This is a genomic window from Pseudomonas sp. A34-9, assembly GCF_029543085.1.
Lineage (GTDB): Bacteria > Pseudomonadota > Gammaproteobacteria > Pseudomonadales > Pseudomonadaceae > Aquipseudomonas.
On sequence record NZ_CP119967.1, the window covers coordinates 172,711 to 230,381 of the forward strand.

At 61.2% G+C, this 57,671-nt stretch carries 46 protein-coding genes (2 of these 46 only partly in view); 39 read left to right on the forward strand and 7 right to left on the reverse strand.

The genetic code is table 11. The features are described from left to right. Positions 1 to 2,081: the 5' end (the start) of an immunoglobulin-like domain-containing protein gene (locus P3G59_RS00750; protein WP_277760064.1), read on the reverse strand. The gene continues 15,058 nt to the left of window position 1, outside the view; 2,081 of the gene's 17,139 nt are visible here — the first part of the coding sequence; its start codon is at positions 2,079 to 2,081; its stop codon lies off the left edge, out of view. A gap of 358 nt (positions 2,082 to 2,439) precedes the next feature. Between P3G59_RS00750 and P3G59_RS00755 the strand changes: the two genes are divergently transcribed. The 11 genes from P3G59_RS00755 (at position 2,440) to P3G59_RS00805 (ending at position 16,881) form a co-directional block, all read left to right on the forward strand. Further along, complete coding sequence (locus P3G59_RS00755; protein ID WP_194935313.1) at positions 2,440 to 3,792, forward strand: TolC family outer membrane protein; 1,353 nt, start codon at positions 2,440 to 2,442, stop codon at positions 3,790 to 3,792. A gap of 34 nt (positions 3,793 to 3,826) precedes the next feature. Further along, a complete protein-coding gene (locus tag P3G59_RS00760) occupies positions 3,827 to 5,983 on the forward strand; it encodes a type I secretion system permease/ATPase (RefSeq protein WP_277760065.1) in 2,157 nt (718 codons plus the stop codon). After that, complete coding sequence (locus P3G59_RS00765) at positions 5,973 to 7,340, forward strand: HlyD family type I secretion periplasmic adaptor subunit (protein ID WP_277760066.1); 1,368 nt, start codon at positions 5,973 to 5,975, stop codon at positions 7,338 to 7,340. Before P3G59_RS00760 ends, P3G59_RS00765 begins: the two co-directional genes overlap by 11 nt. A gap of 373 nt (positions 7,341 to 7,713) precedes the next feature. Beyond that, positions 7,714 to 8,610 (forward strand): TauD/TfdA family dioxygenase, encoded by an 897-nt coding sequence (locus tag P3G59_RS00770; protein WP_277760067.1) that lies wholly within the window; start codon positions 7,714 to 7,716, stop codon positions 8,608 to 8,610. Between the two features lie 18 nt (positions 8,611 to 8,628). After that, positions 8,629 to 9,654, forward strand: coding sequence for an ABC transporter substrate-binding protein (locus tag P3G59_RS00775; RefSeq protein WP_098966545.1), 1,026 nt, complete (start codon positions 8,629 to 8,631; stop codon positions 9,652 to 9,654). Between the two features lie 5 nt (positions 9,655 to 9,659). Next, complete coding sequence (locus P3G59_RS00780; protein WP_277760068.1) at positions 9,660 to 10,520, forward strand: ABC transporter ATP-binding protein; 861 nt, start codon at positions 9,660 to 9,662, stop codon at positions 10,518 to 10,520. A 20-nt stretch (positions 10,521 to 10,540) separates the two neighbouring features. Then, positions 10,541 to 11,407 (forward strand): ABC transporter permease, encoded by an 867-nt coding sequence (locus P3G59_RS00785; protein WP_277760069.1) that lies wholly within the window; start codon positions 10,541 to 10,543, stop codon positions 11,405 to 11,407. A 173-nt stretch (positions 11,408 to 11,580) separates the two neighbouring features. Continuing rightward, the gene (locus P3G59_RS00790; RefSeq protein ID WP_277760070.1) at positions 11,581 to 12,498 is read left to right on the forward strand and encodes a LysR family transcriptional regulator; all 918 of its coding nucleotides are present in this window, start codon (positions 11,581 to 11,583) and stop codon (positions 12,496 to 12,498) included. Positions 12,499 to 12,691: 193 nt separating this feature from the next. Next, a complete protein-coding gene (locus P3G59_RS00795; RefSeq protein ID WP_277760071.1) occupies positions 12,692 to 14,230 on the forward strand; it encodes an MFS transporter in 1,539 nt (512 codons plus the stop codon). A 27-nt stretch (positions 14,231 to 14,257) separates the two neighbouring features. Next, on the forward strand, positions 14,258 to 15,328 hold the full coding sequence (locus P3G59_RS00800; RefSeq protein WP_277760072.1) for an HlyD family secretion protein: 1,071 nt from the start codon (positions 14,258 to 14,260) through the stop codon (positions 15,326 to 15,328). Next, the gene (locus P3G59_RS00805; protein WP_277760073.1) at positions 15,325 to 16,881 is read left to right on the forward strand and encodes an efflux transporter outer membrane subunit; all 1,557 of its coding nucleotides are present in this window, start codon (positions 15,325 to 15,327) and stop codon (positions 16,879 to 16,881) included. The genes P3G59_RS00800 and P3G59_RS00805 overlap by 4 nt, the downstream gene beginning before the upstream one ends. Here the strand turns inward: P3G59_RS00805 and P3G59_RS00810 are convergent. Further along, positions 16,862 to 17,551 (reverse strand): NYN domain-containing protein, encoded by a 690-nt coding sequence (locus P3G59_RS00810; RefSeq protein ID WP_277760074.1) that lies wholly within the window; start codon positions 17,549 to 17,551, stop codon positions 16,862 to 16,864. The genes P3G59_RS00805 and P3G59_RS00810 overlap by 20 nt on opposite strands. Positions 17,552 to 18,037: 486 nt before the next feature. On the opposite strand from P3G59_RS00810, the gene P3G59_RS00815 reads away from it, so the two are divergent. Genes P3G59_RS00815 through P3G59_RS00830 form a run of 4 tightly spaced genes read left to right on the forward strand, consistent with a single transcriptional unit; the run spans position 18,038 to position 22,736 of the window. Next, positions 18,038 to 18,817, forward strand: coding sequence for an efflux RND transporter periplasmic adaptor subunit (locus tag P3G59_RS00815; protein WP_277760075.1), 780 nt, complete (start codon positions 18,038 to 18,040; stop codon positions 18,815 to 18,817). Further along, a complete protein-coding gene (locus tag P3G59_RS00820) occupies positions 18,814 to 20,133 on the forward strand; it encodes an HlyD family efflux transporter periplasmic adaptor subunit (protein ID WP_277760076.1) in 1,320 nt (439 codons plus the stop codon). Before P3G59_RS00815 ends, P3G59_RS00820 begins: the two co-directional genes overlap by 4 nt. Further along, a complete protein-coding gene (locus P3G59_RS00825; protein WP_277760077.1) occupies positions 20,134 to 22,230 on the forward strand; it encodes a biotin/lipoyl-binding protein in 2,097 nt (698 codons plus the stop codon). An 11-nt stretch (positions 22,231 to 22,241) separates the two neighbouring features. Continuing rightward, complete coding sequence (locus P3G59_RS00830; RefSeq protein WP_277760078.1) at positions 22,242 to 22,736, forward strand: GNAT family N-acetyltransferase; 495 nt, start codon at positions 22,242 to 22,244, stop codon at positions 22,734 to 22,736. Positions 22,737 to 22,831: 95 nt separating this feature from the next. On the opposite strand, the gene P3G59_RS00835 is transcribed toward P3G59_RS00830, so the two are convergent. Then, positions 22,832 to 23,143 (reverse strand): hypothetical protein, encoded by a 312-nt coding sequence (locus P3G59_RS00835; RefSeq protein WP_277760079.1) that lies wholly within the window; start codon positions 23,141 to 23,143, stop codon positions 22,832 to 22,834. A gap of 54 nt (positions 23,144 to 23,197) precedes the next feature. Then, positions 23,198 to 23,785 (reverse strand): tail fiber protein, encoded by a 588-nt coding sequence (locus P3G59_RS00840; RefSeq protein ID WP_277760080.1) that lies wholly within the window; start codon positions 23,783 to 23,785, stop codon positions 23,198 to 23,200. 237 nt (positions 23,786 to 24,022) lie between these two features. Between P3G59_RS00840 and P3G59_RS00845 the strand changes: the two genes are divergently transcribed. The 7 genes from P3G59_RS00845 to P3G59_RS00875 all read left to right on the forward strand — a co-directional run bounded on the left by P3G59_RS00845 (position 24,023) and on the right by P3G59_RS00875 (position 36,948). Further along, positions 24,023 to 25,609: a glycosyltransferase family 39 protein gene (locus P3G59_RS00845; RefSeq protein WP_277760081.1), complete on the forward strand. Its 1,587-nt coding sequence runs from the start codon at positions 24,023 to 24,025 to the stop codon at positions 25,607 to 25,609. 150 nt (positions 25,610 to 25,759) lie between these two features. After that, complete coding sequence (locus P3G59_RS00850) at positions 25,760 to 26,605, forward strand: sulfotransferase (protein WP_277762102.1); 846 nt, start codon at positions 25,760 to 25,762, stop codon at positions 26,603 to 26,605. A gap of 56 nt (positions 26,606 to 26,661) precedes the next feature. After that, complete coding sequence (locus P3G59_RS00855; RefSeq protein WP_277760082.1) at positions 26,662 to 33,081, forward strand: Ig-like domain-containing protein; 6,420 nt, start codon at positions 26,662 to 26,664, stop codon at positions 33,079 to 33,081. 46 nt (positions 33,082 to 33,127) lie between these two features. Further along, the gene (locus tag P3G59_RS00860; RefSeq protein WP_277760083.1) at positions 33,128 to 34,645 is read left to right on the forward strand and encodes a TolC family protein; all 1,518 of its coding nucleotides are present in this window, start codon (positions 33,128 to 33,130) and stop codon (positions 34,643 to 34,645) included. Continuing rightward, a complete protein-coding gene (cysC, locus tag P3G59_RS00865) occupies positions 34,629 to 35,234 on the forward strand; it encodes an adenylyl-sulfate kinase (protein WP_277760084.1) in 606 nt (201 codons plus the stop codon). Before P3G59_RS00860 ends, cysC begins: the two co-directional genes overlap by 17 nt. After that, complete coding sequence (locus tag P3G59_RS00870; RefSeq protein WP_277760085.1) at positions 35,231 to 36,016, forward strand: aspartyl/asparaginyl beta-hydroxylase domain-containing protein; 786 nt, start codon at positions 35,231 to 35,233, stop codon at positions 36,014 to 36,016. The genes cysC and P3G59_RS00870 overlap by 4 nt, the downstream gene beginning before the upstream one ends. Further along, on the forward strand, positions 36,004 to 36,948 hold the full coding sequence (locus tag P3G59_RS00875; RefSeq protein ID WP_277760086.1) for a sulfotransferase family protein: 945 nt from the start codon (positions 36,004 to 36,006) through the stop codon (positions 36,946 to 36,948). Before P3G59_RS00870 ends, P3G59_RS00875 begins: the two co-directional genes overlap by 13 nt. An 80-nt stretch (positions 36,949 to 37,028) precedes the next feature. Here P3G59_RS00875 and P3G59_RS00880 read toward each other — a convergent pair whose 3' ends face one another. Next, a complete protein-coding gene (locus P3G59_RS00880; RefSeq protein ID WP_007917711.1) occupies positions 37,029 to 37,787 on the reverse strand; it encodes a slipin family protein in 759 nt (252 codons plus the stop codon). Between the two features lie 2 nt (positions 37,788 to 37,789). Then, the gene (locus tag P3G59_RS00885) at positions 37,790 to 38,320 is read right to left on the reverse strand and encodes an NfeD family protein (RefSeq protein WP_277760087.1); all 531 of its coding nucleotides are present in this window, start codon (positions 38,318 to 38,320) and stop codon (positions 37,790 to 37,792) included. 174 nt (positions 38,321 to 38,494) lie between these two features. Here P3G59_RS00885 and P3G59_RS00890 point away from each other — a divergent pair, with 174 nt between their 5' ends. The 15 genes from P3G59_RS00890 to pgaD all read left to right on the forward strand — a co-directional run bounded on the left by P3G59_RS00890 (position 38,495) and on the right by pgaD (position 54,277). Beyond that, complete coding sequence (locus P3G59_RS00890) at positions 38,495 to 38,956, forward strand: YbaK/EbsC family protein (RefSeq protein ID WP_095047033.1); 462 nt, start codon at positions 38,495 to 38,497, stop codon at positions 38,954 to 38,956. A 129-nt stretch (positions 38,957 to 39,085) separates the two neighbouring features. Beyond that, positions 39,086 to 39,331, forward strand: coding sequence for a DUF2789 domain-containing protein (locus P3G59_RS00895; protein WP_277760088.1), 246 nt, complete (start codon positions 39,086 to 39,088; stop codon positions 39,329 to 39,331). 94 nt (positions 39,332 to 39,425) lie between these two features. Beyond that, positions 39,426 to 39,671 carry a type II toxin-antitoxin system Phd/YefM family antitoxin gene (locus tag P3G59_RS00900; protein WP_095122322.1) on the forward strand — a complete coding sequence of 82 codons (246 nt, stop codon included), beginning with the start codon at positions 39,426 to 39,428 and terminating at the stop codon, positions 39,669 to 39,671. After that, complete coding sequence (locus P3G59_RS00905) at positions 39,661 to 39,942, forward strand: type II toxin-antitoxin system RelE/ParE family toxin (protein WP_064389059.1); 282 nt, start codon at positions 39,661 to 39,663, stop codon at positions 39,940 to 39,942. The genes P3G59_RS00900 and P3G59_RS00905 overlap by 11 nt, the downstream gene beginning before the upstream one ends. A gap of 143 nt (positions 39,943 to 40,085) precedes the next feature. Continuing rightward, a complete protein-coding gene (locus P3G59_RS00910) occupies positions 40,086 to 40,514 on the forward strand; it encodes a MarR family transcriptional regulator (protein WP_277760089.1) in 429 nt (142 codons plus the stop codon). Further along, entirely contained in the window at positions 40,511 to 42,574 is a 2,064-nt protein-coding gene (locus tag P3G59_RS00915) for an FUSC family protein (RefSeq protein WP_277760090.1), read from the forward strand. The genes P3G59_RS00910 and P3G59_RS00915 overlap by 4 nt, the downstream gene beginning before the upstream one ends. After that, positions 42,571 to 42,780 carry a DUF1656 domain-containing protein gene (locus tag P3G59_RS00920; RefSeq protein WP_007917703.1) on the forward strand — a complete coding sequence of 70 codons (210 nt, stop codon included), beginning with the start codon at positions 42,571 to 42,573 and terminating at the stop codon, positions 42,778 to 42,780. The genes P3G59_RS00915 and P3G59_RS00920 overlap by 4 nt, the downstream gene beginning before the upstream one ends. After that, the gene (locus P3G59_RS00925; RefSeq protein WP_277760091.1) at positions 42,777 to 43,679 is read left to right on the forward strand and encodes an HlyD family secretion protein; all 903 of its coding nucleotides are present in this window, start codon (positions 42,777 to 42,779) and stop codon (positions 43,677 to 43,679) included. The genes P3G59_RS00920 and P3G59_RS00925 overlap by 4 nt, the downstream gene beginning before the upstream one ends. Next, the gene (locus tag P3G59_RS00930; protein WP_277760092.1) at positions 43,676 to 45,118 is read left to right on the forward strand and encodes an efflux transporter outer membrane subunit; all 1,443 of its coding nucleotides are present in this window, start codon (positions 43,676 to 43,678) and stop codon (positions 45,116 to 45,118) included. Before P3G59_RS00925 ends, P3G59_RS00930 begins: the two co-directional genes overlap by 4 nt. Before the next feature lie 93 nt (positions 45,119 to 45,211). After that, the gene (locus tag P3G59_RS00935; protein ID WP_141126874.1) at positions 45,212 to 45,847 is read left to right on the forward strand and encodes an NADH:ubiquinone oxidoreductase subunit N; all 636 of its coding nucleotides are present in this window, start codon (positions 45,212 to 45,214) and stop codon (positions 45,845 to 45,847) included. Between the two features lie 294 nt (positions 45,848 to 46,141). Beyond that, positions 46,142 to 47,647, forward strand: coding sequence for a YdgA family protein (locus P3G59_RS00940; protein WP_277760093.1), 1,506 nt, complete (start codon positions 46,142 to 46,144; stop codon positions 47,645 to 47,647). A 258-nt stretch (positions 47,648 to 47,905) separates the two neighbouring features. Continuing rightward, positions 47,906 to 50,386: a poly-beta-1,6 N-acetyl-D-glucosamine export porin PgaA gene (gene pgaA / locus P3G59_RS00945; RefSeq protein WP_277760094.1), complete on the forward strand. Its 2,481-nt coding sequence runs from the start codon at positions 47,906 to 47,908 to the stop codon at positions 50,384 to 50,386. Positions 50,387 to 50,398: 12 nt separating this feature from the next. Continuing rightward, entirely contained in the window at positions 50,399 to 52,396 is a 1,998-nt protein-coding gene (gene pgaB, locus P3G59_RS00950; protein WP_277760095.1) for a poly-beta-1,6-N-acetyl-D-glucosamine N-deacetylase PgaB, read from the forward strand. A gap of 1 nt (position 52,397) precedes the next feature. Next, complete coding sequence (gene pgaC / locus P3G59_RS00955; RefSeq protein ID WP_277760096.1) at positions 52,398 to 53,753, forward strand: poly-beta-1,6-N-acetyl-D-glucosamine synthase; 1,356 nt, start codon at positions 52,398 to 52,400, stop codon at positions 53,751 to 53,753. Next, entirely contained in the window at positions 53,750 to 54,277 is a 528-nt protein-coding gene (gene pgaD, locus P3G59_RS00960) for a poly-beta-1,6-N-acetyl-D-glucosamine biosynthesis protein PgaD (RefSeq protein ID WP_277760097.1), read from the forward strand. The genes pgaC and pgaD overlap by 4 nt, the downstream gene beginning before the upstream one ends. 36 nt (positions 54,278 to 54,313) lie before the next feature. Here the strand turns inward: pgaD and P3G59_RS00965 are convergent, their stop codons facing one another. Next, positions 54,314 to 55,843, reverse strand: coding sequence for an apoptosis inducing factor family protein (locus tag P3G59_RS00965; protein WP_277760098.1), 1,530 nt, complete (start codon positions 55,841 to 55,843; stop codon positions 54,314 to 54,316). Positions 55,844 to 55,982: 139 nt separating this feature from the next. Between P3G59_RS00965 and P3G59_RS00970 the strand changes: the two genes are divergently transcribed. Both P3G59_RS00970 and P3G59_RS00975 read left to right on the forward strand, forming a co-directional pair. After that, positions 55,983 to 56,543: a YbhB/YbcL family Raf kinase inhibitor-like protein gene (locus P3G59_RS00970; protein WP_277760099.1), complete on the forward strand. Its 561-nt coding sequence runs from the start codon at positions 55,983 to 55,985 to the stop codon at positions 56,541 to 56,543. Positions 56,544 to 56,630: 87 nt separating this feature from the next. Beyond that, positions 56,631 to 57,671: the 5' portion of a VWA domain-containing protein gene (locus P3G59_RS00975; protein ID WP_277760100.1), read on the forward strand. 639 nt of this gene lie beyond the right edge of the window; only the first 1,041 of its 1,680 coding nucleotides appear in the window; the start codon lies at positions 56,631 to 56,633; its stop codon lies beyond the right edge, outside the window.

The window sequence follows — 57,671 nt, forward strand, 5'->3', positions numbered from 1 at the left end:
GTGTAAGTGACGGTGCCACCTTCCGCAACCGAGGTATCGGCGCTCAGTTTCACGGTCGAGGTGTCGATGGTGTCAGTGACTTCGGTGACGGCCGGAACGGTGCTCGGCACCAGATTCTCGAAGTTGCCGCCCGTGGCGTCCTTGATCGTCACTTCAACTTTGCCGGCGTCTTTGTAGACGTCATCGGCAGGCGCCGGAACGGTCACGGTGCCGGTGGTCTTGCCCGCTTCGATGGTGATCACCGAACCGTTGCTCAGGGTCACGGTCACCGGAGTTTGCGCGGCATTGGTCAGGGTTGCGGTGTAAACGATCGAGCCACCCTCGGCAACAGAGCCGGTAGCGCTGAGGCTCAGGCCGGTGTTGTCGATCGAATCGGTGATGGTGGTGGTCGCTGGCGTCGTGTTCGGCACCAGGTTCTCGAAGTTGCCGCCGGATGTACCGGTAATGGTGGTGCTGACGGTGCCGCCATTGTTGTAGACGTCGTTCGGTGCGGTTGGCACGTTGACGCTGCCGCTGGTCTTGCCGGCATCAATGGTGATGGTCGAACCGTTCGACAAGGTAATGGTGACCGGTGTTTGTGCGGCGTTGGTCAGCGTCGCGGTGTAGGTGATCTGGCCACCTTCGACGACCGTACCGGTGGCGGTGAGGCTCACGCTGGTGGTGTCGATCGAGTCGGTCACGGTGGTGGTCGCTGGCGTCGTGTTCGGCACCAGGTTTTCGAAGTTGCCACCGGTTGCACCGGTAATCGTGGTGCTAACGGTGCCGCCATTGTTGTAGACGTCGTTGGGCGCGGTCGGCACGTTGACGGTGCCGGTGGTCTGGCCGGCTTCAATGGTGATGGTCGAACCGTTCGACAGGGTGACGGTGACCGGTGTTTGCGCCGGGTTGGTCAGGGTCGCGGTGTAGGTGATCTGGCCGCCCTCGACCACTGTGCCGGTGGCGGTCAGGGTCAGGCCGGTGTTATCGATCGAATCGGTGATGGTGGTCACCGCTGGCGTCGGGTTCGGCACCAGGTTTTCGAAGTTGCCGCCGCTGGCACCGGTGATGGTGGTGGTGACGGTGCTGCCGTTGTTATAGACGTCATTGGCCGGGGTCGGCACGTTGACGGTGCCAGTGGTCTGGCCGGCGCCGATGGTGATGGTCGAGCCGTTCGACAGGGTCACGGTCACCGGGGTTTGCGCCGGGTTGGTCAGGGTCGCGGTGTAAGTGATCTGCCCGCCTTCGGTGACACTCGGCCCCGCCGTCAGGGTGACGGTGGTGGTGTCGATGGTGTCGGTGACCTGGGTCGTCGCCGGAGTGGTCGGCGGGGTCACGGTGATGCCATTGCCGCCGGTGGTGCCGGTGACGGTTACGTCGATTTGCGAAGGGTCGTTATAAACGGTGTCGTTTGGTGCCAGCGGCACGTTGACGGTGCCGGTGGTGGAGCCTGCCGGAATCACGATCACCGCGCCGTTGGACAGGGTGATGGTCAGGTCGGTCAGCGGCGCCTGGGTCAGGGTCGCGGTGTAGACCAGCACGCCGCCGGCTTCGGTGATGGTCGGCGTGGCGCTGAGGCTCAGGGTCGACTCACGCAGGGCGTTGGTGGTGGTGTCGGTGGTCTGGCCACCGGTGATGTTCTGCGCAGCCTGACCGGCAGCGTTGATGCCCGCGGTCGGGAAGCCAATGGTCGGATCAACGCGGCCAGCGGTGGCGTCGAGCATCACGAAACTGTGGCCGCCCCCGGCGGCACCGCCAGTGCCGGCGGCGCTCGGGCCTGCAGCAGTGGCATCCAGCGCGGTGGTCGGGTCGACACCGGCGGCGATGGCTTGCTGCAGTTCTGCTACTGACGGCGCAGCCTGCGCGGTGGCTTCAGCCAGGTCAGTGCTGGAGTCGGGCGCGTTGGCGCTCCACTGGGTTTCGCGGCCCAGATCAAGGGTGCGGCCATCGGCCAGTTCAAGCGACACGGCACCGGAGAGGCCGGTATCAATCTGGTCGCCGACAAACAGGCGATCGCCTTCAACGAGTACGCGACGCACGCCCTCTGGGGACACCACGAATACCTGACCGACAATGCTTTTGACGATGGCAACAACACTGCTCATTGAAGACTCTCCGGGGTGTCACGTTCAGTTGACTTCCATGGACCTGATGGCATGGGCGCCGATTCAGTCTGGACGTACTTTAAAAATTTGCGAAACAAGTTTGACGCATGCCTTCGTCAATATTTTGGCTAGATTCTTTCGCTATTAACTTTATGCCAAACTATTGACCTTATGGGTGCCATCCTAAACAATCGCCCCACTAATGTCACATTGATATTTCCGCGGCGACCTGTCCTTCAGCGTGTGATCCAGTTCCTGTTTTGAACTTTCCGACATACGGTCAATCTGGTTGCCATCATCCGACGCAGCGCCACGTTTTGCTGTGATTCAAGACAAGAAGTTCTGGGAAATTCCTACCATGCGTTCGCCCCTGCTTTTCGCCGTACCCTTCGCCCTCGCCGCCTCATTCGTACAAGCACAATCCTTACCAGAAGCCATGCAGCAGGCGCTGGATGTCCATCCGGAGATTCAGGCAGGGGTCAACAGTCGATTGGCCGCGGATTATCAATTAAGAGCGGCAAAAGGTGGATACCTGCCGAAGGTCGATCTGCTCGGCGGTTATGGCCGTGAAGGCACCGACAGCGTTACCACCCGCGCCAACTCCGGCGGCAACCACTACGAAACCCTGAACCGTAGCGAGTCAAGTTTACGTCTCTCGCAAATGGTCTTTGACGGTTTTGCGACGTCCAGCGAAGTCGGGCGTCAACAAGCCACCGTTAACTCACGCGCCTACTCCTTGCTGGGCACTTCCGAGCGCACCGCGCTGACCGTCGCCCAGGTGTACCTGGACGTGCTCACGCGCCGTGAATTCGTGCGTCTGGCCGAGGACAACCTCAAGAGCCACCAGCGCATCTATGACCAGATCCAGTTGCGCACCCAGCGTGGCGTCGGCAGCGGTGCCGACCTCGATCAGGCCGAAGCCCGGATGGCCCAGGCCCGCAACAACCTGATCACTGAACAGACCAACCTCGCCGACTCGGAAACCAACTTCCTCAGCGCCGTTGGCCAGATGCCTGACCAGCTCGAGCGTCCGGCGCCGTTCATGGCGATGATGCCGGCCAACCTCAATGAAGCGCGCCAGCAAATGCTGGAAAACAGCCCGATCCTGCGTTCGGCCGAGTCCGACATCGCCGCTGCCGAGAAGCAATACGAAACTGCCAAATCGACCTTCTACCCACGTTTCGACGCCGAACTGGGCCGCACTGCCGATAACGACCTCGACGGCCAGAACGGTCACAACAACGAGTGGCAGGCGATGCTGCGCATGCGCTTCAACCTCTATTCCGGTGGCAGCAACAAGGCTGATCTGGAGTCCAAGTCGTACCTGTCGAACCAGGCTTTGGATATTCGCAACAACGCCCTGCGTCAGTTGAACGAAGAGCTGGGCCTGGCCTGGAACGCCTTGAACAACGCTAACGCGCAGGTGCCGATCGCGCAGCAATACGTCGATCACAGCACCTCGGTGCGCACCGCCTACCAGCGTCAGTTCAGCCTCGGCGAGCGTACCCTGCTGGATTTGCTCGACAGCGAAAACGAGTTGTTCACTGCTTCGCGGCGTCTGGCTGAAATCAAAAACATTCAGTTATTTACTCAGTACCGAATCAAGGCGACCATGGGCGAGTTGCTCAGAAGCCAGGGAGTGGTCGCACCGTTGGCATCCGTTGTGCAGAACGACGTGAAGCCCAAGGTCCAGCTGCCTGGGATGAATTGAGTTATCCCTTTTCAACTGTCAAAGAGTGTCGAGCGTGGAATCAGAAGTCAGTCGAGTTCATCTCAGTCATGATCCACGCGCGTTGCACGACGATCCGTTACTGGACGGTCTGCTCGCCCTTTGCATGCTGCATCAGAAACCCGCCAGTGCGGCGATGCTGACCACCGGTCTGCCGCTGCCCAAACAACGCCTGAGTGTCGAGTTGCTGCCCCGCGCGGCGGCTCGTGCCGGCCTGCAAGGTCGGGTGCTGCAGCGCAAACTGGAAGAGATTCCGGCGATCGCCATGCCGGCCTTGTTGCTGCTCAAGGATGGCCGCAGCGCCGTCCTGCTCGGCTGGCAGGGTGACAATGAAGCACGTGTGCTGCTCAGCGAAACCGACGGCGGCGAGTCCATTGTCAGCCGTGAATTGCTGACCGACGACTACACCGGCAAAGTCTTCTTCGCCCAGCCGCAGCACAAATTCGACGTCAATCACGGCACGCTGATTCCGCGTGCGCGCTCGTGGTTCCGCGACACCCTCAAGCGTTCGCGCTGGCTGTACGCCGATGCGATTGCCGCGAGTTTCCTGATCAACATCATCGCCATGGCCGCGCCGCTGTTCGTGATGAACGTCTACGACCGCGTCGTGCCGAACCAGGCCGAAGCGACCCTGTGGGTTCTCGCCCTGGGCATCACTGGCGCCTACATCTTCGACCTGATCCTCAAAAGTCTGCGCGCCCTGTGCCTGGACCTGGCCGGGAAGAAAACCGACCTGATCATCTCCGCGACGCTGTTCGAACGCATCGTCGGCATGGCGATGAAGTACCGCCCGGCGCGGGTCGGCAGTTTCGCGCAGAACATCCATGAGTTTCAGAGCCTGCGCGACTTCCTCGCCTCGCTGACCCTGACCAGCCTGATCGACCTGCCGTTCACCATCCTGATCTTCATCGTTATCGCCATTCTTGGCGGGCATCTGGTGTGGATTCCGGTGTTGGCCTTCCCGATTGCCCTGCTGATCGGTTATGCCTTGCAGAAGCCGTTGGTGGCCACCATGGAACGCACCATGGCCCTCGGCGCCGAGCGCCAGTCGAGCCTGATCGAAACCCTCGCCGGCCTCGACGCGGTCAAGGTCAACAACGCCGAGAGCGAACGTCAGTACCAATGGGAACAGACCATCGGCACCCTCAGCCGTCTAGAGCTGCGGGTGAAAATGCTTTCCGGTCTGGCGATGAACATCACCCTGCTGATCCAGCAACTGGCCGGGGTGATCATGATCGTCTTTGGCGTCTACCAGATCATCGCCGGCAACTTGAGCATGGGCGGTCTGATTGCCTGCTACATGCTCAGCGGTCGTGCCCTCAGCCCGCTGGCCTCGCTGTCCGGTCTATTGACCCGTTATCAGCAAGCCCGCGTGACCATGACTTCAGTCGACCAGATGATGGAGCTGCCGCAAGAGCGCAACTTCGAAGAGCGTCCGCTGAGCCGCAAGGTTTTGCAGGGCGCCATCGAGTGCCGCCAGCTCAACTTCACTTACCCGGAACAACAGAACCCGGCGTTGAAGAACATCAACCTGGTGATCCGCCCCGGCGAGAAGATCGGCATCATCGGCCGCAGCGGCTCGGGCAAGAGTTCGCTGGCGAAACTGCTGGTCGGCCTGTATCAGCCGGACGACGGCGCGCTGCTGGTCGACGGTGTGGATATCCGCCAGATCGACGTCAGCGAACTGCGCTACAACATTGGCTACGTGCCGCAAGACATCCAACTGCTGGCCGGCACCCTGCGTGACAACCTGGTCTCCGGCGCACGCTATGTAGAAGACGAGCTTGTCCTGCAGGCGGCGGAATTGGCCGGCGTCCACGAATTCGCCCGTCTGCACCCGCAAGGTTACGAGCTGCAAGTCGGTGAGCGCGGGCAGAACCTCTCCGGCGGCCAACGGCAGAACGTCGCGCTGGCCCGGGCCTTGTTGCTCAACCCGCCGATTTTGCTGATGGACGAGCCGACCAGTGCGATGGACAACACCGGTGAGGAACGCCTCAAGCAACGCCTCGCCGCCGTGATTGAAAACAAGACCGTGGTGCTGGTGACGCACCGGGCATCACTGTTGTCGCTGGTCGATCGTCTGCTGGTGATCGATCGTGGACAGATTCTCGCCGATGGCCCGAAAGCCGCCGTGATGGAAGCGTTGAAGAAGGGGCAGATCAGTGTTGCTTAAGTCGGGTTTCAAGGATTCGATCCGTCGCTACTTCAAAGGCTCGGCATCACTGCAGGGCCAGCCGCTGCCGGAGGTCAACAAAGCGCTGATCGAAGACGCCCCGCGCGTCGTGCGCCTGACCATCTGGGCAATCATCGGCTTCTTCGTCTTCCTGCTGCTGTGGGCCAATTTCGCCGTGATCGACGAAGTGACCAAGGGCGACGGCAAGGCGATTCCATCGTCGAAGATCCAGAAAATCCAGAACCTTGAGGGCGGGATCATCTCTGAGCTGTTCGTCAAGGAAGGCCAGATCGTTGAAGCCGGCGCACCGCTGATTCGTCTCGACGACACGCGATTCGCCTCCAACGTCGGTGAAACCGAAGCCGATCGTTTGTCGATGCTGCTGCGCGTAGAACGCCTCAGCGCCGAGGTCGATGATCGTCCGCTGAATTTCCCCGAGGACGTGCTCAAGGCCGTGCCGGGCCAGGCGAAAAGCGAAGAGTCGCTGTACATCAGCCGCCGTCAGCAACTGCACGACGAGATTGGTGGTTTGCAGGAGCAGTTGATCCAGCGTCAGCAAGAGCTGCGCGAATTCGGCTCCAAGCAAGCGCAGTATCGTCAGCAACTCGGCTTGCAGCGTCAGGAAATCAACATGTCCGAGCCGCTGGTGGCGCAGGGCGCGGTGTCCCCGGTGGAGGTCTTGCGTCTCAAGCGTGCCGAGGTGGAAACCCGCGGTCAGCTGGATGCAACGACGCTGGCCATCCCGCGTGCCGAATCGGCGATCAAGGAAGTGCAGCGCAAGATCGACGAGACGCGCGGCAAATTCCGCAGCGAAGCGCTGACCCAACTCAATGAGGCGCGCACCGACCTGAACAAGGCCAGCGCGACCGGCAAGGCACTGGAAGACCGCGTCAGCCGTACGCTGGTGACCTCGCCGGTGCGCGGCATCGTCAACAAGTTGCTGGTCAACACCATCGGCGGCGTGATCCAGCCGGGCAGCGACATGGTCGAAATCGTCCCGCTGGACGACACCTTGCTGGTCGAAGCGAAGATCCGTCCGCAGGACATCGCGTTCCTGCATCCGGGGCAGGAAGCGATCGTCAAGTTCACCGCGTACGACTACACCATCTACGGCGGGCTCAAAGCCAAGCTTGAGCAAATCGGTGCCGACACCATTACCGACGAAGACAAGAAAACCACTTACTACATCATCAAGGTACGCACTGAGCGCAGCCACTTGGGCACCGATGAAAAGCCATTGCTGATCATCCCGGGGATGGTGGCGTCGGTGGACATCATTACCGGCAAGAAGTCGGTGCTGAGCTATCTGCTCAAGCCGATCATTCGGGCGCGGGCCGAGGCGTTGCACGAGCGATAGATCTTCAGCGTGGCTTACGGACTCTTCGCGAGCAGGCTCGCTCCCACATTGGATCTTTGTCGAACACACATTTTGTGTTCATCAACGATTACTGTGGGAGCGAGCCTGCTCGCGAAGGCGTCGGTCTACTCACCACATCCCCCGTGAATAAGTGACGAAAACCGTCACTCACCATCCAGTTCATTCCTCACCATTCGCCATATCGTTATTCTCTAACGGTATTTAATTTCCGATTCTTATAGCTATAAAGTCATCCCCCTGCGTACCTGCCGACCAATCGGCGCGCCGCACGACCTGAACCAACACGCAATCCAGCGTGAGTGTCTGATCGACGAGCGTGCCCGTGAGCGCGCCGTGCGTGGGAGATTGAAAGATGTCCGCAGCTACTGCTTCCCCAAGCGCCGCGACCGCCGCGCCGCAAACCTTCGAAATTCGTCCGTTCAGCGGTGCCGTCGGCGCCGAGATCATCGGTCTTGACCTCACCCGGCCGATCAATGATCAGGACTTCGCGCGCATTCATCGCGCGCATCTGGATCATCACGTCGTAGTGTTCCGTGACCAGCAAATCACCCCACAGCAACAGATCGACTTCAGCCGCCGCTTCGGCGTGTTGCAGATCCACGTGCTCAAGCAGTTCCTGCTGGCCCACCACCCGGAAATCCTCATCGTTTCCAACATCATCGAAAACGGCCAGAACATCGGCCTCGGCGATGCCGGCAAATTCTGGCACTCCGACCTCTCCTATAAGGAGCTGCCAAGCCTCGGCTCCATGCTCCACGCACAGGAGTTGCCAGAGGAGGGCGGCGACACGCTGTTTGCCGACATGCACAAAGCCTGGGACAACCTGCCAGAAGCGTTGCGCAAAGCGGTCGAAGGCCGCAGCGCTGCGCATTCCTACACGGCGCGCTACAGCGAAACGAAATTCGAAGGCAACTGGCGCCCGACCCTGACCCCGGAACAACTGGCCCAGGTTGCCGAAGTGGTGCATCCGATCGTGCGCACTCACCCGGAAAACGGCCGCAAGGCGCTGTTCGTCAGCGAAGGTTTCACCACGCGCATCGTCGGTTTGCCAGAGGACGAGAGCAAACAGCTGCTCGACGAGCTCTACGCCCATAGCGTGCTGCCACAAAACATCTACCGCCATCAGTGGCAGCCCCACGACATGGTGTTCTGGGACAACCGCTCACTGATCCATCTCGCCGCCGGCTGCCCGGCGCACCTGCGCCGCAAGCTGTATCGCACGACCATTCAGGGCGATGCGCCTTTCTGATTTGCCGGAGATTCGATCATGTCCAAACGTCTTCCATTTGCACCGCTGGCCGCCGCCATTGGCCTCGGTTTCAGCCTGATCGCCGGCAGCCTGGTGGCGCCGACCGTGGCCCACGCCGAAGGTGAAATCCGTATCGCCGAACAGTTCGGCATTGTCTATTTATTGCTCAACGTGGTGCGTGATCAGGGATTGATCGAGAAGTACGGCAAGCAGGAAGGCCTCGACATCAAGGTCGACTGGACGCAGCTTTCCGGCGGCGCGGCGGTCAACGATGCGCTGCTCTCCGGCTCCATCGACATAGCCGGCGCTGGTGTTGGCCCGTTGCTGACCATCTGGGATCGCACCCACGGCAAGCAGAACGTCAAAGCCGTGGCCTCGCTGGGCAACTTCCCTTATTACCTGGTGAGCAACAATCCCAAGGTAAAAACCATCGCCGATTTCACCGAGAAGGATCGCATCGCGGTGCCGGCGGTTGGGGTGTCGGTGCAGTCGCGCTTCCTGCAATACGCGGCGGCCAAGCAATGGGGCGACAAGGAATTCAATCGCCTCGACAAGTACACCATCGCCGTTCCGCACCCGGATGCCACGGCGGCGTTGATCGCCGGCGGCACCGAACTGACCGGGCATTTCTCCAATCCACCGTTCCAGGATCAGGCGTTGCAGAACCCGAATGTGCACGTAGTGCTGAACTCCTACGACATCCTCGGCCCGAACTCGCCAACCGTGCTGTTCGCCACCGAGAAATTCCGTAACGACAACCCGAAGACCTACAAGGCTTTCGTCGAGGCCCTGACCGAAGCCGCGCAATTCGCCCAGAACGATAAAGGTGCAGCCGCTGATACCTACATCCGCGTGACCAAAGCCAAAATCGACCGCGCCGAACTGCTGAAAATCATCGACAACCCGCAATTCGAATTCAGCGTCACGCCGAAAAATACCTATCCACTGGCCGAATTCCTCTATCGCGTCGGCGCGATCAAGAACAAACCTGAATCGTGGAAGGACTACTTCTTCCAGGACGCCAAGCCGCTGCAAGGGAGCTGACCGACATGAACGCCCCTTTGCAAGGCCACGCGGCCAGCAACCCGGTCGCCAGCACGCAAGCGTTGCTGGCGGTCGATCAAGTCAGCCTCGAATACCGCACGCCGCAACGGGTGGTGCGGGCGACTCATCAGGTCAGTTTCGAAGTCGATCAGCAGGATCGCTTTGTGCTCCTCGGCCCGTCCGGTTGCGGCAAATCGACGTTGCTCAAAGCCGTCGCCGGGTTCATTGCGCCGTGCGAAGGCGAGATTCGTCTGCAAGGCCAGCGTGTCGATGCGCCGGGGCCGGACCGGATCGTGGTGTTTCAGGAGTTCGATCAACTGCCACCGTGGAAAACAGTGAAGCAGAACGTAATGTTCCCGCTGCTGGCCTCGCGAACGCTAAAGAAAAAAGAGGCTGAAGAACGCGCGCTGCACTATCTGGAAAAAGTCGGTCTGGCGGCGTTCGCCGATGCTTATCCGCACACCTTGTCCGGTGGCATGAAGGCACGAGTGGCGATTGCCCGCGCGTTGGCGATGCAGCCGAAAATCCTCCTGATGGATGAGCCGTTTGCCGCGCTGGATGCGCTGACCCGGCGCAAGATGCAGGAAGAGTTGCTGCTGCTCTGGGAAGAAGTGCGCTTCACCTTGCTGTTCGTGACTCACTCGATTGAAGAGGCGCTGGTGGTGGGCAATCGCATCTTGCTGTTGTCGCCGCATCCGGGGCGGGTGAGGGCCGAGGTGCACAGCCATCAATACAACTTGCAAAGCCTTGGCGGTGTGGCGTTTCAGGAATCGGCGCGGCGCATTCATCGGCTGTTGTTCGATGAAGGGCAGTCGCCGGAAACCGAACTGGACCACGATTTCAACGACATTCGCATCGCTTATTGAGCGGCCTGGAGGATAGCCCGATGAGCCATTCATCATCTGTACGACAAGAGTTTGAAACCGTGCTGGAGCCGCTGACCAGCGTACCGGTCGAGCGCGAGTTGCCGCTCGGCCAGCGTCTGTGGCAACAGGGTTGGCTACGTAAAAGCCTGATCCTGATTTTGCTCGCGGTCATCTGGGAAATCGTTGCCCGGTTACAGAACAATGATTTGCTGCTGCCGAGCTTTGTGCAGACCAGTCATGCGCTGTACGACGGTCTGCTCAGCGGCGAGTTGCTGGGCAAGGTGTGGATATCGTTGGTGGTGCTGCTCAAGGGCTATCTGATCGGTATCGTGTTGGCGTTTGCCCTGACCACGCTGGCGGTGTCGACTCAGTTTGGACGGGATCTGCTGAGCACGCTGACCTCAATGTTCAACCCGCTGCCGGCGATTGCCTTGCTGCCGTTGGCCCTGCTGTGGTTTGGACTGGGGCAGAACAGTCTGATTTTTGTGCTGGTGCATTCGGTGCTGTGGGCGCTGGCGCTGAACACCTACGCCGGGTTTCTCGGCGTTTCGGAAACCCTGCGCATGGCCGGGCGCAACTACGGGCTCAAGGGCATGCGCTTTGTGTTGTTCATCCTGATTCCGGCGGCACTGCCATCGATTCTCGCCGGGCTGAAAATCGGCTGGGCGTTTGCCTGGCGCACGTTGATCGCGGCTGAACTGGTGTTCGGGGCGACCAGCGGCAAGGGTGGCCTGGGCTGGTACATCTTTCAGAATCGCAATGAGCTGTACACCGACAAGGTGTTTGCCGGGCTGGCCGTGGTGATCCTGATTGGTTTGCTGGTGGAGAATCTGGTTTTTGACACTTTGGAGCGGGTGACGGTGAAGCGCTGGGGCATGCAGCGCTGATTTGTCGCGCTCCGACCGGCCCCTTCGCGAGCAGGCTCGCTCCCACATTTGAAATGCATTCCCATGTGGGAGCGAGCCTGCTCGCGAAAGCGTCGGTCCGGCCACCGCCTCATTAGCTGAATGTTTGCTAGCATTGCGTGCAGATCAATCCAGATCAGCCATGAGTGCTCAGCATGCAACTCCCGGACATGAACCTTCTGGTCGCCCTCGACGCCTTGCTCGACGAGGGCAGTGTGGTCGGCGCCGCGCGGCGAATGAACCTCAGCCCGGCAGCCATGAGCCGCACCCTGACGCGCATCCGCGAAGCCATCGGCGATCCCATTCTGGTGCGCGCCGGTCGCGGTCTGGTGCCAACGCCCAAGGCCTTGGAACTGCGTGAACAGGTGCGCGATGTGGTCGAGCAGGCGGCGCTGTTGTTCCGCTCGGCGGACGACGTGGAGCTGAGCACCTTGCGCCGCCGTTTCAGCATTCGCGCCAACGACTTTTTTATCGGCGTGTACGGCGGCAAGTTGTTCGACACCCTCGACCAACAGGCCCCGCATTGCGAGCTGCGCTTCGTCCCGGAGGGCGACGGTGACGATGAAGCGCTGCGTGAAGGGCGGATCGATCTGAGTGTCAGCAACACCCGACCGGTCAGTCCGGAAGTCAAAGTGCAGAACCTCTTCTCCACGCATTTCGTTGGGCTGGTGCGTGAGGATCATCCGTTGCTCGAAGGCGAAATCACCGCCGAACGTTATGCCGGGTTTTCCCATATCAGCATGTCGCGCCGGGGCATTGCCCGTGGCCCTATCGACACAGCGTTGAATGCGTTGGGCCTGGAACGGCGGGTGGCGGTGATCGCGCCGAGTTTCCACGCGGCGATGTTTGCCTTGCCCGATTCCGACCTGATTTTGCCGGTACCCAAGGAAGCGCTACTCAGCGTGCGACGGTTGGGATTGAAGTTGCGCTCGTTCAACCTGCCGATCCCGTTGCCGACCATGATGCTGACCCAGGCCTGGCACCCGCGCTTCGACAAGGACCCGGCGCACCGTTGGCTGCGCGAAACCCTCAAGACTTGTTGCGACGAGACCTGGCTGGCCGCGCAACCCTGAAGATCAAAAGATCGCAGCCTTCGGCAGCTCCTACAGTTAAAATGCATTCCCCCTGTAGGAGCTGCCGAAGGCTGCGATCTTTTGCTTTTAACAATTGCGTCTGACGCACTTATAAGCTGCCAATAAGTCAATTTTCGTCATTGCCAAGCCCGACTAAGATGCTCCGGTATTTTTCCCACCGGAGTGTGTATTCATGACATCCCTGACGGTCACGGCGCCCATCGCTGCGGCCAGCCCGGCAAAGGCGGCGACGCCACCGGTGTTCGGGGCGCGGATCATCATTGGCCTGGTCGGCGTGCTGCTGGCGGTGCTGGTGTCGGGCCTCAACGAGATGGTGACCAAGGTCGCCCTGGCCGATATTCGCGGCGCGCTGAACATCGGTTACGACGAAGGCACCTGGCTGGTCGCCAGTTACACCGCCACCTCGGTCGCGGCCATGGCGTTCGCGCCGTGGTGTTCGGTGACGTTCTCGCTACGTCGTTTCACGCTCTGCGCGATCAGCCTGTTCACGTCGCTTGGCGTGCTCTGTCCATTTGCCCCGAATTACGAAAGCCTGCTGCTGATGCGTACCCTGCAAGGTCTGGCCGGTGGTGCGTTGCCGCCGATGCTGATGACCGTCGCCCTGCGCTTTCTGCCGGCCAACTTCAAACTCTATGGCTTGGCCGGTTACGCGCTTACCGCCACCTTTGGCCCGGGGCTCGGCACGCCGCTGGCCGGGTTGTGGACCGAATATGTCGGCTGGCAATGGACGTTCTGGCAAATCATCGTGCCGTGCCTGATCGCCATGGTCATGGTCGCTTACGGCATCCCGCAGGATCCGCTGCGCCTTGAGCGCCTCAAAGCGTTCAACTGGAAAGGCCTGCTGCTGGGTTTCCCGGCGATCTGCATGCTGGTGATCGGCCTGTTGCAAGGCAATCGGCTGGACTGGTTCGAGTCGAACCTGATCTGCGCGCTGCTCGGTTCGGGATCGCTGCTGCTGGTGGCGTTTCTGATCAACGAGTGGTCGCAGCCGATTCCGTTCTTCAAGTTGCAGATGCTCGGTATCCGCAACCTGTCGTTCGCACTGATGACTCTGGCCGGCGTGCTTGTTGTGTTGCAGGCGGTGGTGTTGATTCCGTCGAGCTATCTGGCGCAAATACAGGGTTATCGCCCGGTGCAGACCGCGCCGATCATGCTGATTGCGGCGCTGCCACAGTTGATTGCGCTGCCGCTGGTGGCGGCACTGTGCAACCTGCGTTGGGTCGATTGCCGCTGGGTGCTGGGGATTGGCTTGAGCATGCTGACGCTGTCCTGCCTCGGTGGATCGCTGCTGACCTCGGAGTGGATTCGCGACAATTTCTACGTCCTGCAATGGCTGCAGATCTTCGGCCAGCCGATGTCGGTGTTGCCGCTGTTGATGCTCTCGACCGGCAGCATTCAGCCGATGGATGGGCCGTTTGCCTCGGCGTGGTTCAACAGCGTGAAAGGCCTGGCGGCGGTGGTGGCCACCGGGGTGATCGAGGCGCTGACCACGGCCCGTCTGCATTTTCACTCGACCATGTTGGTCGACAGCCTCGGCAACTCGCCACTGGCCGATCACAGCGATCCGGGCCTTGCCCATCGCTTGCACGAACAGGCTGTGGTGCTGACTTCTTCCGATCTTTATCTGTGCATGGCCGGCGTCGCAGTGGCGCTGATCCTGCTGATTTTCTGGCTGCCGACGCGGATCTTTCCGCCGCGCGCGCCGACCTGATTGCGGTACTGAACAATGAAGGTTTTTATGACGACTCAAGCAAAGCAAAAACTCGCGGTCGCCGTGGCGGCCGCACTGGCGGTCGGCGTGCTGCTGTATCTGGCAGTGCCGGGCCTGTTTGGCAAACGTACTCAGCAAAACACCAACGATGCGTTCGTCTCCGCTGATTTCACTTTGGTAGTGCCGCGCGTGGCCGGATTCATCAAGGAAGTGTTGGTGGAAGATAACCAGCAAGTGAAGGCCGGGCAGTTGCTGGCGCTGATCGATGATCGAGATCTACGTGCCGCCGCCGAAGCCGCTGATGCGCAAACGCTGGTCGCCCGTGCGCAGTTGCAGAACGCCAAAGCGACGCTGGAGCGCCAGACGTCGGTGATTGCCCAGGCGCAGGCTTCGGTCGTGTCGGCCAAGGCTGAAATGGCCTTCGCCCAGCAGGAACTGAATCGCTACAACCACCTCGCCGGCGTCGGTGCCGGCACCGTGCAGAACGCGCAACAGGCGCGCACGCGCATCGATCAGGCCACGGCGCGTCTCGACACGGCCACGGCGAAACTGGCGGCCGAGCGCAAGCAGGTCGACATTCTCACCGCGCAACGGGATGCGGCCGAAGGCAGTTTGAAACACGCGCAAGCGGCGCTGGAAATCGCCAGTTTCGAACTTTCCTATACGCGCATCACTGCACCGCAGGACGGCATGGTCGGCGAGCGTGCGATGCGGGTCGGCGCGTATGTGACGCCGGGCAGCAAGTTGCTGGCGGTGGTGCCATTGAAGCAGGCCTACGTGGTCGCCAATTTTCAGGAAACCCAACTGACGGACGTGCAGCCGGGGCAGCCAGTGCAAGTGCGCGTCGACAGCCTCGGTGGCGAGGCCCTGAATGGTCGCGTCGAAAGTATTGCGCCGGCCACCGGTGTGACCTTCGCGGCGGTGAAGCCGGACAATGCCACCGGCAACTTCACCAAAGTGGTGCAACGGATTCCGGTGAAGATTATGCTGGCGCCGGGTCAGCCGTTGGCTGAGCGGTTGCGGGTGGGGATGTCGGTGGAGGCGAGTATTGATACCCGCAGTTCGGCGACGTCGGTGCGTGAGGTGACTCAGCGATGATTCGTATTGACCGAACTGACGCCTTCGCGAGCAGGCTCGTTCCCACAGGGGCAACGCTTTCCAAAATGTGGGAGCGAGCCTGCTCGCGAAGAGGCCAATGGCAGCAACTCACTTTGGGTGCCTTGCTCGCAGTAAGTCTCAGCGCCTGCACAGTGGGGCCTGACTTCCAAAAGCCCGAAGCCACGCAAATCGCCGATTGGGCAAAACCCGCCAAATCCGCCCCGAGCCAAGCCGTCAACGAGCCGTTGAACGAACGCTGGTGGGAAGTTTTCAACGACCCGCAACTCTCGGCACTGACCCAGCGCGCCGTGCGCAGTAACCTCGACCTGCAACTGGCCGGCAGCCGCCTGCAACAAAGCCGTGCCGCGCGCCAGGTCATCAGCGCTGACCGCTATCCAAACACGGCGGCCACCGGCAGTTATTCGCGCGAACGCAACAGCGGCAAAGGCCTGAGCGACCCGTCCGGACATAACGGCGATTCTGCGTTCAATCTGTGGGACGCCGGTTTCTCTGCGTCTTGGGAGCTGGATTTCTGGGGCCGCGTGCGCCGCGAAACCGAAGCCGCTGACGCCAATCTCGAAGTCGCCGAAAACGACCGTCGCGGGGTGCTGCTCGCCGTGCTTGCCGATACGGCACAAAACTACATCCAACTTCGCGGCGTGCAGAACACCCGCGCGGTCACCGAGCAGAACCTCGACGTCGCGCGGCACAGCCTGAAACTCTCGCAATTGCGTCTGAACGACGGCGTGGCGACTGATCTCGACGTCGCCGAAGCCGCTGCGCAAGTCGCCGCCATCGAATCGCGCCTGCCGGCGCTGGAACAACGCCAATCGCAACTGATCAACGCGATCAGCCTGTTGATGGGCGAGCCACCGCAGGCCTTGGCCAAAGAGTTATCCACCGACGCCGCTGTGCCGCAGTCGCCGCTGCAAGTTGCTATCGGCCTGCCGTCGCAACTGGCCGAACGCCGACCGGATATCCGCCAGGCCGAAGCACGCCTGCACGCTGCGACCGCCAACATCGGTGTGGCCAAAGGTGATTTCTATCCGCGCATCACCTTGTCCGGAAACCTCAGTTCGCAAGCCATGCAACTCAGCGATTTCGGCTCTTGGGGCTCACGCGCCTTCGGCATCGGCCCGCAATTCAGCCTGCCGCTGTTCGACGGCGGACGCCTGCGCGGCATGCTGCAACTGCGTGAAGCGCAGCAACAGGAAGCCGCCATTGGCTACCAGCAAACCGTGCTGCGCGCCTGGCATGAAATCGACGATCAACTGACCGCCTACAACGCCAGCCAGCGTCGCCGCGACAGCCTCGCCGAAGCCGTACGCCAGAACCAGATCGCCCTGCGCACCGCGCAACAGCAATACGTCGAAGGCGTGGTCGACTTCGTCAACGTCCTCACCGTGCAAGGCGCGTTGCTGGCGACGCAGGAACAGTGGGTGGAGAGTTCGACCGGGGTTTCGCTGGCGATGGTCGGGTTGTACAAGGCGTTGGGTGGGGGTTGGGAGTCGGTATATCCGATAGCGAAACTTGCTACCAGTAATCCGGTTTGATCACCGGTTTTTTGTGCGTAGCCACACGGTTTGGAAATTGATGAAGTCGCAGTTCCTCTTCAGAAATAACGCGTCTCAACCAGTGCGAGTTATCTTTCAAAGAACCTGGAGGAGGGCGAACAGAACCCGTCCGATAAGGAAGGATCACTCCAATGATCAGGGCGGGAAAATCTGTTCGAAGCGCCTTCAGTGCAGGGGTCATATCGGTATCACTGGAAACCAGAATGATTTGATCAATACTCTCAGCACCTTCGAGCATTGTTTGTCGGCTCGCAGTGCGATACATGCTGATTGCTATATGAACATCGGTTTCTTTTTCTTCCAGCTTCCAGATATCGACTTTGTCCTGACGTGACGCATGGGTGTTTTTATCTACAAACCTTGGCGCTTTGGCTGGCTCTAATTGATGTCTTCCGAAATGCACAACGACCTTGCTGGCACGCAGAGCTCTCACGTATGCATCCTGAGCCTCTTTGGAAACGCGGCCACGGGTTGCCAACTGGGGTTTAATTGGAGAAGTGAAATAGTCAATCGATACGATTGAGCTTTGAGGGTTTTCGATGAAGGCTATGTGCGTCAGCAGGCTGTGCAGGTTCAGCCATTTATAGGGTGTACCAGCGAGCAAGCCGTAAAACAGGTTGTAGCCATCAACGAAAAATGCGGTACGCACAAAAAATCCTCAGAAACGAAAAAACCGGCCTAGGCCGGTTTTTTCATCCCCAACAGCCAGCGAACTGAATCACTACGTACGGGGTTGAGTAAGGCAATCCTAGATTGAGCGCGTCATGCAGGTCAACCACCAAATGATTGCAGGCTCACTCCGCTGGTTTATCGCCAGCACCGGCTCGCCAGTTTTGGTTGCGAGTACCAACCGGGGTCAAGCCATTTGCGGGCTTCTGTATTAGAGGTTGTTGCAGAGAAAGGTACATTGGGTCTGCGTTTATGCTCGTAGGTAGCTTGTCTATCACCACTTTCGCAATGAGCAATTGGTAGCGTCCTCAACGCTTGTAGGAATTCTGGGTTTGCCTACCTTTTTTAAACAACCATGCAGCAGCCCTCTCGTTTGAAACATTACATTTCCATGGAGTGATGGCCTTTCGCTTGACGCTAACCCCCGCTGTCGTAGACTCCGCACATCCGTCAGGGAGTAGCGGTTATGCAGCGTTTTCGCGGTTGGGTTATCGGATTGACCTTAATAACGTGTGCAGTTCAGGCGCAAACGCCCGGGCCAGACGATCCGCTGCTGGATAACCCGGCGCCCGGGGCGGCCACTGCGAGCAGTGAGGCGCGGGGGGTGTTGCGGGCTCGCGATCAGGCGACGCTGGCCAGTGAGCTTTCCGGGCGGATTGTCGAGTTGCCGTTCAGCGAGGGCGAGTCGTTCAAAAAGGGCGATACGCTGGCGCGTTTCGATTGTTCGGCCTATCAGGCGCAGCTCAATGCCGCGCAGGCGGCCAGCCGGGGTGCCGGTGAAGAGTTGGCGCACAACAAGCAGTTGGCGGCACTCAATTCCGTCGGACGCTTCGAAGTGGCGCGGGCCGAGGCCAAGGTCAGCGAAACCCAGGCGCAATCCCAGGTGTACCAAGTGCAGGTCAAACGCTGCAGCGTGATTGCGCCGTTCGATGGGCAAGTGGTCGAGCGTAAAGTGCAGCGCTATGAAAGCGTGCCGGCCGGCGCACCACTGCTCGATGTCGTCGATAACCGTACCCTCGAAATTCATCTGCTGGTGCCCTCGCGCTGGATGGCCAGACTCAAGCCCGGCCAGACCTTCAGCTTCGTGCCCGATGAAACCGGCCAGCCGATCGACGCCACGGTGAAACGCCTCGGCGCGCGAATCGATGAGGGCAGTCAAACCCTGTTGCTGGTTGCAACTCTCCCCGAAGCCAAAGGTTTGCTCGCCGGCATGAGCGGCACCGCGCGTTTCCCGGAGCTTAAGTGAACGCCCCGGTGAGCGGCGCCGCCGAACAGGTGTTCGCGCGCTTTCTTGATCTTGAGCGCCAGACCCGCGCTGCCCGCGATGCCGCGCAACTGGCCTACAGCCTGGTCAACGACGGCCAGTCGTTGTTTGGCTTTCGTCATGCCGCGTTGTTGATCGCCGGCAAGGTACAAGCCGTGACCGGCGTCAGTGCGGTCGAGCCAAATGCGCCGTTCGTGGCGTTCGTCGAGCAGGCCGTGGCGCAGTTGTTCAAACAGGATGTGCTGAAGCAGGCGCGAGTGATTGCCCCAGAGTTACTGAACGACAGCATCCAGTCTGACTGGCGTTCATTGTCGGCGGCGCAGGTGTTCTGGCTGCCGTTGATCGACCACGACGCTCAGGTGTTCGGCGGTTTGTGGCTGGCCCGCGATATGCCGTGGAACCCTTCCGAACAAGTCCTGCTGTCGCAACTCGGCGACACCTACAGCCACGCCTGGCTGGCGCTGCAACCGCGCAAACCGTGGCGGCTGCGCTGGACCCGTAAACGTCAGGTGGCATTGCTCGCCGTACTGTTGCTCGGGCTGTTGATCCCGGTGCGTCAATCGGTGCTGGCTCCGGCTGAGGTGGTGCCACTGGGCGGCCGCGTGGTGGCGGCGCCGCTGGACGGGGTGATCGCCGAGTTTCTGGTCAAACCCAATCAGACGGTGAAAACCGGTGATGTGCTGGTGCGTTTCGAAAGCACCACGCTCAAGGCGCAGGCCGATGTTGCCGAGCGTGCGTTGGGTGTGGCCGAAGCTGAGCTGAAATCCAATTCCCAGCGCTCGTTTGCCGATGCCGAGTCGAGCGCAAAAGTCGACTTGCTTGCCGCCCGTGCCGAGCAGAAACGCGCCGAGCGCGACTACGCCCGCGAACTGCTCAAGCGCAGCGAAGTGCGCGCCGAGCGCGACGGTATTGCGGTGTTCGCCGACGCGGAACGCTTGACCGGCAAACCGGTGCAGACCGGCGAGCGCCTGATGGACATCGCCGATCCGAGCCAGGCTGAACTGCGCATCGAACTGGCAGTGGGCGATGCGATCTCGTTGGCGCCTGGTGCCGAAGTGGCGTTGTTTCTCGACAGCGATCCGCTGAAGCGCCATCTCGCCACACTGGAACGCTCGGCGTACGAGGCGCAGCCGACGGCGGGCGGGCAACTGGCCTATCGGCTCGACGCCAGTTTTACCGAGGCGCCGCCGCGTATCGGCCTGCGCGGCACAGCGAAAATCTTCGGTGATCGCGCGCCACTGGCGCTGTACCTGCTGCGCCGGCCATTGGCCGGTTTGCGCCAGAGCGTGGGCCTCTAAATGAACCTGCCGAGCCTGCGTGCCGACCTGCAATTGTCGCCCGCGGCACCGGCCTTGGACGGTTCGCCGCGCTGGACCCTGGCCGACCCGGTGCGCGGCCGTTACTTCAAGCTCGGCGCGGCGGCGATGCGCCTGCTGCTCCACTGGTCGTTGGGCGACGCCGAGCAAGTCTTGCGCGCGGCCAATCGTGAACCGGGCTTGCCGCTGGACGGCACGGAGCTTGAGCAGTTGCTGGAATTTCTTCGCGGCCACGATTTGATCTCTGCGCTCGACGATCAACAGCGCGCCAGCTATCGCCTCAAGGCCTTGGCGCAGAAGCAAAGCCTGTGGCAAATCCTCCTGCATCAATACCTGTTTTTCCGCATTCCGCTGTGGCGCCCGGACGCATTTCTCAATCGCGCATGGCCGTGGCTGGAGCGTTTTGGCCCACGGCTGTTGCGCTATGGATTGCCGACGACGTTGGCGTTGGGTGTGTTTCTGGTCTCGCGCGACTGGCAGCGTTTTGTCGGAACGTTTCCGCACCTGTTCAGCCTCGGCGGCGCGCTGGCGTTTGGCGTGGCGTTGTTCTTTGCCAAGCTCTGTCACGAATTCGGCCATGCGTTCATGGCCAAGCGCGCCGGGTGTCGAGTGCAGAGCATGGGCGTGGCGTTCATGGTCTTGCTGCCGATGTTCTACACCGATGTCAGCGACGCCTGGCGGGTCAATGATCGCCGTGCGCGATTGCTGATCGGTGCCGGCGGTGTCCTCGCGGAATTGCTCTTGGCGTGTATTGCGCTACTCGCATGGTCGTTGCTGCCGGATGGGCCGGGGCGCACAGCGGCGTTCATGCTCGCCAGCGCCACGTGGATTACCACGCTGGTGGTCAACCTCAATCCGTTCATGCGTTTCGATGGTTATTTTCTGATCAGTGATTTCTGGGAAGTCGACAATTTGCAGGGCCGCGCATTTGCCCTGTGCCGCTGGCGCCTGCGTGAGTTTTTGTTCGGTTATGGCGCCCCGGCGCCGGAGCCGTGGTCGCCGAAGATGCAACGGCGTTTGCTGATCTGGGGGTATGGCTCATGGTTATGGCGTGCGGCGTTGTTTTTCGGGATCGCGCTGGCGGTCTATCACTTGTTCTTCAAGGTGTTGGGGATCTTCCTGATGCTGGTGGAACTGGTCTGGTTCATCTTTCTGCCGATCATGCGTGAGTGGCGCCAGTGGTGGAGCCGCCGCGAACAGGCGCATGGCCCGCGCGTGCTGCTCAGTGCGTTGGCGCTGCTCGGGTTGTCGCTGGTGCTGATCGTGCCGTGGCGCAGCTCGGTGGAGTTGCCGACCATGCTTGAAGCCGGGCGCGCCAGTGCCCTGCATGCGCCGACGGCGGCAAGGGTCAAAGCGGTGCAGGTGGCGGACGGACAGAAGGTCGCTCAGGGCGATGTGCTGATTGAACTGGAATCGCCGGATCTGGAATCGCGACTGGCGATCGTGCGCCGGGAAATCCAGATCCAGCAGCTGTTGATGCGCCGTCAGGCCAGTCGCAGCGAAACCGCTGCCGATGCCGGCATTGTCGAGCAGCGGCTGGCAGAAGCGGTCGCCGAGTACCGAGGACTGACGGCGCAACGCGAGCGCCTGTTGCTGCGCGCACCGCAGGCCGGCAGCGTGCGTGATCTGCTGCCGAACATGACGGTCGGGCGCTGGCTGTCGACCCGCGATACGCTGGCCCGGGTGGTCGAGGACGGCGCACGCCTGCGCGGTTATCTCGCCGAAGCCGAACTGTGGCGAGTCAAACCCGGCGCCAACGGCCGCTTCATTGCCGATGACCCGATGCACCCGGCGCTCGCCGTGCAGCTGAATGAAATTGACACCAACGGCGTGGCCTACGTCGATCAGGAGGCGCTGACCTCCGACCATCACGGGCCGATTGCCGTGCGCCGCGATCAACAGCAGCGGGCAGAGCCGGTGCAGGCGCAATACGGCGCGCGGCTCAGCGTGCTCGACACAGCGCCGACACCGTTACAACCGTTGCGCGGCGTGGTGGTGTTGCAGGGCAGCGGTGAATCATTGCTCGGCGTGGCATGGCGGCGAATGGCGGCGCTGGGCGTCAGGGAAAGCGGTTTCTAACGGAGAGCACGATGGCGGACAACGCAGCAGTGGCGGCAGAGGGATTGGTGGTGCGGCCTTCGCGGGCAACCGACGGGCCGTTTTTGCAAAGCCTGTATCAGACAGCGCGGCCGGACCTGCAATGGATCGACGGCGAGCCGGAACAGGTGCAGCAAGTGATCGCGCAGCAGTTCCAGGTGCAGGAACAGGGCATTGGCGACAACTACCCCAACGCCATGCACTACGTGGTGGAAAAACTTGGCAGCGCCATCGGCGCGTTGAGCACCGATTTCGGCGCCAACGAGATTCGCGTGTTGTATCTGGCGTTCATCCCGCAGGCGCGCGGCCAGGGTTATGGCCGCGCCGTACTGCAAGGCGTGCAGAAAGCCGCGCAACAGATTCGCTGCCCGGTGGCGACGGTGGTCTGGACCAGCAATCCCCATGCGCGACGGCATTATCTGGCGCTGGGTTTCGCTGTAGAAGAACGCAACCCCGCCGCCGAACGCCTCGTCTGGTACCCGCAATAACCCCCTGTAGGAGCTGCCGCAGGCTGCGATCTGTTGATCTTAAAAACAACAAGATCAACAGATCGCAGCCTGCGGCAGCTCCTACATGAAACCCATCAATTAAAGGTGATGTGGAAGTAAGCCAACTTCGGGTCCCGGCCCATGGGGGGTACCCGTGATACGAAGATGTCGTCGACCCGCCCCAGTTCCGGCAATTCAAGCGCACACAGTCCATCGATAAATCCCGTCGGTTGCAGGCTGCTCAATTCGACGCTGAATGGCATGCGCTCGCTGTAACGCATTTTCGCCAGCGGTTTCTCTGCGAGTTCGTCGATATGGATTTGCAACGCGCAGCCATCGGGCAGATACAGGGTGCCGATCCGCCCGAGAAGTGCCTGGAAGTGTTGGCTTTTAACCGTTTGCAGCATGTTCTCGCTCCGGCAAAGTGGGGAACCGGGGGAAGGTGATCCCCCGGTGGTCGATCAGTTACGCGAAGGGAAAATGCCCTGCAGCGCGATGCTGAAGTTGAGCACCAGATACGGGTTCATGATTGCCATCGGCAAGCCGTTGCCGGTTGGCGAGATCGTGCCGCTGATGGTGGTCGCGGCGCCTTTGAGCGGAATGGCTGAGGTGCCTTGGGCATCGGAAAAGATATTCGCCAGACCCGGCCCGGTACCCGATGCACCGATGTAGGCATTGGTCGCCGTCGGAGCGCCCAGCGGGTTGCTCGCCGGGTTGGCCAGTTGCACGGTGGTGGTGGCGGTGAGGCCGGCGAGGGTGTGGGTGTGGTTCGGCAGGTTGTTGAGGGTCGCGGTGACCTGTTCGGCGCCGGAGATTTCACCCATCACCCGTGGCGTCAGGCCCGGGCCGTTGCCCTGGCAGATCGGCATTCGGCTTTGCAAATTGGGCAGCCCGAAGGTCTGGACACCATTACCGCCATAGGTGGTGCCCAGCAGTGCAAACAACGCCTGGTATTGCGAAAGGTTCATCAACTGCCCGTTGCACTGCGCCCATCCACTGGGCGCGTAATTGAAGGCAAACGTCAGAACAGTGCCCATGTAAACGTCCATAAGATCCTCATCCTTTTGATTGGTGGTCGGCGGGCCAATCGTGGATTCGGGCAGTGCTGATGCCTTCACCTGCCATGGCCAGGTCACGCCACGCCAGAGCGTAGACGCGGATTGGCAAGGTTGCCGGATGTCGTGAAGTCGCAAATCGGCATCGACGGCTCTCCCGCGCCTGACCTAGAGTGACTGGCAGGACCGGACTCATACAGGCGTGGTGTTGTGGCACGGCAAGAGGAAGCGATGGCGGTCAACAGAGTTACGCCAGTGGGCGACACACAGGATCCGCACGCGACACCGGGGTCGTGGTTTGCCCGCTTGCCCTTGATCCGTTGGGCCCGGGAGCACTGGCTGCTGCCGATCCTGCTCCTGGCCGCCGCTGCGCGCTTTTACGACCTGACGGCTGCGGCGATCTGGGGCGATGAAGGTTCCAGCCTGCTACTGGCGCGCTACTCGCTGGGCGATATCTGGCGCCACGCGGCCTTCGATGTGCATCCGCCGCTGTACTTCATGCTGCTGCATGGCTGGATTGAACTGTTCGGCGACGGGATTTTTGCCATCCGCTGCCTCAGCGCGCTGGCTGGCATTGCGGCGGTCGGGATGGGCGTCTGGCTGGTGGATCGCTTGGCCACGCGCCGCGCTGCGATCCTCGCCGGCCTGCTACTGGCGTTGTTGCCGACGGCGGTGCGCTACAGCCAGGAAGTGCGCATGTATTCGCTGCTCGGCCTGCTGTTGATCGCCGCGACGCTGGCGCTGGTTTACTGGATCCGCCGCCCGCAGCGTCACCGCTATCTGGTGTTTTATGCACTGTTGATGACGGCGGCGTTCTACACCCATTACTTCGCCGTGCTGGCGGCGCTGTGTCACTGGGTCTATCTGGGGGTGATCCGGTTTCAGCGCGGCTATCGCTTGCGGCATATCCAGCGTCCGGCCTGGTGGCTGGCGAATCTGCTCATCGCGTTGCTGTACTTGCCATGGCTGCCCAACTTGCTGGGTCTGATGCAGCACATGGAACAACTCAAGGTCGGTGGCGATGTCGGCTGGGAAGACCCGGTGACGCTGGCGTCGTTGCCGTCGATGATCTGGACATGGCTGATCCAGGATGACGGCGAACACCTGCCGTTGCTAGTGTTCGGCGCGTTGCCGCTGGCGTTGTTGCTGCTGACGGCGGTGGCGGTGCTGCGGGATCGCAGCGTGTCGCGCGGCAGTGTCCTGTTGGCGTTGTACACCGGCTTACCGCTATTGCTGGTGTTTGCGGTGTCGTTCATCACGCCGCTGTTCATCGAACGTTATCTGACCGCCTACGCATTGGGCTTGCCGCTGCTGGCAGCGCTGGCCATTGACCGCTTGTACAGTCGCGTGCGGATGCTGGCTGTGGCTGTGGCGGTGCTGGTGTCGTTGCTCGGGGTGGAAATGGTCGGCCTGAACAACAACGCCACGGTCGACAGCAATGATCAGTTCGATCGCGTGGTGAATTACGTCAATCAGCATTTCCAGCCCGGTGATCGCATCATTACCAGCGACATGCTCTGGTACTTGAGTTACGTCTACTACGATCGCACCGGCGCACAGGTGCGGCTGTACACGCCGCCGGCTGCGGACGGCCGTTCGACGCGGCCCAATGAATATGGTTTCGGTACGCTCGTCAGCGACCAAGTCTACCTCGACAGCCTTGCCGAGGTTTCCGGCAACGCGCGGATATGGCTGGTCGGCACCCAGGATGACCCGGCAGAGTTTGCACCCATGCCCGCCACTTGGCAGATCAGCGCGCAAGTCCATGCGGGCGGGGCGCAAGCTCGCTTGATCACGCCGAAATCGGCGGCCGAATAGCGGCGGTTGCGACTAAAACGATTCACCTTCAAATTCGCGATTAAAAGTTAATCATTTAGTTCTTTTTGCTCTTGGCTGATATCAAAACACTACTAGTCGCAGGGTTACTGTTGGACTACGCTTTGTCGGACAAAAGGACTTTCGATGACGGTGAAGGGATTGCAGCAGTTCCACTTTATCTCCGGCTTGCCGCGCTCAGGCTCCACCCTGCTTTCTGCGATTCTTTTGCAGAACCCGCGCTTTCACGCCGGCATGACCAGCCCGGTCGGCTCCCTCTTTTCCAGCGTCCTCGATCAATGCAGCTCCGGCAGCGAGTACGGTGCGGTGATCGACACTGACATGCGCCGTCGCCTGTTGCGCGGTCTGTTCCAGTCCTTCTATGCCGACAAGGCCGACAAGCCAGTGGTATTCGACACCAACCGGCAGTGGAGCTCGCGTCTGCCGGCACTCAACGACCTGTTTCCCCAAGCCAAAGTCATCGCCTGCGTGCGCAACGTCGCTTGGGTGATGGACAGCCTCGAACGGCTGTACCGCGCCAATCCTTTCGAAAACACCAAACTGTTTGGCGATGCCGTCGAGCGCAACACGGTGTACAGCCGTTGCGAAACCCTGGCTCAGCGTAATCGCCTGGTGGGTTTTGCCTGGGCGTCGCTCAAGGAAGCCTATTACGGCGAACACGCCGACTCACTGCTGATCATCGATTACGACCTGCTGACCCAGGCGCCGGAGCGCGTGCTGCGGCTGGTCTATGAATTCATCGGTGAGCCTTGGTTCGAGCACGATTTCGAGCATCTGGCCTATGACGCGCCGGAGTTCGACCAGGGCCTTGGCCTGGCCGGCCTGCACAAGGTCAAACCCAAGGTTGCCTTGCAGTCGCGGCGCACCATTCTGCCGCCAGACCTGTTCAAGCAATACGCTGATTTGTCCTTTTGGCTCGATGGCTCAGCCAGCGCCGCCAATGTCATTCGTATGAAGTCCGACGCCGCGATCAGTTGATCGCGGCGTTTTTCATTGATGCCTTACGTACCTTCGTTCGAGTTCGGGTGAGCAACATGTGGTGGAGCATTTTTGGCGGTGCAAAGGTCAAGTCTCGGGCAACCGCAGGTCAGCGTTCACTGGCCTCGCCGATGATCATGTCGCTGGAGCCGCGCATGCTGTTCGACGGCGCGGTGGCCGCCACCGTCGCCGATACCGCTGCGCAAGCCGACAGCCATGCACCCACCGCTGCCGATGCGGCCAAGGCGCCGGCAGCCGATCATCCCGTTGCGAGCAAGGACACCCACGGCCAGGCTGATGCCACGCCGGCCGTCAGCCCGGTCGCGGTGCCCGGCCAGAGTGTGGTGTTCGTCGATTCGCGGGTGAAGGATGCCGACAGCCTGCTGCAAGGCATTGCTCCCGGTACGCAAGTGGTGAAACTCGACGCGACCAAGGACGGTTTGCAGCAGATCGCCGACTTCCTCGATCAACATCATGGCGTCAGTTCGGTGCAGATCATTGCCCACGGCAATGCCGGTGATCTGTGGCTGGGCAACAGTTATCTCTCTGCAGACAACGTCGCTCAACGCAGCGCGGTCCTGGCTGAAATCGGCAAGGACATGAACGCTGGCGGCGACATCCTGATTTACGGTTGCTACACCGCCGAAGGTGACCGCGGCTTGAGTTTCGTCGACTCGCTGGCGCAGTTGACCGGGCGTGATGTGGCCGCTTCGAACAATCGCACCGGTGTCGGCGGCGACTGGGACCTGGAGATCGCCACCGGCACCATCGAAAGCGCCAACGTACTGTCGAGCAAAGCCATGAGCGAGTACCAGTGGGGCCTGGCCACCTGGACGGCGACCAATAACCTCAATTCGGGCGTCGGCTCGTTGCGCGCAGCCCTGGCGTCGGCGCAGAACGGCGATATCGTCACGTTCAGTTCCGGCATGACCGTGCAGCTCACTTCTGAGCTGCTGATCAACAAGAGCCTCACCGTTGACGGCGATCTGAATAATGACGGCGTGGCCGACGTGACCCTCGATGGTCAGTACAAAACCCGCGTCGTGGAAGTCACCTCCGGCAGCACCGTGACCCTCGACGGCCTGGTGATCACCAAAGGTCTGGTGGCCGGCAATGGTGGCAATGGCGGCTCAGCGGCGGCCGGGGCCATGGGCGGCGGTATTTTCAACGCCGGCATCCTTACCCTTAACAACGTGACCGTTACCGCGAACGCCGCTTCCGGCGGCGGTGGCGGCGGTGGTGTGACCGGCGGTTATGTTGGTGGTGGCGGAGGCGGCGGTGCGGGTATCGGTGGCCAGATCGGTGGCCATGGCGGTTCTTCCGGCCCGGCCACCGGCACCTATGCCGGGGGGGCGGGGAGTGCCAATGCCGGCGGCTATGGCGGCGGTTACAGCCCGACCGACATGGGCGGGCGCGGCGGCACCAGCACCGGTGGCGCGGGCGGCAATGGCGGCAGCGCCGGTGCCGGTTACAGTCATGGCGGCAATGGCGGTTCGGCCAGCAATGGCAGCCTGTCGATTGGCGGCGGCGGTGGCGGTTCCGGCTGGGACAAAGTCGGTGGCGTCGGCGGCAATGCGGCCGGCGGTATCTACAACGCTTCGACCGGTACCCTGAAAGTCATCGGCACCTCGGTCATCAGCAACAACATCGCTGCCGGTGGCGGTGGCGGGGGCGGCGGTGGTGTCGGCAGCAACGGCGCCGATGGCGGTGCCGGTGGTCGCGGCGTCGGGGCGATCTGGAACAACGGCGGCGTGGTGCTGATCACCGCGAGCAACTTTGCTGCAATCAGTGGCAATGGCGCGGCCAGCGGTGGCGGCGGACTGTCGAACGGTGGTTCTACCGGCACGACGCCGAGTGCGCTGGTGGGTATCTTCAATAACGGCGGTACGCTCAACACCGCCTATGTGGAGCCGCCGACCGCAACCATTGTGATGGCCGATACGGCACTGAAAATCGGCGAAACCTCGCTGGTGACCATCACTTTCAGCCGCGCAGTGAGCGGTTTCACCAACGCCGACCTGACCATCGCCAATGGCACGCTGACGGCGGTGAGCAGCAGCGACGGCGGCCTCACCTGGACGGCCACCTTCACCCCGACCAACAACATCACCGACGCCACCAATCTCATTACCCTCGACAATACCGGCGTGACAGCGATCAGCGACGGAGTCGCGGGCGTCGGTACGACCAACTCGGTCAATTACACGATCGATACTGCACGGCCGACCGTGACCATCGTGATGGCCGATACGGCAATAAAGATCGGTGATACCTCGTTGGTGACTTTCACCTTCAGTGAAGCCGTGAGCGGTTTCACCAACGCCGACCTGACCATCGCCAATGGCACGCTGACGGCAGTCAGCAGCAGCGACGGCGGCATCACCTGGACGGGGACGTTCACCCCGACCGCCAGCATCACCGATACCACCAACCTCATCACGCTGGACAACACCGGCATCGCTGACCTGGCGGGCAACGCCGGCAGCGGCACCACCGACTCGAATAATTACGCGATCGACACCGTGCGGCCGACGGCGACCATTGTTGTTGCCGATACCAATCTGGCGGCAGGCGAAACCTCGGTGGTGACCATCACTTTCAGCGAAGCGGTGAGCGGTTTCACCATCGCCGATCTGACCGTGGCCAACGGCACGCTGAGCGGACTGAGCAGCAGCGATGGCGGCATTACCTGGACGGTCACGCTGACGCCAACCACCAGCGTCACCGACACCACCAACCTGATCACGCTGGACAACACCGGGGTCAATGATCTGGCCGGCAACGTCGGCAGCGGCACCACCAACTCCAACAATTACGCCATCGACACCGCGCGGCCGACGGCGACCATCGTGGTCGCCGACAACGCGCTGAAAATCGGCGAAACCTCGTTGGTCACCATCACCTTCAGCGAAGCGGTGACTGGATTCACCAACGCTGACCTGACCATCGTCAACGGTACGCTGACAGCGGTCAGCAGCAGCGATGGCGGCATCACCTGGACGGCGACTTTCACCCCGACCGCGAGCATCACCGATGCGACCAACCTGATCACCCTGAACAACACCGGCATCAGCGATCTAAATGGTAATACCGGCACCGGCACTACTGACTCCAACAACTACGCCATCGATACGGTGCGACCCACCGCCACCATCGTTCTCGCCGACAACAACCTGAAAATCGGTGAGACCTCGCTGGTGACCATCACCTTCAGCGAAGCGGTGAGTGGTTTCACCAATGCCGACCTGACCATTGCCAACGGCACGTTGACCGCGGTGAGCAGCAGCGACGGCGGCATCACCTGGACCGCGACTTTCACGCCGAGCGCCAACGTCACCGATGCCACCAACCTCATCACCCTCGACCAGACCGGCGTCGCTGACCTGGCCGGCAACGCCGGCACTGGCACCGTCGATTCCGGCAACTACGCCATCGACACCCAGCGCCCGACCGCCACCATCGTGGTGGCGGATTCCAGCCTGAGCGCCGGTGAAACGTCGTTGGTGACCATCACTTTCTCGGAAGCGGTGAGCGGCTTCACCAACGCTGACCTGACGATTCCCAACGGCACGTTGACCGCCGTCAGCAGCAGCGACGGCGGCATTACCTGGACCGCGACTTACACGCCGACGGTGGCAATCAATGACGCAACCAACGTCATCACCCTTGCCAATACCGGCATCGCCGACCTGGCAGGTAACGCCGGCGCGGGCACCACCAATTCCGGCAACTTCACCATCGACACCGTAGTGCCGACGGCGACCATCATCATTGCCGACAATTCGCTGAGAATCGGCGAAACCTCGCTGGTGACCATCACCTTCAGCGAAGCGGTGACCGGTTTCACCAATGCCGACCTGACGATTGCCAACGGCACCTTGACGGCGGTGAGCAGCAGTGATGGCGGCATCACCTGGACGGCGACTTTCACGCCGACCAGCAACATCACCGACGCCACTAACCTGATCACACTCGACAACAGCGGCGTACAAAACCTGTCCGGCAACGCGGGCAGCGGCACTACCGATTCCAACAACTATGCCGTCGATACCCAGCGCCCGACCGCGACCATCGTGGTCGCCGATACGGCGCTTGGTGTCGGTCAGACCTCGCTGGTGACCATCACCTTTAGCGAGGCGGTGAGTGGTTTCACCAACGCCGACCTGACCATCGCCAACGGTACGATGAGCGCGGTGAGCAGCAGTGACGGCGGCATCATCTGGACGGCCACCTTCACGCCGGCGGCGGGTATCACCGACACCAGCAACCTCATCACCCTGGACAACACCGGCATCGCCGACCTGGCGGGCAATACCGGCAGCGGCACCACCGATTCGAATAACTACGCGGTGGACAGTCAGCGTCCGACCGCCACGATCGTCATGAGTGATGCCGATCTGCGTCCCGGCGAAACCGCGCTCGTCACGATCACCTTCAGCGAAGCAGTCAGCGGCTTCGACAATAGCGACCTGAGCGTCGCCAACGGCACGCTGAGCAACGTCTCGTCGAGCGACGGCGGCATCACCTGGACGGCCACGTTCACGCCGACCATCGGTGTCAGCGACGCCAGCAACCTGATCGTCCTGAACAACAGCGGCATCAGCGATCTGGCCGGTAATGCCGGCACCGGCACCACCAACTCGGCCAACTACGCGGTGCAGACCGAAGTGCCGACCGCGACCATCGTCGTTGCGGATACCGCGCTCAAGGCCGGCGAAACCTCGACGGTGACCATCACCTTCAGTGAAGCGGTCAGCGGTTTCACCAATGCGGATTTGACCATCGCCAATGGCACCCTGAGCAACGTCGCCTCCAGTGACGGCGGCATTACCTGGACGGCGACGTTCACGCCAACCAGCAACATCACCGACACCAGCAACCTGATCACCCTCGACAACAGTGGCGTGACCAACGCCTCCGGCAACAGCGGCGTCGGCACCACCGATTCGAACAATTTCGCCATCGACACGGCGTTGCCGACCGCGACCATTGTGGTCGCCGACAATCGCCTGGGCATCGGTGAAACCACCACGGTGACGATCACTTTCAGTGAAGCGGTCAGCGGGTTCGATCTCTCGGACATCAGCGTCGCCAACGGCACACTGGCCAACCTGACCAGCAGCGACGGCGGCATCACCTGGACCGCCACGCTGACGCCGACGGCCAACGTCAACGACACCACCAACCTGATCATCGTCGACACCGCCGGTGTGCAGGATCAGGCTGGCAACCTTGGCGCCAGCATCGCCATCTCCAACAATTACGCGCTGGATGCGACCCGGCCAACGGTGGACATCGTGGTCGCCAATCCGCACTTGGGTATCGGTCAGACCACCACGGTGACCTTCACCTTCAGCGAGGCGGTGAGCAATTTCGACCTGTCCGATCTGAGCGTGACCAACGGCGATTTGAGCAACCTCAGCAGCAGCGATGGCGGCAAGACCTGGACGGCGACGTTCACGCCGACGGCCAATGTCAGCGATCCGAGCAACTTCATCGCGCTGGACACCAGCAACGTCACCGATCTGGCCGGCAACGTCGGCAGCACCGTCGCGGTGTCGAACAATTACGCGCTCGACAGCGAACGGCCGACCGCCACCGTCGTCATCACCAACCCGAACCTGGGCATCGGCCAGACCTCGCAGGTGACCATTACCTTCAACGAGGCAGTCAGCGGCTTTGATCTGGCCGACATCAATGTCGGCAACGGCACCTTGTCCAACCTGAGCAGCAGCGATGGCGGCAAGACCTGGACCGCGACACTGACGCCGAATGCCAACGTCAACAGCGCCAGCAACGCGATCAGCGTCAACAGTGCCGGGGTCAGCGATGCGTCCGGGAACAGCGGCAGCGGAGTCAGCAGTTCCAACAACTACGCCATCAATACAGTGCCGGTGGTCATTCCGCCCATCGTGCCGACCACGCCGACCAGCGTCGTGATCCCGGATCCGCTCATTCGCAGCAGCGACCCGGTGGTGCCACCACCGCCGCCGAACGTGCCGCTGCAACCGGTCATCTTCACTCCGCCAACCGGCGATCTCGGTTCACCGCTGACCTTCGCGCCGTTGTTCGAGCAACGGGTGATCGGCAACGGCATCCGTCCGATTGGCGATATTTTCATCAATCACGGCGCCCTCAGCCGCAGCTTCATCGCGCAGGTGTTCAGCAGCAGTGACAGCGGCGGCGATGGTTCCGGCCACGGTTTCCTCGGCTTTGGCGGTGGTGATGGCGGCGTATTCGCCAGCAGCACGCTGGCGAGCCTGTTCAATCAGGACAGCGCCGCCGAGCGCGATTCGCTGAACGCGTTTGGCAGTCACTCACTCAAGGCCGGGGATATTTCCCAGGGCCTGCGCGGCGTGTTTGGCGCACCGACGCTGGGCCAGCAATTGCAGCAACTCAAAGACAACGAACAGCACCGGGTCGATAGCCTGGCCGCGGCGCTGCAACAGGTCGGCATCAGCGAAATATCGGCCTGAACGAACCATTACTCAACACTGTGCAGGACCTAGGGGCGATCCAGGGATGAAGACAAGTCAGAAGTTGTTCGGCGCCAGCCTGCTGGCGCTGGCGATCAGCGGATGTGCAGTGACCAGTGAACCGATTGAACGCAGCGTCAGTGAACAGCGCGCCAAGACCGACCTGCAAAGCATGTACAAGGATCAGGAACCGCTGCGCGGGCCGTTGACCCTGCACCAGGCCATGGCCCGTGCCGTGAAGTACAACCTCGAAGGCCGCTTGAAGATCATGGAGGAAGCGCTGGCCAAGCGGCAGCTCGACCTCGCCAGTTTCGACATGTTGCCGCGCATGGCGCTGGACGCCGGTTATGTCGGGCGCAACAACGTCAACGCCTCCAGCAGCCAGAGCGTGCGCACCGGCACCCAGTCGCTGGAACCATCGACCTCGCAGGATCGCGACCGCGAGGTCGCCGACCTGACCATGGTCTGGAACGTCCTCGACTTCGGCGTCAGTTACATCAGCGCCAAGCAGCAGGGCGATCAGCGCCTGATCGTCCAGGAGCGTCGACGCAAGGTGATCAACACCATCGTTCAGGACGTACGCTCGGCCTATTGGCGCGCGATGGCCGCCGAGCGCCTGCTCAAGCAGATCGACAGCCTGATGGCGCGGGTGCAGACCGCCCGCGACAACAGCCAGACCCTGAGCGATCAACGCATTGGCGATCCGGTGCAATCGCTCGGTTACCAGCGCTCGTTGATCGAAGCCACGCGCCAGCTGGAAGAACAGCGTCGCGCCTTGTCGTTGGCGAAAACCGAACTGGCGACGCTGATCAACCTGCCGCTGGGCACCAACCTGACGCTGGCCACCGATGACGGTTATCAGATTCCGCAGCTTAAGGTCGATCTGGCGAAACTCGAACAAGAAGCCCTGACCAGTCGCCCGGAACTGCGCGAGCAGGATTACCAGACACGCATCAGCGCCGCCGAAACCCGCAAAGCCATGCTGCGCTTGTTGCCGGGCCTGGAGTTCTCCGCTGGCGGCCATTACGACAGCAACTCCTTCCTCGTCGAACAGGGCTGGGCCGACTACGGCGTCAAAGTCACCTGGAACCTGTTCAACGTAATCTCCGCACCGGCGGCGATCAACGTCGCCAAGGCTGGCGAAGAGGTCGCCACTGCGCGGCGGCAGGCGATGTCGATTGCCGTGCTGGCGCAGCTCTACGTGGCCAACGCCAACTATCAAGAAGCGCTGCGTCAGTTCAAGACCAACCAGCAATTGTCGGATATCGACGGGCAGATCGTTGGCCAACTGCGCAACCGTCATCAAGCGGCGGGGATTGGCGAGCTGGAGCTGATTCAGGGCGAGCTGAACAACCTGCAAGCAGACCTGCGCCGCGATTTGTCGTACGCCGATCTGCGCAATGCCTACGGCCAGATTTTTGCCAGCGCCGGCCTCGATCCGCTGCCGGATCAAGTGCAATCCACCGAAGTGCAGTCGATCGCCACCGCGCTGGCCAATCGCGAGTCGGCGTGGGCGGCGGGGGATATCTCGGTGCCGGTGGTGGCGCATGCCCCAGCACAATGATGTGCTGGCACCGAACGCCAGCATCAGCCGCACGCAACGCGAGGCCCGCAATGGTCATCGCGGTGCGGCGATCCTGCTGACCGGTTTGCCGGCGGCAGGCAAATCGACATTGGCGCAAGCGCTGCAGGCCACGTTGTTTGGGGATGGTCGGCAAAGCGTGGTGCTCGACGGCGACAGTTTGCGCACAGGCCTCAACCGGGATCTGGGCTTCAGCGATACCGATCGCCAGGAAAATATTCGCCGCGCCAGCGAACTCGCGGCGCTACTGGTGGACAACGGGCAGATCGTGATTCTGGCGATGATTGCGCCGCTGGCCGAGCTGCGTGATGTGTTCGCACAGCGCTTGGGTGACGACTATCGCGAAGTCTGGTGCAGCGCGTCACTGGCGGTGTGCGAGCAGCGTGATCCGAAAGGGCATTACGCCCGCGCCCGACGCGGCGACCTGCTCGGGTTTACCGGCATTTCCGCGCCCTATGAGCCGCCGGCGCAGCCGTCGTTGGTGCTCGACACCGGCGCGCAATCGGTCGACACCTGCCTCGATCGGCTGCTGACCTGGCTCGGGGAGTGTTCGGTGTTGCCCAAGACATGAGCCGCCCGGCGTATTCGCGATTGCCAGTAACCGTGGATTTGCCCTTGCTGTTGCAGGCGCTGTCAGCGATTGCCGACGACGCCTGGCGCAGCCATTTCAATGCCGGTTATTTTTCCGGCGACTGGAGCGGGGTGGCGCTCATTTCGGCGGTCGATGCGCTGACCGAACTGTCCCCCGGACGCGGTGAGCCGGTGCAACGCGCAGCTTGGCAGCGTGATCCGCGCTGGTCGCGCGCGCTGCAGGATTTGCCGCTCGATATCGTCAGTGCCCGACTGTTGCGCCTGGGGCCGGGCGGCCGGATTCATGAGCATCGTGACTACGATCTTGATGGCCCGGACGCTGATCTGCGTTTGCACATTCCGTTGCTCAGTCCGCCCGATGTCGATTTCTGGCTCGACGGCCGGCGTGTGCCAATGCAGGCGGGCGAATGCTGGTTTCTCGACCTCGCACGTGCGCATCGGGTGGCTAACCGCGACACCTCAGCGCGAGTGCATCTGGTCCTCGATTGTCGGCCCAGTGTCTGGCTGGCGCAGATGATTGCTCAAGGTCTGCCGGACACACCCGCGCCGGAGTTGTCTGATAGCGCGCTGCAACGTTTTCAGCGTCGGGTGGCTGAGGATGCCGCGTTGTCCGCCGAGTTGCAGGCGTTGCATGATCCGCAAATCTTCATCAGCCGGACACTGGTGCTGGCCGCTGAACAGGGTTTGGAGATTTCTCCCGAAGAACTGCGCGCGGCCATGCGCAATGGCCGCCGGCAATGGACTGAACAATGGAGCCACTGAATTTCGACGGCTGGTTGCCCATTCGTATCTGGCCGGTCGCTGGGCAATGGCAAGTGGATTGGTGCTGGTTCGGCGACACGCCGTTGCATCAGCCATTCTTCCGCGAGGCGGTCGATGATGCGTTGCGGCTGCCATTCAACCAGGCGTTCCGGCGCAACACGCCATTGGCGGCGTTGACCGCTTGGCAAGCGCAGAGCCCGGGAATCGCCCCGAGCGCATTCATTCTGCATGCCTCGCGCTGTGGTTCGACGTTGATCAGCCAGATGCTCGCGCAGCTCGACGATCACATCGTGGTGTCCGAACCGCCGCCATTGGACGCGTTGTTACGCAGCGACTTACCGGCCGCCGAACGTCAGGCTGCAATTGCCGGATTGCTTTCGGCGTACGGCCAGCGCCGGCGCGGTGTGGAAAAACGCCTGGTGATCAAACTCGATGCCTGGAACATCGGCGAATGGCCGCTGTTGCAGGCCTGTTTTGCCGATACACCGTGGTTGTTTCTCTATCGCGACCCGTTGGAAATCGCGGTTTCCCACCTGCGTCGGCCGGGCATGCACATGGTCCCGGGGATGCTCGGCGATTGCGTATTGGAGGATGGGTTGCAGTTCGAGGGCCGTGAAGATTTTATCGCGCGGCGTTTGGGGCGGTTGTTGGACGCGGGGTTGCTGCATTGTCGGGATTCGGCCGGTTTGGCGGTGAATTACGGCGAGTTGCCCGATGCGATGGCAGGGCGTTTGGCGCGGTTCTTTCGATTGAATGATTTGCAGCGTCAGCAGGTTTTCGCGGCCGCCGCGCGGCATGCGAAGCAACCCTCAGAGACGTTTGTTGCCGATGCTGAAGACAAGCGCCGCGAGGCTTCGGCGCTGTTGCAGGCGCGTGTGCAGACGTGCGCGCGAGCGCCCTACGAAGCTTTGGAAAAATTGCGTGGTGCCTGAAAAGATCGCAGCCTTCGGCAGCTCCTACATTGGAATGTGATCCCCTGTAGGAGCTGCCGCAGGCTGCGATCTTTTGCTCCTCAGGACTTGCCGGACAAATCCGCCATGCCCTTGAGCAATTCAATCGGCAACGGAAAGACAATCGTCGAACTCTTATCGCCGGCAATCGAACTCAAGGTCTGCATATAGCGCAACTGCATTGCCCCCGGCTGGCGGCCAAGCATTTCCGCAGCCTGCATGAGTTTTTCCGAGGCTTGCAGTTCGCCTTCGGCGTGAATCACTTTCGCTCGCCGTTCCCGTTCGGCTTCAGCCTGTTTGGCGATGGCGCGGACCATCGATTCGTTGAGGTCGACATGCTTGATCTCGACATTGGCGACCTTGATCCCCCACGCATCGGTCTGCGCGTCGAGTACCTGCTGGATGTCGATATTCAACTGTTCGCGTTCGGCCAACAGCTCATCCAGTTCGTGCTTGCCGAGCACGGCGCGCAGGGTGGTTTGCGCCAGTTGGCTGGTGGCAGAAAGATAATCCTCAACCTGAATAATCGCTTTCTGCGGATCGAGGACGCGGAAATACAGCACAGCGTTGACCTTCACCGACACGTTGTCGCGAGTGATCACGTCCTGCGGCGGCACGTCGAGCACCACCGTGCGCAGGTCGACCCGAACCATTTGCTGCACCACCGGTATCAGCAGGATCAAGCCGGGACCTTTGACCTGCCAGAAGCGTCCGAGTTGAAACACCACACCGCGTTCGTATTCGCGCAGGATGCGAAACGTCGAGCCGGCCAAGGCAATGACCAACAACAGCAGCGCCACAAAACCGATTTGCAGACCCATGATCACTCTCCGAGCGGCGCCGCGTCAGTCGCGGCCACTTGCAGCAACAATCCCTGGCGACCCACCACGCGCACCGATTGCCCGGTGTGCAGCGGGGTGGTGCTGAGCACTTGCCAGCGCTCGCCTTGCAGTTGCACCCAGCCGTTACGCGCATCGCCCGGTTGCACCGTGGTGATCGCGGTCACACTGCCGAGCAGGCCGGCGTCGCCACTGACGGCGTGGCGCGGACGGGTTTTCAGGGCGCGAATCAGCAGCGCGATCAACAGCAGGGCGCTGATCAGGCCGAGACCGATCATCATCGGCACCGGCAACTCGGCGTTACTCAGCATCAGTGCTCCGATGACGAACATGATGATCCCGCCCAAACCGATCACCCCGTAGTTGGGCAGCGCGGCTTCAGCGATCAGAAAGACAATGCCTAACGTAATCAGCCACAAACCGGCCGGACTCATGGCCGGTAACGGGCTGTCGGCGGCGAGGGCTGAGCCGCTTGTCAGCAGGAGCAAGGCAAACGCACAACATCGACTGTTCACGTGACCCTCCGCGAGCGTCATGTCTGTTTCCTACAGTCTAGTTGAGGGTTGCGCTGGCTGAATCTTGATCAATGAGCGGATGTGTCCGGTGAGCGGATTTACCTTTGCCAGCCATCCGCCGAACTAGACTCAAAGACACGGCAACCACCGTTTAGCGCAACACCGAGGTGCATCATGCGTATGGCAAAAAAGGTGCAGAGCAGCCTGAACCGCGCGCACTGCGAATACGACATCGTCGCCCACCGGCACTCATCGAGCAGTCTGGAAACCGCACGGGTCGCCGGGGTGCCCGCCGAGCGTGTGGCCAAATCGATCATCCTCGACGACCACCACGGGCATTATTTGATGGCCGTGCTGCCCGCCAGTCGTCATCTGGACCTGAGCAAGGTGCGCACCAGCGGCGAATGGCAACTGACCCGCGAAAGCAATCTGGCGCACATCTTCGACGACTGCGAACGCGGTGCGGTGCCGCCACTGGGAGATTCCTACGGGCTGGACATGGTCATCGACCCGTTGCTGACGCGGCAGAAGGATATTTATCTGGAGGCGGGCAACCACAACTACCTGCTGCACATGAGCATGCCCGAGTTTCTGAAAATGGTGCCGCATGCCGAGGTGCGGGAGTTGAGTGATTAGGTGTTGTGGCGTCAGTGCCGACGCCATCGCGAGCAGGCTCACTCCTACAATTGGCATGCGTTCAACCTGTAGGAGTGAGCCTGCTCGCGATTAATCTTCCATACACCACATCTTTGAAGGAGTTGATCAATGGAACAACACACCCACAGCCTGCCATCCCTGTTCAAACAACTCGGCCTTTCCGACGACCCGGTCGACATCGAAAAATTCATCGCCACCCATTCCCCGCTCAAACCAGAACTGCACTTGGCCGATGCGTTTTTCTGGACGAAGAGCCAGTCGCAGTTTTTACGGGACGAGATTCTGGATGACGCCGATTGGGCGGAGGTGGTGGATCAGTTGAATGTGTTGTTGCGAAAGGGGCGGGAGGGCTGACTGAACGCCCACCTCTTGTCATTCAATTGAGTGGAACGGTTGTTGACGATCAAAAAATAGACCAAAATCACGACCTCAATTGAGGTCTTTTATTATGCAAAGCGTTCTGGCCGATATGGCTGTCAGTGTCTCAGAATTAAAGAAAAACCCATCCGCAGTGCTGAGCGGCGCACATGGCGGGGCTGTGGCCGTTCTTAACCACAATCGCGTCATGGGCTACATGGTGCCAGCAGACGTTTACGAAGCAATGATGGAGCGGCTTGATGATCTGGAGCTTGCTGAAATCGTTCGCGCCCGCAGCCATGAGACGCCAATTTCGGTAAGCCTGGATGACCTATAAGCTTGAATTTCTGCCGTCTGCTCACAAAGAGTGGAACAAGTTGGGTCATACACTACGAGAACAATTCAAAAAGAAGCTGGGCGAGAGGTTGAAGCTGCCAAGGGTTTCTGCTGATGCTCTGCACGGGATGCCGGACTGCTACAAAATCAAACTCAAAGCTTCCGGCTATCGCTTGGTATATCAGGTGATCGATGAGCGCGTTGTTGTTTCGGTTGTCGCAGTTGGTAAGCGCGAGCGCAGCAGCGTTTACGAGAATGCAAAAAAGCGCTGATTAATCACTGGTCGCCTTATTTCTCTGTCTTGTCAGGCAATTTGTTTCAAAACTTGACTGAAATTCCCCTGCAATGCGATATTGATAGTTAGCAAACTAACAGTGTGCATTTCCTCGTGCCGAACGATCTCGACGCTCTCCAGATGAACATCAGCAGTGCCATGGTGGTGGCCGCCAGGCATTGGCGGAAGATCTGCCAGAACACGCTGGTCAACTATGGAATCTCCGAAGCCTGCGCCGTGCCGCTGTTGATGATCGGCCGTCTGGGCGAGGGCGTGCGGCAGGTGCAGGTGGCGCAGGCTGCCGGGATGGAAAGTCCGTCGCTGGTGCGTCTGCTCGATCAGTTGTGCCATTCCGGCTATGTCTGCCGTACCGAAGATGCCCAGGATCGCCGCGCCAAGTGCCTGAGCCTGACCGACACCGGACGTGAACTGGTGCAGGCGGTCGAGATCGAACTGGTGCGCTTGCGGCATGAGGTGCTCGAAGGCATCGATCAAAGCGATCTGGAAGCTACGCTTCGGGTACTCAGAGCTTTTGAGGCGGCCAGTCCGCCTGTGGTGGTCAATTCTTGAACGGTTTTTTCTCTGGCATTCCGCCGGCCCGCGACTGGTTCTACGGGATCCGTACCTTTGCCGCGTCGATGATCGCGCTGTACATCGCCTTGCTCATGCAAATGCCGCGTCCGTACTGGGCGATGGCCACGGTGTACATCGTTTCCAGCCCGTTTCTCGGGCCGACCAGTTCCAAAGCGCTGTACCGTGCCATCGGTACTTTTCTCGGCGCGGCGGCGGCGGTTTTTTTCGTGCCGATGTTCGTCCAGAGCCCGTATGTGCTGGTGGTGGTGATCGCGTTGTGGACGGGGATTCTGTTGTTCATGTCCCTGCATTTGCGCACGGCCAACAGCTACGCGCTGATGCTCGCCGGTTACACATTGCCGCTGATTGCCTTGCCGGTGGTGGATAACCCGCTGGCGGTGTGGGACGTGGCCGAGGCGCGCACGGAAGAGATTTTCCTCGGCATCGCCGTCGCTGCGGTGGTCGGTGCGATGTTCTGGCCGCGACGGCTGGCGCCGGTGTTCAACGACGCTGTGGGCAAGTGGTTCGCTGACGCAACGACCTACAGTCTGAAATTCCTCAGCCGCGACGTGCAGCCCGAAGAAGTCACTGCATTGCGCATGGCCATGGTCGCCAACTTCAACAGCCTCGAATTGATGATCGGTCAATTGCCCCACGAAGGCTCGCGACCGCAAACCGTGCGTAACACCAAAGAATTGCGCGGGCGGATGATTCATCTATTACCGGTGATCGATGCACTGGAAGATTCGCTCTATGCCCTGGAGCGGCGCACACCGGAGCTGGTGGAAAAATTCGCACCGCTACTCGTCGCGACCCGCGAATGGCTGCGCCACCAAGACGCCGATCTCGACCGCTGGCAGGCACTGAAAGATAAGCTCGAAGCTTTGCAACCTGGCGCCGAAGCGCTGGAAGATCGCAGGCAATTGCTGTTCTCCAACTCGATTTATCGCCTCGGTGAATTCATCGATCTGTGGCAAGACTGTCGCAGCCTGCAGGACGCGATTCTCTGCGAACGCCAGGACAGCTGGCGCGCGGTGTATCGCCACTGGCGCCTGGGCCGGCTGACGCCGTTTATCGATCGTGGGCTGATGCTGTATTCGGTAGCGTCGACGATTCTGGCAATCATCACCGCCTCGGTGCTGTGGATTCTGCTCGGCTGGCCGGATGGCGGCAGTGCGGTGATTCTGGCGGCGGTGGCGTGCAGCTTCTTCGCCTCGATGGACGACCCGGCGCCGCAGATCTACCGGTTCTTTTTCTGGACCGGCATGTCGGTGCTGTTCGCCAGCCTGTATCTGTTTTTGATCCTGCCCAACCTGCACGATTTCCCGATGCTGGTGTTGGCGTTTTCCATCCCGTTCATCTGCGTCGGCACGCTGACGGTGCAGCCGCGTTTCTACCTCGGCATGCTGCTGACGCTGGTCAACACCTCGTCGTTCATCAGCATTCAGGGCGCTTACGACGCGGACTTTTTTGCCTTCGTGAATTCCAACCTGGCGGGGCCGATAGGACTGTTGTTCGCCTTTATCTGGACGCTGGTGGCGCGCCCGTTCGGCGCCGAACTGGCGGCCAAGCGCCTGACCCGTTTCAGCTGGAAAGACATCGTCCACATGACCGAGCCGGCCAACCTCGCCGAGCACCGTCAGTTGGGTGTGCAGTTGCTCGATCGATTGATGCAGCACTTGCCGCGTCTGGCGCTGACTGGCCAGGACACCGGCATTGCCATGCGCGAAGTGCGCGTCGGCCTGAATCTGCTCGACTTGCTCGCCTACACCCCACGGGTGACGGGCGCGCCGCACGCGTTGTTGCAGCAAGTGGTCAGCGAGGTCGGCGAGTATTTCCGCGCCTGCCTCAAGGCCGGTGAACGCTTGCCGGCCCCGGCCCCGTTGCTGATGACGCTCGATCGCACCCGTCGCGCACTCAATGGTCACGGCGATGAAGAAACCCGTCTGAACCTGTTGCACGCCTTGAGCGGTTTGCGTCTGGCGCTGTTGCCCGGCGTCGAATTCGTCTCCAGCGCCGAGCCCGAAGAACCGCTGCCCGATGGAGCGCCCCTATGATCGGTGATCTGGACATCAGCGGCATTTTCCTGCCGACCCTGCTGGTGTTGATGGGCATCACTTATGTGCTGTTTTTGCTGGTGCATGCCGTGCTCACGCGCGTGCACTTTTACCGTCTGGTCTGGCACCGGGCATTGTTCAACGTGGCCCTCTACGCAGTACTGCTGTACGGCGTGGACTCACTCAGTCGATACCTGATGACATGAAAAAACCGTTCTTGACCATCGGTCGCGTGGTACTGACCCTGCTGATCGTGACTTTTGCCGTTGTCCTCGTCTGGCGTATGGTGATGTATTACATGTTTGCGCCGTGGACCCGCGACGGCCACATTCGCGCCGACATCATCCAGATCGCGCCGGACGTGTCTGGATTGATCCAGCAGGTTGAAGTGAAAGACAACCAGTTGATCAAGCGCGGCCAGGTGCTGTTCAGCATCGACCAGGATCGCTTCAAACTGGCGCTGCGACAGGCCAAGGCCGCTGTCGCTGATCGCGAAGAAACCCTCGCCCAGGCCCAGCGTGAAGCCAAGCGTAACCGTGGCCTCGGCAATCTGGTGCCGGCCGAGCAACTGGAAGAAAGCCAATCGAAGGTGGCCCGTGCGCAATCGGCGCTGGCCGAAGCCATGGTCACCGTGGACAGCGCCCAGCTCAACCTCGACCGCTCGGTGATCCGCAGCCCGGTGGACGGTTACGTCAACGACCGCGCGCCGCGTCCACAGGAGTTCGTCACCGCCGGGCGTCCGGTGTTGTCGGTGGTCGACAGCAATTCGTTCCACATCGACGGCTATTTCGAAGAGACCAAACTCGACGGCATTCATGTCGGCCAGTCGGTGGATATCCGCGTGATCGGCGACCGCGCCAAACTGCGCGGGCATGTTGAAAGCATCGTCGCCGGTATCGAAGACCGCGACCGCACCAGCGGCAGTAACTTGCTGCCGAACGTCAACCCGGCGTTTAGCTGGGTACGGTTGGCGCAGCGGATTCCGGTGCGGATTGCCTTTGATGACGTGCCGGAAGATTTCCGCATGATCGCCGGGCGTACCGCCACAGTATCGATCATCGACGATCAGCCACGCGACGAACGTAAACAGGAGCCCGTGCAATGAGAAGGGCCCTGATGATCGCCGGGTTGGGCGTGATGCTCTCGGCTTGTCAGATGGTCGGGCCGGACTATCACGTGCCTGAGGATGCGGCGGTTCAACGCAAGGATTTTCAGGGCGAACTGGCCGTCGCCGGTAAGCCTGTGGTGTCAGCGCCGGTGCCTGCGGACTGGTGGCGGCTGTATAAGGATCCGCGACTGGATCAACTGGTGCAGCAGGCAATGGCTTCCAACACCGATCTGCGCGTAGCCGCCGCCAACTTGCAGCGCGCCCGTGCTCAGGTCGACGAGGCCGAGGCGGCCGGTGGCTGGAGCGCCGGGGTGAAAATGGGCGCCCAGCGTTTGCAGGAGTCCGGACAGGCGTTCTTGCTGCCGGAGAAAGTGCCGGTGGACAACGTTGGCGATATCGGCATCAGCGCTTCGTATCAGTTCGATCTGTGGGGCACGTTGCAACGCGGCATCGAAGGCGCCAAAGCCAACGCCGACGCGACCCAGGCCGCCGCGGACACCGCACGCATCACCTTGGTGGCCGACGTGGTTCGCGCCTACACCCAAGTCTGCGCCGCCAACGAAGAGCGTGAAATCGCCCAGCACTCCCTCGACCTGCAATCGCAAGGCACCACGCTGATTCAACGCTTGCGCGATGCCGGCCGTGGTGATGAAACTCAGGTCACCCGCTCGCAAACCCAATTCAAATCCCTGCGCGCCGACATGCCGCGTTATGAAGCCGCGCGTCAGGCCGGTTTGTACCGGTTGTCGATGCTGCTGGCCAAACCGGTAGATCAATTGCCGGCCGGCACGGCGACTTGCGCTGAACTGCCGAAAATCGCCCAATTGGTGCCGGTCGGTGATGGCGCCGCGCTGCTTAAGCGTCGCCCCGATATCCGTCAGGCCGAACGGCGGCTGGCCGCTGCGACTGCCGGGATCGGTGTCGCCACGGGCGAGTTGTATCCGGACATCAGCATTGGCGCGACGATCGGTACGGTCGGTCTGATAGACGACTTGGGTGATCCGTCGACCAATCGCTGGGGCTTCGGCCCGTCGTTGAGCTGGAAAGTACCGACCAACGGCGCCCGTGCGCGCATTCGCGAGGCAGAAGCGGCGACACAGGGCGCACTGGCGCATTTCGATGGCGTGGTGCTCAACGCCATTCGCGAAACCCAGACCGGCCTCGCTCAGTACAGCGCGCTGCTGCAACGTCGCGACGCACTGGCCGATGCCGAGCAGTCAGCGAAACTGGCCGCCGACCAGACCCACCGTTTCTTCCAGGCCGGCCGCGAGTCATTCCTCGCCGACCTGCAAGCAACGCGAACCTACACCGATGTCACCGCGCAACTGGCCGCCGCCAACACTCAAGTTGCGATGAGCCAGATCGATTTGTTCCTCGCTTTGGGCGGTGGTTGGGAAAGCGGACGAACGCACGCGACAACCGCCAGCAAACCCTGAGGCCGTTGCTATGCTTTGAAGTGTTGGAAGGGCGCCCCGAGCAAGGCGCCCTTTCAGTGCACATTGCTAGCGCTGGTCTAGGGGAAACCAATAATGAAAAACCCTTACGCTCTCGGCTTCTGGTGCGCCCTCGCAGCGCTGGTGCTGCTCTCGGCCACCTATTTCTACGGCATCATGCTGGCCCACCAGATCGACAAGGCGATGGTGTTCCTCGACAGCGCAACGGCGCTGATCGCGGTCATGGCAATCGTCGTCGTGGCGTGGGCGTCGGTGCAGGTGCAGCGCGTCAAGAAACGCCAGCTCGAACAGGGCAGGACCCTGGTGTTGATCTGGGACACCAAAGTCGCCCTGCGCCGGGTCGAAACCGTTTTCGACCGGTATTTCTGGGGCAGCTACTGGCAGCCGGGACGGACCTTCGCCGAGGTCATGGGCGAACTCACCGGCACGCCACTGGAAAAAAGCCTCGAAGCGCTGAAAAAGCAATGCCTGGAACTCGACAAGCAGATCGCCGATGAGGGCTGGCACTGGCTCAACAATGCCCGGGAATTATCCGATGTCGCCACCGCCATGGCGCGTGAGCGCTATCAACTGGATTTCTGCGACCCACGCGCCGACGGGCCGGGCGGGGCGGTGATTGATCGGGATTTTGAAGTGCTGGTGTACACATGGACGGCGCGACTGAAAAGCTTTGATCACCAGCTGGATGAAATCGAGGTTCAGTATTCCTGATGCTTCGCTGAATCAAACGGCCTCATCGCGAGCAGGCTCACGCCTAAATCTGGAATGCATTCCCCTGCAGGCGTGAGCCTGCTCGCGATAGCGCCCTCAAAAAACAGCGAAACTCTCACTGCCTGCCCACTGTCCATTCTCCCCATAGACACTCTTTCACCTTTAAACATTGGGCCACCTTGCGCGCCCGGTGCTAATCTCCACCGCTGAATTCAGCGTAGTCGAGCCGCGACCCGGTCACGGGTTCAGGGAAGACGACCACACTCACAGCCACGGAAATCGATCAGGTCATTCATGAATAAATCAGCAGGCGTGCTCCTCGGAATTGTTGTTGCCATCGGCGCGATCAGCGCAGGCGGGGCCTGGTACACCGGGACCAAGATCGAAGGCGTGCTGAACAACGCCGTCAGCAATGCCAACCAAGAGCTGCAAACCGCCATGGCCGGCTCCAACGGCACCGCGTCGCTGGAACTGGTGTCGCTGGAACGCCACACGTTCACCAGCACTGCGCACTACCGCCTCAAGGGCGAAGGCGAGATGTTCGGCGACAAACCGGTCGAGTTGCTGTTCGTTGACCACATCGAGCATGGCCCGCTGCCGTTCTCGCGTCTGGTTTCGCTGAAATGGCTGCCGGTCATGGCCACCAGCAACTACGAGCTGGAAAAGAACCCGGCCACCGAGAAGTGGTTCGCGGCGACCAAGGGGGCTGCGCCGCTCAAGGGCGTGACGAGCATCGGCTATGACGAATCCACCACCAGCACCCTCGATCTGCTGCCGTTCGAAACCGCACTGGATGAGCAGTCGAGCCTGAAATTCTCCGGCCTGACGATGAACATCTCCGCTAGCGCCAAAGCGCAGAAGGTCAAGGCGGACGGCTACATGGACAACCTGAAACTGGTGACTGTGGCTGAAGACCAGGCGCCGGTACAGGTCGAACTCAACGGTCTGACCCTGGCCAGCAACCTCGCCAAGAGCAGCTACGGCTACTACACCGGGGAAAACACCCTGGTGCTGACCAACAGCAAAACCACCTTCGGCACCAAGCAATCGGTGCTCGGTGTGAAGAACTTCGAAATGAAGAACCTCACCGAAGAAAACGGCAGCAATGCTTCCGGTCGCGCCGATTACAAGATTGGCGAAGTCAGCCTCAACGACAAGAAAATCGGCTCGGCGAACATGGCCATGAGCCTGAAAAACCTCGACATCCCGTCGACGATGTCGCTGATGCAGATCTACCAGACCAAATTGCAACCGTATGAAAAGGCTGCCGCCGAAGCCGCCGCTCAAGGTTTGCCAGCACCCGAGCTGAACCTGACCGACGCGGAAAATGCACAGGTCAAAGCCGATCTGCAAAAACTCCTCGCGGCCGGCCCGCAGATTGCCCTGGAAAACCTCTCGTTCAACACCGCCAACGGTGAGAGCAAGGCCAATCTGGTCATTGACCTGACCAAACCGCAATCGATGGATCTGCCGCCGGATCAGTTGGGCAAACAACTGATCGCCCTGCTCGACCTGAATATCCAGGTGTCCAAGCCAATGCTGGTCGATCTGCTCAGCGTACAGGCGCAACTGGATGGTCAGACTGACGCCAAAGCCATCGTCGATCAATCCAAGGAAGCGGCCGACATGTTCGCCGGCATGGCGGTCGGTTCGCAGTTGGCCGTCGTCGACGGTACCAACGTCGTGACCAAGCTGCATTACGCCGCCAATCAGGTCGAATTCAACGGCCAGAAGATGACCGTCGAGCAGTTCGTCGGCTTCTTGATGAGCAAGTTCGCAGGCGTCACGCAAGTGCAGTAATTCTGCGTTCTTAATAGCAACGCCCGGCCTCTGTATTGCACAGACGCCGGGCGTTTTGCTGTCTGGCGCATGGGTTTTCGCGGTGTTTCAGCCCAGGCCTTGTTACGAATCTGAACAATTATTGTGATCTGAATATTGGTCTACGCTTGCATGCAAGACTGCCGGACTAAGCTTGGCTGAGCCTTGTTGGCTCGGTCTCCGTTACGAATGGGCAAGGGGGGCATTGCGACCCGGCTGGCCATGTAAGGATGCTGACGAATGCCGCGTATTGATGTTCCTGTATTACATCGTGGTTTACGCCCTTTGTTCCGAGTTGCGCTGTGTAGCCAGTTGCTTTGGCCGGCGCTGGCGTTTGCCGATACACCCTACGATCAGATGGTGCGCGACGCCCGTGCCGGGCAGTACGCGCCTGCGCTGACGGTCTTGCGTCAGGTGCCGCCGGGTCAGTCGACCAGCGGGCAGATCAGCGATCACCTGCAAATCGCCAGTTGGGCCGGGCTCGACGCCGAAGTGGTGCAGGTCTATGAAACCCAGGGCCGCGATCGCGTCCTGCCGGTTCAGGCACTGACCGCCACGGCGCGCGCCTATCGCAACCTCAAACGTTGGGATCAGGCCACGCAGGTCTACAACAAGGCCCTGGCGCTGGAGCCGGATAACGCCGACCTGCAATTGGGCCTGGCCCTGACTCAGGCTGACGCCGGCAAACCCGACGAAGCGGTGACCCGCGCCAAAGCGCTGGTAGCGGCCAAACCCGATGATCCTTCGCGCCGTCTCGCCTTGGGCTATGCGCTGACCCGCGACAACAAACCCTACGATGCCCTGTTCGAATACGATCAGGCCTTCAAGCGCGCCGGCAGCAAACCGGAAGTCGCTCGCGAGTACGTGGTCGCCCTGCAAAAGGCGCGTCTGCCGGAGCCGGCGCTGCGTCTGGCCAATCAGCGTCCGGGGCTGATCGATCCGGTCACGTTGCGTCGCCTTGAAGGCGACCTGGCCGCCGAGCGCGTGCGCCTCGCCGAACTGGCCACCCGCAGTGAAAAAGAACGCTACGTCATCGCCGACCGCGCACTGGTCGATTACGACAAACTGCTTGCCACCTGGACGCCGGACGCCGCTGCACACGACGATGTGATTCGCTGGCGCATCGACCGCATGGGGGCGCTCAAGGCCAGGGCGCGCACGGCTGACGTCATCACCGAGTACCAGAAGCTGCAAGCCGAAGGTGTGAAGATTCCGACTTATGCCCTGCGCTGGGTGGCGGCGTCGTATCTGGATCAACGCCAGCCGGAAATCGCCACCGACCTCTATCGCCAAGTCCTCTCGGCGCCGGACGCCGATGTCGGTGATCGCCTCGAAGACACCACGGCGCTGTACTACGCGTTGCTGGAAAGCGACCGCGCCGAAGAGGCACGTAAAGTCGCTGAGGATCTGGCCAAAGCGCAACGCCCGCGCATCGAACTCAAGGGCTTGCCGATCGGCAACCCCAATGATGAATGGATGGATGCCCAACAACTCGCCGCTCAGGCGGGCACTTACGGTTCCGATTTGCCTCACGGTGAGGAGCGTTTGCAGACCCTGGTCGATCAGGCGCCGGGCAATGTCGGTTTGCGTCTGGCGCAGGCCGATTTGTACCTCGCCCGCAACTGGCCGCGTCGCGCAGAAATGCAGCTCAAGGAAACCGAGAGCATGGTGCCGCGCGACATGGGCCTGGAAATCGGCCAGGCCCACACGGCCATGGAGTTGCAGGAATGGCGGCAAATGGATGCGCTGACCGACGACGTCGTCGCCCGTTATCCGGATAACCGCCAAGTGCAGCGCCTGGCCCGTGAGCGCGAAGTGCATGACATGTCTGAACTGCGCGTCGAAGCCTACGGCGGCAAAGCCAATGGTGGCGGCAGTGGCGATGCCGGAGCCGTCAGCGGCAGCCGCGATTTTGGCATCCAGACCACCCTGTACAGCCCGCCCATTGATGAAGACTGGCGCGTGTTCGCCGGGGCCGGTTATGCCACCGGCGACTTCGCTGAAGGCACCGGTAACCATCGCTTCCAGCGTGTTGGCCTGGAGCGCCGCACTCGCGACATGACCCTTGAAGCGGAAGTGTCCAACCACTCCTACGGTTTCGGCGACAAACAGGGCGCGCGTCTGGCGATCGCCCGTGACATCAACGACAACTGGCAATACGGCGGCAGCCTCGAATACCTCTCGGCCGAGACGCCGTTGCGCGCGCTTAACAGCGACATCAAGGCCAACGGCGGCAGCGGTTTCATCCGCTGGCGCGCCAACGAAAGCCGCGAATGGCGCCTGTCGGTAAGCCCCTCGCACTTCAGCGATGGCAACAACCGCGTCGAGGCTTTGCTCACCGGTCGCGAGGGCGTTTACAGCGCGCCGAACGTGCAAGTCGATGCGGGTCTGGAGGTCGGCACCAGCCACAACTCGAAATCCGACGACGTGCCGTACTTCAACCCCAAATCCGACTTCAGCGTGATGCCGCTGGTCAACGTCAATCACGTGCTCTACCACCGCTACGAAACGTCCTGGAGCCAGCAATTCCAGGCGGGCGCGGGGACGTACAGCCAGCGTGATCACGGCACCGGCGGCATGGCGCTGCTCGGCTACGGCCAACGGTATGCCTGGAACGACGTGTTCGAGGTGGGCGGCTTGTTCAGTGTGATCAACCGGCCCTACGACGGTGATCGGGAGACCGATCTGCGTCTGCTCGTCGACCTCACTTTCCGCTTCTAGAAGAGTTTGAAGATGCCTTTGATTTCGCGTTTCATCCTTCTGCTGGGAGTACTGCTGGTCAGCGCCTGCGCCCAGCAAGCTCCGGCCTTCGCGCCACCGTCCGAGCGTCCACTGGCGGCCAGCGAAAAACCGTGGCCGAAAAATCACGTGCTCGGCATTGCCTATCACGACGTCGAAGACCGTGACCCCGATCAGGCCGTGGTGGCGGTGCGCACTGAACGCATGATCGAACAACTCGCGTGGCTGCGCGAGAACGGCTACAAACCGGTGACGGTCGACCAGATCATGGCCGCGCGCAAGGGTGGGCCGGAGCTGCCGGCGAAAGCCATTCTGCTCAGCTTCGACGACGGTTATTCGAGCTTCTATACCCGCGTACTGCCGGTGCTGCGCGCTTATAACTGGCATGCGTTGCTGGCGCCGGTCGGCAGCTGGATCGACACGCCGCTCAATCAGCCGGTGGATTTCGCCGGTGCTCCGCGTGCGCGTTCCGACTTCCTGACCTGGGATCAGGTGCGCGAGATTTCGCAATCCGGCCTGGTGGAAATCGCCGCTCACACCGACGCCAACCACAAAGGTATTTTGGCCAATCCGCAGGGCAACATGCAGCCGGCGGCGGCGACCCGGCGCTACGATCCGCTGACCAAACGCTATGAATCCGAAGCCGAATTCCAGGCACGGATTCGCACCGACGTGAACAACATCTCGGAGAAAATCCGCAAGGTCACTGGCAAGAAGCCGCGCGTCTGGGTGTGGCCGTACGGCACAGCGGACGGTACTTCGTTGACCGTGGTCGGTGAGCAGGGCTATGAAATGGCCCTGACCCTGGACGACGGTCTCGACGCCCTCGACAACCTGATGAGCAGCCCACGCTTCCTCGTCGCCTCCGACCCCGACGGCGAGCATTTCGCCAACAGCGTCGTCGGCGTGCAGTCGGATTTCGTCATGCGCGTCGTCCACGTCGATCTGGACAACGTCTACGACCCGGACCCGGCGCAACAGGACATCAACCTCGGCAAACTGGTACAGCGCATGGCCGACATGGGTGCCAACACGGTATTCCTGCAGGCCTTCGCCGATCCCAAGGGCGATGGTCTGGTGCATTCACTGTACTTCCCCAACCGCCACTTGCCGGTCCGTGCCGACATCTTTGACCGCGTCGCCTGGCAACTGCGCACTCGTGCTCATGTGAAGGTGTTTGCGTGGATGCCGGTGCTGAGTTTCGGCCTCGATTCGAAACTGCCGCGCGTGACCCGCTGGGATCCGAAAACCGGCACCACAGCGGTCGATCCGGACCAGTACAAACGCCTGTCGCCGTTCGATCCGGAGGTGCGGCGGATCATCGGGGAAATCTACGAAGACGTGGCGCGGCTGACCTCGGTCGACGGCATTCTTTACCACGACGACGCGGTGCTGTCGGATTTTGAAGACGCCAGCCCTGAAGCTTTGAAAGCCTATGTCGCCCAAGGCTTGCCGGGTTCGATTGCCGCGCTGCGCGACGATCCTGCCGCGATGCAGCGCTGGACGCGCTTCAAGAGCAAATACCTCATCGACTTCACCAACGAGCTGACCGCCAAAGTCCGTGCAATTCGCGGTCCGCAGGTGCAGACCGCGCGCAACATCTTCGCCGAGCCAATGCTCAATCCGCACAGCGAAGAATGGTACGCACAAAACCTCGACGACTTCCTCGCGACTTACGACTGGACGGCGCCGATGGCCATGCCGCTGATGGAAAAACAGACCCAGGCAGAGTCCGGCCCATGGCTGGAGTCACTGGTTGAAACCGTGAGCAAACGCCCCGGGGCGCTGAGCCGCACGGTGTTCGAGTTGCAGGCACGCGACTGGACCAAGAAGGATCAGGCCGACATCGACGGCGCGCATCTGGCCGATTGGATGGGTCGCCTCAAGCGTCAGGGTGCGACCAGTTTCGGTTACTACCCGGACAACTTCCTCGACAACCTGCCGGACCTGAAAACCGTAAGGCCTGCGCTCTCCAACAAATGGAATCCATGACATGCTGGATAGACTGTTAGCCCTGCTTGTTCTGGCGCTCGTCCTCGGCGTGCCGCTGGGCCTGATCTTCCTGGTGACCGGGCAGTTCCTGATGGACTTCGTGTTCTTCTACCCGCTGTTCATGTCCGGGTTGTGGATTGCCGGTGGCCTGTATTTCTGGCTGCACTGGGAGCGCCACTGGCCGTGGAAGGACGACACCTTGCCGCCGCCGCTGGAAGGCGAGCCGCTGATCTCGATTCTGATTCCTTGCTACAACGAAGGTGACAACGCCGCCGATACCATTCACGCGGCGCTGGCCCAGCATTACCCGAACATCGAAGTCATTGCGATCAACGACGGTTCCAAAGACAACACCGCCGAAGTGCTCGACCGGCTGGCCCAGGAAGATCCGCGACTGCGCGTGCTGCATCTGGCGGAAAACCAAGGCAAAGCGGTCGCCCTGCGCATGGGCGCCATCGCCGCGCGCAGTGAGTATCTGGTGTGCATTGACGGTGACGCACTGCTGGCGCCGAACACGGCGGCGTATCTGGTCGCGCCGATGCTGGACAACGCACGCCTGGGTGCGGTGACCGGCAACCCACGGATCCGCACACGCTCAACGTTGGTTGGGCGGGTGCAGGTCGGTGAGTTCTCATCGATCATCGGTCTGATCAAACGTACGCAACGGGTGTTCGGGCGGATATTTACCGTGTCCGGGGTGATCGTCGCGTTCCGCCGTACCGCGCTGAACCGCGTCGGTTACTGGAGCCCGGACATGATCACCGAAGACATCGACATCAGCTGGAAGCTGCAACTCGATCACTGGAGCATCTTCTACGAACCGCGCGCGCTGTGCTGGATCCTGATGCCGGAAACCCTCGGCGGTCTGTGGAAGCAACGACTGCGCTGGGCACAGGGCGGCGCCGAAGTGCTGTTCAAAAATATCCGTGGCATCTGGCAGTACCGCCATCGTTATCTGTGGCCGCTGCTGTTCGAATACTGCCTGTCGACCGGTTGGGCGTTCACCTTCCTGCTGTCGGTGATTTTCTGGGGCGTCGGCAAGTTCGTGGTCATGCCCGAGGCGATCGCGGTGGATCACCTGATGCCACCGGCGTTCACCGGGCTGTTGCTGGCGTTCGTCTGTCTGGTGCAGTTCGCGGTCAGCATCATCATCGACCGTCGCTACGAGCCGGGGTTGGGCAAGACCATGTTCTGGGTGGTCTGGTACCCGATCGCGTTCTGGTTTGTCAGTTTGCTGACCACGCTGGTCAGCTTCCCGAAAGTGTTGTTCGGCCAACATCAGAAACGTGCGCGTTGGGTCAGCCCTGACCGGGGTATCAAACCGATTGGCGACGACGAAGAGGAGGTCATCAAATGAAAATCATCCGGACCCGCCAGCGGCCTTTTCTGGTCGTGGTCGATGTGATTCTTACCGTGGTGGCGTGGGTGGGGCTGCTGTTCTTGCTGATCCGTGGGCTGTGGCCGCTGATTGAAACCCATGCGGGCGGGCCGCGCATCGACAACTCGGCGTTCGAAGCGCTGGGCACGTTGCAGATTTATCTGTGGGTGGCGCTGGTCAACGCGGTGATTCTGATTTCCTGGGCGCGTTATCAGCAGCGCAAAAGTCGCAGTTTCGCCCAGCGCCGGTTGCCGTCGCCGGTGATCGACGATGAAGGGTTGAGCAAGAGTTTCAAACTCTGCGATGAGCGCTTTCAGAAACTGCGTACGCCCGGCGTGATGACCATTCACAACGATCAGGAAGGTGACATCAGCCATGTGGTGACACATTTCTGGCCGGTTCAGCAGCAGGAATTGCCACCGCCGTTGGCACCGCTGGAGCATCCACGGGTGATCTTTCTGCATGCTGAAGATGATGACAATCGCGAACCCCTGACGCGGTGACCGGGTTGATCGTTCCCACGCAGAGCGTGGGAACGATCAAGCGTAATCGCGGACCAGTGTCCAGGCCTCTTCCATTGCCAGCGGTTGCTTCATTCGCTCGGCCAGCAGCGCCATCGCCCGTTCTTTCTCGCAAGCAACTGCAGCGACCAGCACACCGTTTCTGCCGAACAGACCGATAAAGGGCGGACTTTCCGGTTCGCCGAGAAACTCCACCTCATCCCAGTGTTCGGCATGGCCGAGGTAGTCGTAATTCTTGCCGAAGTGCCAGGTCCAGAAAAACGGCACGTCGAGGTAATGCTCTTCACCGCCCAGCATATTGGCAGCGGCGATGCGTGCATGTTGCTGAGCCAGGCGCCAGTGCTCAATGCGTTGCAGTTGGCCGTTGAGCGGGAACGTGGCGATGTCGCCGATGGCCCATAGGCCTTCGCTGACGCGCATGCCGTCATCGACGCGCAATGACTGATCTTTTTCCCTCGGCAATGACGCGAAAGCCTCGGTCGCCGGGTGCACGCCGATCCCCGCCAGCACCAGGTCTGCAGTCAGCCGCAGGCCGTTGTCCAGCAGCACTGCTTCGACCCTGCCGTCACCGATGATCTCTGTGGCTTCGTGCTCACTGATGAATTTCACGCCGTTTTCCTCGTGCAACGTGCGGATGGCTTTGCCCACGGCCTCGCCGAATTGCGCGGCGAAAGGAATTGCGTGACGAGCCAGCACCGTGACGTCGAGGCCGTGCTGACGCAGGGCCGAGGCGCACTCGAGGGCAATGAAGCTGTCGCCGATGATCACGGCGCGTTGATCGGGACTCGCGGCGTTCATGATCCGTTCGGCCTGGGCTTTGGAGCGCAGCACGAAGACTTGCGGCAGGTCGGCACCGGGGAGTTCCAACGGGTTGGGCTCGCCGCCGGTGGCCAGCACCGCCACGTCGTAGTGCAATATCTGGCCATCGCTGAGGTGCAACATCTTGCTTGCGGCGTCGAGCGAGGTGATTTCTTTTTCCAGCCGTTCGATGCGCTGCTCTTTGTAGAAGGCCTCATTTCGCAGTGGCGGTGTTTCCTCGGGCGGCATGTCCCCGGCGAGGACAAATTTGCTCAGCACCGTGCGGTCGTAACCGGCATCCGCCTCGCGATCAATTATCAGGATACGGCCACCAAAACCCTTTTCCCGCAGCGCCGCTGCACACGCGGTACCTGCCGCCCCGGCGCCGACAATCACGAACGTACGCGAATCATCCGCCGGCGGGGTATGCGGGTCGGGCAACGGCTGATCATCGACCCAAACTTCATCACCACGCAGTTCCAGCGGGTAACGCTTGAGGCTGTCGAGCGCCGGAGGCTCGCACAACGCGCCGTCTTCAGCCCGAAACGCAGCCTTGTGCCACGGGCAGATCAGGCGTCCGTGACACAACGCTCCGTCAGCCAGCGGCGCCCCGGCATGTGGGCATTCGCCCTGAAAGGCGCGTAGCTGCTCACCGATGCGCAACAGCACAATCTTGCAGTCCTCGATTTCAACTTGCAGGCCACGGTCTTCAGGGACATCGGCGAAACGGGCGACGCGGTGCAGGGACATGTTGGGCTTCCTCGCGGGCATTTCTCTTGTGAGTTTGTGCATCGGTGCGAGGTTCAGCCATTTGCCACTGCCACGGCACGAACGGTACAGCTATAGTTTGCAGGCCGACGACGGCCCCACTGCACAAGGTGCTCCCGGAATGACCCGATTGACCTCTCTCAACCCATGGCTGGCGGCCCTCGCCGTCACCCTTTGCGTGCAGTTTCCGGCGCAGGCCCAGGAGCGATTCACCCTGAACATCCCGGGTGTCTCCGATAACCGCCTGTTCACCTCGGCAGCCGCCAGCGATGCCGCCGGATGCGGCGGCAAGAATCAGTCGCCAGCACTGAGCTGGAACGCAGGACCTGCCGGAACCCAGAGTTACGCGATCGTCATGCACGACCCGGATGGCCAGAAAGGCCTGGGCGTCGATCACTGGATTCATTACGGCATCAAAGCCACCACGCACCAGATTGCAGCGGGCGTCGGCGCCAAATCCGCGTTCGAAGGTGTCGGCGGCACCAACAGCAAGGGCAACACTCACTACATGGGGCCGTGCCCGCCAGTGGGCGACAGCGCGCACCATTACATCATCCAGATCTACGCCCTCGACCTGGCGCCAGACGCCTTGCCGGCCGGTTTGACCCGCGCCGAACTGATGGAAAAAATCAAAGGCCATGTGCTGCGTAACAGCAGTGCAGTGCGGCGTTATCACCGCTGAAATTTTTTTAGCGGCGTTTAACCCGAACTGAAAGGGCTGCCCGTCTCAGTGGATGAATGATCAATTTCATCCCCCGAGGTCAGCCCCATGTCTCTGCCTTTCTTACGCCCTGTTGCGGTTGGTGTGCTGCTGGCACTCGCCGGTTGCGGTGTGTCCTCCAAACCTGATTCCGCTGCCGTGCCAGCGCCAGCGCAACCTGAAGTGCTGGTTCAACAGGAAACGGTCATGGCCGGTGGGGTGATGGCCAAGCGTATGGCCCGTCCGGCGCCAATCGCCAGTTTCGCAGCGATGCCCGGCGCGGACAGTTATCCACAGGGCTATCGTGACGAGCAGCGCGAGCAGTATCAGGCGCTGGCCGACAACCCGATTCACAGCGTCGCAGAAACGCCGGTTTCGACTTTCAGCGCTGACGTCGACACCGGCGCCTACGCCAACGTGCGCCGCTTGCTCAATCAGGGGCGTCTGCCGCCGGAAGGCGCGGTGAGGCTGGAGGAAATGGTCAATTACTTTCCCTACGACTACGCGCTGCCCAGCGACGGCTCTCCGTTTGGCGTGACCACAGAACTGGCTGCGTCACCGTGGAACCCGCACACCCGCCTGCTGCGCATCGGCATCAAGGCGTCCGACCGTGCCGTGGCGGAACTGGCCCCGGCCAATCTGGTATTTCTGGTTGATGTGTCCGGCTCGATGGATCGCCGCGAAGGCCTGCCGATGGTCAAAAGCACGCTGAAATTGTTGGTCGATCAGTTGCGCGATCAGGATCGCGTGTCTTTGGTGGTGTATGCCGGCGAATCGAGAGTGGTGCTGGAGCCTACTTCCGGACGGGAGAAAGCGAAAATTCGTACAGCCATCGAGCAATTGACGGCGGGCGGTTCGACCGCTGGCGCGTCAGGCATCGAATTGGCCTACCAAATGGCACAGCAAGCCTTCATCCCCAAAGGCATCAACCGCATCCTCTTGGCCACCGATGGCGACTTCAATGTCGGCGTCAGCGACTTCGACAGCCTCAAGCAAATGGCTGTGGATAAACGCAAAAGCGGAATTTCGCTGACGACGCTGGGTTTTGGTGTGGATAACTACAATGAACACTTGATGGAACAACTGGCCGACGCAGGCGACGGTAACTAC

Bases quoted from the DNA above. Each gene is read 5' to 3' on its own strand.
- P3G59_RS00935 (WP_141126874.1), top strand. From the start codon at position 45,212: ATGAAAAACCCTTACGCTCTCGGCTTCTGGTGCGCCCTCGCAGCGCTG.
- P3G59_RS00910 (WP_277760089.1), top strand. From the start codon at position 40,086: ATGAACATCAGCAGTGCCATGGTGGTGGCCGCCAGGCATTGGCGGAAG.
- P3G59_RS00970 (WP_277760099.1), top strand. From the start codon at position 55,983: ATGACCCGATTGACCTCTCTCAACCCATGGCTGGCGGCCCTCGCCGTC.
- P3G59_RS00790 (WP_277760070.1), top strand. From the start codon at position 11,581: ATGCAACTCCCGGACATGAACCTTCTGGTCGCCCTCGACGCCTTGCTC.
- P3G59_RS00825 (WP_277760077.1), top strand. From the start codon at position 20,134: ATGAACCTGCCGAGCCTGCGTGCCGACCTGCAATTGTCGCCCGCGGCA.
- P3G59_RS00780 (WP_277760068.1), top strand. From the start codon at position 9,660: ATGAACGCCCCTTTGCAAGGCCACGCGGCCAGCAACCCGGTCGCCAGC.
- P3G59_RS00870 (WP_277760085.1), top strand. From the start codon at position 35,231: ATGAGCCGCCCGGCGTATTCGCGATTGCCAGTAACCGTGGATTTGCCC.
- pgaD (WP_277760097.1), top strand. From the start codon at position 53,750: ATGAAAATCATCCGGACCCGCCAGCGGCCTTTTCTGGTCGTGGTCGAT.
- P3G59_RS00875 (WP_277760086.1), top strand. From the start codon at position 36,004: ATGGAGCCACTGAATTTCGACGGCTGGTTGCCCATTCGTATCTGGCCG.
- P3G59_RS00805 (WP_277760073.1), top strand. From the start codon at position 15,325: ATGATTCGTATTGACCGAACTGACGCCTTCGCGAGCAGGCTCGTTCCC.
- P3G59_RS00800 (WP_277760072.1), top strand. From the start codon at position 14,258: ATGACGACTCAAGCAAAGCAAAAACTCGCGGTCGCCGTGGCGGCCGCA.
- P3G59_RS00855 (WP_277760082.1), top strand. From the start codon at position 26,662: ATGTGGTGGAGCATTTTTGGCGGTGCAAAGGTCAAGTCTCGGGCAACC.
- P3G59_RS00840 (WP_277760080.1), bottom strand. From the start codon at position 23,785: ATGGACGTTTACATGGGCACTGTTCTGACGTTTGCCTTCAATTACGCG.
- P3G59_RS00785 (WP_277760069.1), top strand. From the start codon at position 10,541: ATGAGCCATTCATCATCTGTACGACAAGAGTTTGAAACCGTGCTGGAG.
- pgaA (WP_277760094.1), top strand. From the start codon at position 47,906: ATGCCGCGTATTGATGTTCCTGTATTACATCGTGGTTTACGCCCTTTG.
- P3G59_RS00895 (WP_277760088.1), top strand. From the start codon at position 39,086: ATGGAACAACACACCCACAGCCTGCCATCCCTGTTCAAACAACTCGGC.
- pgaC (WP_277760096.1), top strand. From the start codon at position 52,398: ATGCTGGATAGACTGTTAGCCCTGCTTGTTCTGGCGCTCGTCCTCGGC.
- P3G59_RS00815 (WP_277760075.1), top strand. From the start codon at position 18,038: ATGCAGCGTTTTCGCGGTTGGGTTATCGGATTGACCTTAATAACGTGT.
- P3G59_RS00755 (WP_194935313.1), top strand. From the start codon at position 2,440: ATGCGTTCGCCCCTGCTTTTCGCCGTACCCTTCGCCCTCGCCGCCTCA.
- P3G59_RS00775 (WP_098966545.1), top strand. From the start codon at position 8,629: ATGTCCAAACGTCTTCCATTTGCACCGCTGGCCGCCGCCATTGGCCTC.
- P3G59_RS00860 (WP_277760083.1), top strand. From the start codon at position 33,128: ATGAAGACAAGTCAGAAGTTGTTCGGCGCCAGCCTGCTGGCGCTGGCG.
- P3G59_RS00890 (WP_095047033.1), top strand. From the start codon at position 38,495: ATGCGTATGGCAAAAAAGGTGCAGAGCAGCCTGAACCGCGCGCACTGC.
- P3G59_RS00835 (WP_277760079.1), bottom strand. From the start codon at position 23,143: ATGCTGCAAACGGTTAAAAGCCAACACTTCCAGGCACTTCTCGGGCGG.
- P3G59_RS00965 (WP_277760098.1), bottom strand. From the start codon at position 55,843: ATGTCCCTGCACCGCGTCGCCCGTTTCGCCGATGTCCCTGAAGACCGT.
- P3G59_RS00830 (WP_277760078.1), top strand. From the start codon at position 22,242: ATGGCGGACAACGCAGCAGTGGCGGCAGAGGGATTGGTGGTGCGGCCT.
- P3G59_RS00920 (WP_007917703.1), top strand. From the start codon at position 42,571: ATGATCGGTGATCTGGACATCAGCGGCATTTTCCTGCCGACCCTGCTG.
- P3G59_RS00770 (WP_277760067.1), top strand. From the start codon at position 7,714: ATGTCCGCAGCTACTGCTTCCCCAAGCGCCGCGACCGCCGCGCCGCAA.
- P3G59_RS00880 (WP_007917711.1), bottom strand. From the start codon at position 37,787: ATGGGTCTGCAAATCGGTTTTGTGGCGCTGCTGTTGTTGGTCATTGCC.
- P3G59_RS00845 (WP_277760081.1), top strand. From the start codon at position 24,023: ATGGCGGTCAACAGAGTTACGCCAGTGGGCGACACACAGGATCCGCAC.
- P3G59_RS00795 (WP_277760071.1), top strand. From the start codon at position 12,692: ATGACATCCCTGACGGTCACGGCGCCCATCGCTGCGGCCAGCCCGGCA.
- pgaB (WP_277760095.1), top strand. From the start codon at position 50,399: ATGCCTTTGATTTCGCGTTTCATCCTTCTGCTGGGAGTACTGCTGGTC.
- P3G59_RS00940 (WP_277760093.1), top strand. From the start codon at position 46,142: ATGAATAAATCAGCAGGCGTGCTCCTCGGAATTGTTGTTGCCATCGGC.
- P3G59_RS00905 (WP_064389059.1), top strand. From the start codon at position 39,661: ATGACCTATAAGCTTGAATTTCTGCCGTCTGCTCACAAAGAGTGGAAC.
- cysC (WP_277760084.1), top strand. From the start codon at position 34,629: ATGCCCCAGCACAATGATGTGCTGGCACCGAACGCCAGCATCAGCCGC.
- P3G59_RS00900 (WP_095122322.1), top strand. From the start codon at position 39,426: ATGCAAAGCGTTCTGGCCGATATGGCTGTCAGTGTCTCAGAATTAAAG.
- P3G59_RS00925 (WP_277760091.1), top strand. From the start codon at position 42,777: ATGAAAAAACCGTTCTTGACCATCGGTCGCGTGGTACTGACCCTGCTG.
- P3G59_RS00930 (WP_277760092.1), top strand. From the start codon at position 43,676: ATGAGAAGGGCCCTGATGATCGCCGGGTTGGGCGTGATGCTCTCGGCT.